We start from the raw sequence: 57190 nt of genomic DNA, 5'->3' as shown, positions 1-57190 counted from the left end.
GGCCGCGCCGGGCGCCGGACATGGCCCGCACCCGCGCCAGCACATGCCCCGTCCGGCCCGCCCGGGGCACCTCGGCGGCCTCGTCCCCGGGGCGCCGGACCACGGCGGCACCGGGCACCCCGTCGAACGGCCACGCCTCGATCTCCTCGGCCGATTCCCCCCGGACGGCCTTCTTGGCCGGTACCCCCCGGACGGCCTCCTCGGCCCGTTCCCCCCGGACGGCCTCCCCGGCCCGCTCCCCCGGCACAGCCTCCTCAGCCCGTTCCCCCCGAACGGCGGTCCGAGCCACCCCGCCCCCGGCGGTGCCCGCCGACGACACGGGCAGCGGCGCCCCCTTGTCCATCCCCGCCGGCCGCGCCACCGTCTCGGCCCCCGCCGGCCGCGCCACCGTCTCCGTCCCCGCCAGCCGCACCACCCGGTCCGCCACCGCCAGCAGCGCCGGACGGTGCACCACCAGCAGCACGGTCCGCCCGGCCGCCAGCCGCCCCACCGCCCGGACGACCTCGGCCTCGGTCTCCCCGTCCAGCGCGGCCGTCGGTTCGTCCAGCAGCAGGACGGGCCGGTCGGCGAGGAACGCGCGGGCCAGCGCGAGCCGCTGCCGCTGCCCCGCCGACAGCCCGGCCCCGTCCTCGCCGAGCACAGTGGCGGCGCCCTCGGGCAGCGCGTCCACGAACTCCAGCGCCCCCGCGTCCGCGAGCGCCCGCCGCAGGGCGGTGTCATCGGCGTCGGGGCGGGCGAGGCGGACGTTCTCGGCGATGCTCGCCGCGTACAGATGCGGGCGCTGCGGCACCCAGGCGATCCGGGACCGCCACTGCTCCGGGTCGAGATCGGCCAGGTCGGCACCGCCGACCCGCACCCGTCCCGCGCTCGGCCGGACGAACCCGAGCAGCACGTTCAGCAGCGTGGACTTGCCGGTGCCGCTGGGCCCCACCAGAGCGACCGTCTCGCCGGGTGCCACGGTGAGCGACACCCCGGAGACGGCGTCGGTGCTCCGGCCGGGGTAGCGGACGGTCACCGACTCGAAGGCGACCGCACCCGCCGGAACGGCACCCGCACCCGCCAGCATCGCCCCCGCCCCCGCCGGGACGGCCCCCGTACCCCGCTCCGGCACAGGCGTCTCCAGCACCTCGAAGATCTCCTCGGCCGCCGCCAGCCCCTCGGCCGCCGCGTGGTACTGCGCGCCCACCTGCCGCAGCGGCAGATACGCCTCCGGCGCCAGGATCAGGATCACCAGACCGGTGTAGAGATCGGACTCGCCGTGCACGAGCTGCATGCCGATGGTGACGGCGACCAGGGCGACCGAGATGGTGGCGAGCAGCTCCAGCGCGAAGGAGGAGATGAAGGCGATCCGCAGCGTCCGCATGGTCGCCTGCCGGTAGTCGCCGGTGATCCGCCTGATCGACTCGGCCTGCGCCTTGGCCCGGCCGAAGACCTTGAGCGTCGGCAGCCCCGCCACCACGTCCAGGAAGTGCCCGGACAGCCGGGACAGCAGCCGCCACTGACGGTCCATCCGGTTCTGGGTGGCCCAGCCGATCAGCACCATGAAGACCGGGATCAGGGGCAGGGTGGCGACGATGATCGCGGCGGACACCCAGTCCTCGGTGACGATCCGCGCCAGCACCGCCACGGGGACGACCACCGCGAGCCCCAGTTGCGGCAGATAGCGGGCGAAGTAGTCGTCCAGCGCGTCGATGCCCCGGGTGGCGAGGGCGACGAGCGAGCCGGTGCGCTGTCCGCTGAGCCAGCCGGGGCCGAGCGCGGCGGCCCGCTCCAGCAGCCTGCCCCGCAGCTCCGACTTCACGGCCGCACCGGCCCGGTGGGCGGCGAGTTCGGTGAGCCAGGACACCAGCGCCCGGCCGACCGCGACCGCCACCAGCAACAGCAGGGGAGTGCGGAGTTCGGTGACCGGCAGCCCGCCCTGGAAGGCGCCGACCACCACCTCGGCGATCAGCATGGCCTGGGCGATGACCAGACCGGCCCCGAGGACACCGAGACCGACGACCGCCACCAGGAAGAGCCGGGTGGCCCGGGCGTAGCGCAGCAGACGGGGATCGATTGGTTTCACGTGAAACAGGCCCTTCGGTCCGATCCGGTGACACCGGGAACGGGGGAATTCAGAGGAGGCAGAAGGGTGGTTCGGGGGGTGTTTCACGTGAAACACCCGCCCGACACCGGATGCCGGACTCAGTGCACGGGGTCGGCGATGTGCTGGGTACCGATCCGCTTGCGGAACACCCAGTAGGTCCAGGACTGGTAGAGCAGCACGATCGGAGTGGCGATCGCCGCGCACCAGGTCATGATCTTCAGGGTGTAGGGGCTCGACGAGGCGTTGGAGACCGTGAGGCTCCAGTCCGCGTTGAGCGAGGACGGCATGACATCCGGGAAGAGCGAGAGGAACAGCATCGCCACGGCGGCGACGATGGTCACCCCGGAGAAGGCGAACGACCAGCCCTCGCGCCCCCTCTGGTTGGCCCCGAGCGCCGCGACCAGCGCCACCACCGCCACCACCAGGGCGATCAGGCTCCAGCCGTTGCCGTCCCGGACCTGGGTCCAGAGCAGGAACGCCAGCGCCGCCACGGCGGTGAGCAGACCGACCCACAGGGCCAGCTTGCGCGCCCGCTCCCGGATGTCACCGACCGTCTTCAGCGCCGTGAACACCGCCCCGTGGAAGGTGAACAGGGTCAGCGTCACCACCCCGCCCAGCAGGGCGTAGGGGTTGAGCAGATCCCAGACGTTGCCCACGTACTCGAAGTTCTGGTCGATCTTCACCCCGCGCACGATGTTGCCGAAGGCCACACCCCACAGGAAGGCGGGGATCAGCGAGCACCAGAAGATCGCGTTCTCCCAGTTGCGCTGCCACTTCTCCTCGGGCCGCTTGGCCCGGTACTCGAAGGCCACCCCCCGCACGATCAGCGAGACCAGGATGATCAGCAGCGGCAGATAGAAGCCGGAGAAGAGCGTGGCGTACCACTCGGGGAAGGCGGCGAAGGTCGCGCCGCCCGCGCTGAGCAGCCACACCTCGTTGCCGTCCCAGACCGGGCCGATGGTGTTGATCAGCACCCGCTTCTCGGGCCGGTTGCGGGCCAGCAGCTTGGTGAGCACCCCGACCCCGAAGTCGAAGCCCTCCAGGAAGAAGTAGCCGATCCACAGGACGGCGATCAGAACGAACCAGACATCGTGCAGTTCCATGACTGTGCAGCTCCCTCGGCCTAGTAGGAGAAAGCCATCGGCTTGTCGGCGTCACGGGAGTCGCCGCCGATCTTCGTGGGCGGGTTGAGATCGGCCTCGGTCAGCTCGGGCGGCCCGGCCTTGATGTACTTGGCGAGCAGCTTGACCTCGATCACGGCGAGGATCGCGTAGAGCGTGGTGAAGACGATCATCGAGGTGAGGACCTCGCCCTGGGAGACCCCGGGGGAGACCGCGTCACGGGTCTGGAAGAGCCCGTAGACGACCCAGGGCTGGCGGCCCATCTCGGTGAAGATCCAGCCCCAGGAGTTGGCGATCAGCGGGAAGGCCAGGGTCCAGATCGCGATCCGCCAGTACCACTTGCCGACCCGGTCGCCCAGGGGCTTGCGCAGCAGGACCAGGTTCGGCACCTCGTCCTCACCGGTCCGGTACTGCCGGGACAGCAGGAACTTCTTGCGGGTCAGCCACAGCCCGAGCAGCCCGATGGCCAGGGAGGTCATCCCGAAGCCGATCATCCAGCGGAAGCCCCAGTAGGCGACCGCGATGTTGGGCCGGTAGTCGCCGGGTCCGTACTTCTCCTGCTCGGCCGCGTTCACATCGTTGATGCCGGGGACGAACGAGCTGAAGTCGCTGTGGGCCAGGAAGGACAGCAGGCCGGGAATCTCCAGGGCGACCTTGTTGTGGCCCTCGTCGACATCGCCGTAGGCGAAGATCGAGAAGGGTGCCGGGGCCTCGCCGTCCCAGAGGGCCTCGGCGGCGGCCATCTTCATCGGCTGCTGCTCGTACATGATCTTGCCGAGGGTGTCGCCGCTGATCGCGGTGAACAGTCCGCCGATCGCCACGGTCACCAGGCCGAGCCGCAGCGAGGTCCGCATCTCGCTGATGTGCCGCTTGCGCACCAGGTGGAAGGCCGCGATACCGACCATGAAGGCGCCACCGGTGAGGAAGGCCGCGGAGAGCGTGTGGAACGCCTGGGCCAGCGCGGTGTTCTGGGTCAGCACCAGCCAGAAGTCCGTCAGCTCGGCCCGGCCGCGCTCTCCGTTGATCTTGTAGCCGACCGGGTGCTGCATCCAGGAGTTGGCCGCGAGGATGAAGTACGCCGACAGGATCGTGCCGATCGACACCATCCAGATACAGGCCAGATGGATCCTCTTCGGCAGCTTGTCCCAGCCGAAGATCCACAGCCCGATGAAGGTCGACTCGAAGAAGAAGGCGATCAACGCCTCGAAGGCGAGCGGCGCGCCGAAGATGTCACCGACGAACCGGGAGTAGTCGGACCAGTTCATTCCGAACTGGAACTCCTGGACGATGCCGGTGACCACGCCCATCGCGATATTGATCAGGAAGAGCTTGCCCCAGAACTTGGTGGCTCTGAGGTACTTCTCCTTCTCCGTGCGCACCCAGGCGGTCTGGAGTCCGGCTGTGAGGGCGGCCAGCGAGATCGTCAGGGGGACGAACAGGAAGTGGTAGACGGTCGTGATGCCGAACTGCCAACGCGCCAGGGTCTCTGGCGCCAAAGCCATTTCCACGTCGTCAGTCTCCTTACATCGCCGTGGACACAGTGGCAGTTTGCCCCTTATGTCACACCCAACAAGGGAGCAACCGGGACACGCTTGTGAACGCGTTCACATTCACAAGCCATTATGACGTACCGATTTTCGACTCTTGACAGGGGGTCCCCCTGCCGCTCCGATCAGTGACCCGGACCACACGAGCGGGACGCACGCGACCGACATGCGGGGGGGCATGCGGGACGCACCCGGACGGCACGCGGGCGGCACACGGGGGGCACGCGGACGGCACCCGGGCGGCACGCGGACGGCACACGGGGGGCATGCGAAAGGGCACGGCGCCCTGGACGCACCGTGCCCGATCACCACCACCGCTACCCGCTCCTTCCCCTCCCCCCGGAGCGGAGCGCTACAGCTCCTTGCGGAACGTCTCCGCCGCCCTGAGGAAGATGTCGTTCCCCTCGGTCTCGCCGATCGTCACCCGGACCCCCTCGCCCGCGAACGGCCGCACCACGACCCCGGCCCGCTCACACGCCTGGGCGAACGCCGTCGTACGCTCCCCCAGCCGCAGCCAGACGAAATTGGCCTGCGTCTCCGGCACCGTCCAGCCCTGGGCGCGCAGCCCGTCGGCCACCCGGGTGCGCTCGCACACCAGCGAACCGACCCGCCCGAGCAACTCGTCCTCCGCCCGCAGCGAGGCAATGGCCGCCTCCTGCGCCAACTGGCTCACCCCGAACGGCACCGCCGTCTTGCGCAGCGCCGCCGCCACCGGCTCGTGCGCCACGGCGAAACCGACCCGCAGCCCGGCCAGGCCGTACGCCTTGGAGAAGGTCCTCAGCACACACACGTTCGGCCGGTTCCGGTACAGCTCGATGCCGTCGGGCACCTCGGGATCACGGATGAACTCCCGGTACGCCTCGTCCAGCACCACCAGGACATCGCCGGGCACCCGGTCCAGGAACCGCTCCAGCTCGGGCCGCCGCACCACGGTGCCGGTGGGGTTGTTGGGATTGCATACGAAGATGAGCCGGGTCCGCTCGGTGATCGCGTCCGCCATAGCGTCCAGATCGTGCACCTCGCCGCCGGTCAGCGGCACCTGCACCGACCGCGCCCCGCTGATCTGCGTGATGATCGGGTACGCCTCGAAGGACCGCCAGGCGTAGAGCACCTCGTCGCCGGGGCCCGCGGTGGCCTGGATGAGCTGCTGGGCGACGCCGACCGAGCCGGTGCCGGTGGCGAGATGCGTGAGCGGCACCCCGAACCGGTCCGACAGCTCGTTCACCAGCCCGGTGCAGGCCAGGTCGGGGTAGCGGTTGAAGGACGAGACGGCGGCCGAGACCTGCTCCAGCACCCCGGGCAGCGGCGGATAGGGGTTCTCGTTGGAGGACAGCTTGTACGCTTCCGGCCCGCCGGACGGGGCCGGCTTGCCCGGCTTGTAGGTGGGGATCCCCTCCAGCACGGCGCGCAGCCTGGGGCTCGTCTCGGTCACCGCAGTCCTCCTCGCGACCACCGGCGGCCCATCACTGCCCCCGGCATCCAATACTGCATACCTTAGGAGGATTCGGCCGCGCTGCGTAGCGGTCGGCGGCGAGGCAACGTTCCGGGGCGACGCCCCCGGCGCCCGGCCCCGACCTCGGCACACCTCCTGGGGCGGGGCCGAGAACAGGCCCCAGGTCCCGAGAAGACAGATCCCGAGAGGACAGGCCCTGAGAGGACAGGCCCCGAGAACTGGACCCGAACACCCCCGAAGTTCACCACCCCTCCCCCCTCCGTTCGACCGAGTCCCACCCTCCCCACAGGCATCAGAGACATCAGGGTCATCATCGTACGAATCTGTACGAATACCGGGGGCGCCTCACATATATCTACGCGCCGGTGGCTCACGCCGTGGCGCGCATCCCCCATGAAGGTGAGTTGAGACCTCTTCGAAACATCGGGCACTTGGCAGGCGGGTGCTCGCCGACAAGTCACGTACTGCACAATAGGCCGCCAAGTCCCTTACATTCCAAGGTAATTCATCCCGTGCGACCATGCAGAAACGTGCCTGTCAACGGGTGCATATGCGCCCGCCCTACCCCGCCGCCTGAGCCCTACTATCGGCTCGCCATGACAGCAGCAGGGAAGCACCAGGTGAGCCGCGCGGAAACCTCACGTCGAGGCAGCCGGCCGAGCCGAGCGGGCATCAGAGACGTGGCCGCCGCCGCCGGAGTGTCCATCACGACCGTCTCCGATGCCCTGAACGGCAAGGGCAGACTCCCCGATGCCACCCGACGCCACGTTCGTGAGGTCGCCGACCGGCTCGGATACCGCCCTTCGGCCGCCGCCCGGACCCTCCGTACCGGCAAGTCGGGACTGATCGGCCTGACCGTGACGACGTACGGGGATGAACCTTTCACCTTCACCGAGTTCGCGTACTTCGCCGAGATGGCCAGAGCCGCCACCTCCGCCGCGCTCGCCCGCGGCTACGCCCTCGTCATCCTCCCGGCGACCTCACGCCACGACGTCTGGTCCAACGTCGCCCTGGACGGCACGGTCGTCATCGACCCGTCCGACCAGGACCCGGTGGTCAGCGAGCTGGTACGGCAGGGCTTACCCGTCGTCTCCGACGGCCGCCCGGCCGGGGCGCTGCCGGTCACCGCGTGGGTGGACAACGACCACGAGGCCGCCGTCCTCGGCATCCTCGACCATCTCGCCGACGCGGGCGCCCGCAGGATCGGCCTCCTGACCGGCACCACGACCGACACCTACACCCATCTCTCCACCACCGCATACCTTCACTGGTGCGAACGCATGGGTCAGGATCCGGTGTACGAGGCGTACCCCGCCCACGACCCGTGCGCGGGCGCCGTCGCCGCCGACCGTCTGCTCGCCCGCCCGGACCGCCCGGACGCGGTCTACGGACTCTTCGACCCGAACGGCACCGATCTGCTGGCCGCCGCCCGCCGCTACGGACTGCGGGTCCCGGACGATCTGCTGTTGGTGTGCTGTAGCGAATCCACGGTGTACGCCAACACCGAGCCGCCCATCACCACGCTCTCCCTGAAGCCCCGCCGCATCGGCACGGCCGTCGTCCAGCTCCTCATCGACGCCATCGAGGGCGTCGACACCGACCACCCGGTCGAGCAGGTGATACCGACGGAACTGATCGTGCGGACGTCGTCCCAGCGGCGGTCGCCACGCACCACGGTCAGCCCCCCGAGGTCACCGGACAACCGGTAGCGCCGCGATGCGGGACGGGGTCGGCCGGACCCGAGGGCGGGGCAGCGGCGGTCGCCGTGGTCCCGCCCTCGGTGTGTTCCGCCCCGGGGCGTCGCGGCGCCGCGCCGGGGGCGTGGCCCGGTCCTCACGGCGCCGCGCGGTTCCGAGGGCGTTCCCCGAGCGGCGCTTCCCCCACCGGACGCTCCCCCAAGCGGCGTGTCGCCCGATGGGGCCGTCCCGTCAAGGGGCCGTCGCACCCGGCGGAGGGAGGGCAAAGCCCGACCCAATCGGGGCGAAAGCCGCGGTGAACAGGAGTCTTGCTCCGATTCACCACCCCTGGGTCATCACATGGCACGATCCGCATTCCTATGATGGGCCCACGACACCGCGGGCCGCTGCGACCAGGCAGTCCGATGCGGTGCAGCGGCGGCGATGGTGGAGGGGTCGATGACTCAGGGGGCCGGTCAGGGACCCGAGGTGGAGCGGACGGCGACGTTGCGCGACTTCCGGGTGCCCGCGTACGTCCATGAGGCCGGCCCCTATGCCCCCGGCGCGCACCCCGCCGAGGCCCCGGCGCCGGCTGCCTCCGCCCCGGCCGCGCACCCCCTCGACGAGCCCGAGGGTTACACACCGACTCAGCGCGACCTGCCGGTGATCAACCGCGGCGACACCCTCCAGGTGACCGTCACCCCGGCCACCGAGACCGGCGCCGCCGAGCACCCCGACGCCGGGTCCGGCCCGCTGTATGTCGTCGGCGATGTCCACGGCTACCTCGACGAACTCGTCGCCGCGCTCCATGAGCAGGGTCTGATCGACGACGCCGGACAGTGGTGCGCGGGCACCGCCCGGCTGTGGTTCCTCGGTGACTTCACCGACCGCGGGCCCGATGGCATCGGTGTCATCGACCTGGTGATGCGGCTGTCCGCCGAGGCCGCCGCCGCCGGCGGCTACTGCAAGGCCCTGATGGGCAATCACGAACTGCTGCTCATCGGCGCCAAGCGGTTCGGCGACACCCCGGTCAACTCCGGCGCCGGAACCGCCACCTTCCAGGCCGCCTGGCTGCTCAACGGCGGCCAGAAGGTCGACATGGACCGCCTCCAGGACCACCATCTCCAGTGGATGGCCCGCCTCGACGCCATGGAGGAGATCGACGACCATCTCCTCGTCCACTCGGACACCACCGCCTACCTCGACTACGGCCGGTCCATCGAAGAAGTCAACGACACCGTCCGCGAGACCCTCACCCGCAACGATCCGGACGAAGTCTGGGACCTCTTCCGCAAGTTCACCAAGCGCTTCTCCTTCCGCGACGAGGGCGGCGCCGACGCCGTTCGCTCCCTGCTCGATACGTACGGCGGCACCCGTATCGTTCATGGCCACAGCCCGATTCCGTATCTGCTGGGCGAAGTGGGTTCCGAGGAGGGTGAGGACGAGTCCCGGCCCGCGGTCGAGGGGCCGCACCTCTACGCCGGTGGCCTCGCCATCGCCATGGACGGCGGAGTCACCATGGCCGGAAAGCTGCTGGTACAGCAACTTCCCCTGCATGGCTGACGTTTTCCGGGGCAGGCGACCCCTCCCAACCGTCCCACCGGAACGGCGTGCGACCGCGCGGAACACAGGGCAATTTCGGTAAACCCCCTGTCACCGTGTGCCGTCGCCGCTCTACCATCGGCTTATCCGTAGCAGGCTCCCCTCCGTTTCTGCCCGACGGCTCGTCCGCATGCGAGCCCCAAGCCCTACGGAGCATCGGGGGATGCACATGAACAGCGTTCCGCAGCACCTGCTGAGCGAGGACCGCCAAGAGTACGAGCGGATCCTCGATGAGGCGCTGCGCTCCGCACCACACCGTCCGGAGCTGGCATCGGTCGGCCAGCGGCTCAACCCGGAACAACTGCGCACCATGGCACTCAACGCCACGGCCCAGATAACGACCGCCGCGGCGATCGAGTACCAGCACTATGTGAAGGTCCGCGAGGATCTGCGCCACCCGGCGCCGTCCGCCGCCCCGTCACCCCTCCATGACTCCGGCTCCCACGAGCCGGGTCCGGGTTCGGGTTCGGTGGGGCTCGCCACCACGGTGGGAGAGGTCGGCGAGGCCGCCGGCGCCGGTGTCGTCGCCGTCGTCGCGGTGCTGGCTCCCGTCCTCGCCGGTACGGCCGCGGCGATCTTTCTGCTGGTCGGATACCTCCTCAGAATGGTCGCGCCCGATCTGACGTTCGGCGAGACCCTGCTCACCACGGGCTGGGTCTTCGGCGGGGTGACCGCCGTGGCGATCCTGATCGCCGCCGTCGGACTGCTGATCACCGCCCTGCGCAACCGGCCGTCGAGGGAGAGCGGTCCCTACGGCGAACCGGGTGGGGAGGTGGCACGGGCCAGGGAAGCCTGGCGCGATGCGCTGCTGGAGCGCGGCATCATGCCGTTCCTGCGCGACCAGCTCGCCACCGCTCCCGGACCGGCGGCCATGCACAGTACGACGCCGTCCGCACCGCGCGGTCGGATGCCGCACCTGGGCTACGACCGCCCCGGCTTCACCAGCCCCGGCGACGGTTCCCCGGGCTCCCGCCCGAGGTTCAGCAGCCCGGACTACACCAGCCCGGACTTCGGGGGACCGGAGCACAAGCCGGAGTAGTCCCGCCCCGCGTCGCCTGCGCTCCCGCACGGACGCCGGCGGACCGGAACCGAGCGGTACACCCGCCGACGAGGGCGGGCACCGCCCGGCGACAGTCCTCACGGCGCGCCGTGACGGGGGCGTGTGTGTGAGCGGCACACACGGCACAGGGGCGTGGCGGGTGAGCGGCACGGGTGAGCGGGCCCTGCGGAAGGTGCCCCCGTAGCAGGTGCCCCCGTGGGAGATGCCCCCGTGGGAGGTGCGCTCCCTTCAGAGGATCCCGGCGCGGCGCGCGGCCGTGATCCAGCTCGGGAACTCCGACAGCAACCGGTCGTACAGCTCCGCGTCGGGGACCGAGCTGATGTCGTCCACGGCGAAGAAGCCGACGTTGTCGACCCGGCGGCCGGACAGGGTGTCGAACCGCTCCAGCACCCCGTAGTTGGCCTTTCCCAGTCCCACGAACTGCCAGAAGACCGGCTCCTCCACCGCCTCCCGCAGCTCTCTCTCGATCTGGTCGTTGCGATAGACCCCGCCGTCGGAGAAGAACAGCACCAGCGTGGGTGCCGCGGCCGGATGCCGTCTCGCGTAGTCGCGTACCTCGGCGATCACCTTCTGTTCCTCGTTCTGGATCCCCACCGCCCGCATGTCCACCTGCCCCGGCTGGAGGCCGCGCTGCGGCTTCTTGCGCCCGAAGAGGCTCAACTGGCCGACCCGGACATGCAGGCGCAGCCACTCGGGCAGCTCCCCCAGCTTCAGATCGGGCAGCCGCGCGGGGTTCGACGCGAACGTCCATGCCTGCATCTCCCCGTCGTCGTCCAGTTGCGCCGCCACCGCCGCCATCCGCTCCACGACATCGGCGACCACCCCGCGCGTGTACAGCGGGGACATCGACCCCGAGGCGTCGAGCACGAGGATCACCCGTGCGACGACGCCCTCCGCGCCGTGTTTGCGCAGACTGACCGCCACCTGCTCCTTGCGCAGGGACAGCCGCTTGCGCATGTCGACGGGCAGCTTCTCCTCGCCCTTGGTGAGGCGGGGACCGGCGGATCCGGACGAGCCGGACGCTGTCGGCGCCGCCCGGGGTATCGGGGGCGGGGGCGCGGAGGCCGGTGTCCGCGGCGCCGGGGTGGGGGTGGTCGGGGTGGGCGGGGTCAGAGTGCGGGTGGTTGGGGTGGGGGTGGGCGCCGGGTTCTGCGGGGCGTGCTGCGAAGCGCTCTCCGGCTCGTCGACGCTGATCCCGAAGTCGGTCGCCAGTCCCGCGAGCCCGGAGGCATAGCCCTGGCCCACGGCACGGAACTTCCACTTTCCCTGCCGTCGGTACAGCTCACCCCCGATGAACGCGGTCTCGGTCGTCGCCGCCATCTCGAACCGGGCCAGCTCCGACGAGGTTCCGGCGTCCAGCAGCCGCAGGGTCAGCCCCGGTACCTGGCCGAACGTCCCGCCGTCGGCCGAGGCGCACAGCACGACCCGCTCGATGTCCGGCTCCAGCGCGCCGAGGCTCACCCCGACCGTGTCCGTCGACCCCGCCCCCGTCTGCTGCTTCCCCTGGTGGGTGACGGCTCCGGAGGCGTGGTGCGGCTGGTTGTAGAACACGAAGTCGGCGTCGTCGCGCACCCGCCCCGCGGCGGTGAGCAGCAGCGCGGAGGCGTCGACGTCCGGCACACCGGGCCCTCCGGACCAGCGCAGTTCGACCCGCACCTGCGCGGAGTCGACCGGAAGGTTGGCACCCTTGCTCAGCGAACTCGATGTCATTCCCCCAGTCTGCCGACCGCCCCGGGCCCTGGCGTCCCCCCTCCCGCAACTTCCGCGGCGGGACGGAACACCGGACCCGGCCGGTCGGCCCCAGTCATCGGTCACCGGTGGCTTGGTCGCTCAGCCGGTCTCAGCCCCGGCCCCGGTGACTCAGTCGGCGAGGGGCAGATACACCCGGTTGCCCGCCGCCGCGAACTCCTTCGACTTCTGGGCCATGCCTTCCTCGATCTCCGCCTTCGACCCGCCGTGTGCCCGGCGGATGTCCTGGGAGATCTTCATCGAGCAGAACTTCGGGCCGCACATGGAGCAGAAGTGGGCCGTCTTGGCGGGCTCCGCCGGGAGGGTCTCGTCGTGGAACTCACGGGCCGTGTCCGGGTCGAGGGCCAGATTGAACTGGTCCTCCCAGCGGAACTCGAAACGGGCGTCGGACAGCGCGTCGTCCCACTCCTGGGCACCCGGGTGTCCCTTGGCGAGATCGGCGGCATGGGCGGCGATCTTGTAGGTGATGACGCCGGTCTTGACGTCGTCACGGTTGGGCAGGCCCAGGTGTTCCTTGGGGGTGACGTAGCAGAGCATCGCCGTGCCCCACCAGGCGATCATGGCGGCGCCGATGCCGGAGGTGATGTGGTCGTACGCCGGCGCGACGTCCGTCGTCAGCGGGCCGAGCGTATAGAACGGAGCTTCATCGCAGATCTCCTGCTGAAGGTCGATGTTCTCCTTGATCTTGTGCATCGGGACATGTCCCGGGCCTTCGATCATCGTCTGTACATGGAAACGCTTCGCGATCCGGTTGAGTTCCCCGAGTGTGCGCAACTCCGCGAACTGTGCCTCGTCGTTGGCGTCCGCGATGGAGCCCGGCCGCAGCCCGTCACCGAGGGAGTAGGTGATGTCGTAGGCGGCGAGGATCTCGCAGAGTTCCTCGAAGTTCTCGTAGAGAAACGATTCCTTGTGGTGGGCCAGGCACCAGGCGGCCATGATCGAGCCGCCGCGCGAGACGATCCCGGTCTTGCGGTTCGCGGTGAGCGGTACGTACGGCAGCCGGACGCCCGCGTGGACGGTCATGTAGTCCACGCCCTGCTCGGCCTGTTCGATCACCGTGTCCTTGTAGACCTCCCAGGTCAGCTCCTCGGCCCGGCCGTCGACCTTCTCCAGGGCCTGGTAGAGCGGGACGGTGCCGATGGGGACGGGGGAGTTGCGCAGCACCCATTCGCGGGTGGTGTGGATATTGCGGCCGGTGGACAGGTCCATGACCGTGTCGGCGCCCCAGCGGGTCGCCCAGGTCATCTTCTCCACCTCCTCCTCGATGGAGGAGGTCACCGCCGAGTTGCCGATGTTGGCGTTGACCTTCACCAGGAACCGTTTGCCGATGATCATCGGCTCGATCTCCGGGTGATTGACGTTGGCGGGCAGCACGGCCCGGCCCGCCGCGATCTCCTCGCGGACCACCTCGGGTGCGACGTTCTCCCGGATCGCCACGAACTCCATCTCGGGAGTGATCTCGCCCCGGCGGGCATAGGCGAGTTGGGTCACCGCGGCGCCGTCACGGCTGCGGCGCGGCTGACGGGCGCGGCCGGGGAAGACGGCGTCCAGATTGCGCAGCCCGCCGCGCGGCGAGGTGTGCTTGACGCCGTCGTCCTCGGGGCGGACGGGACGGCCCGCGTACTCCTCGGTGTCCCCGCGGGCGATGATCCAGTTCTCCCGCAGCGGGGCCAGTCCCCTGCGGACATCGGTCTCGGCGAGCGGATCGGTGTACGGGCCCGATGTGTCGTACAGCGTGACCGACCGCCCGTTGGTGAGGTGCACCTGGCGGACCGGTACCCGCAGGTCGGGGCGGGTGCCCTCGACGTACGCCTTGTGCCAGCCGATGGACTTCCCGGCCTCCGCGCCGGACGCCCCGCCGGAGCCGGGGTCCTGGGTGGAGGAAGGCGTGCGTGTGTCCTTGATGGTCATGAGACCTACTCCCTACGCCGGCATTACCCGGTAACAGGTTCAGCGGTCGACGCAGCGGTGTCCGTCTGTCGGCGTTCCATGGGATTCATCACTCGTGGTGGCTGATGTTCCACGTGAAACATCGCGAAGACGAAGGTCAGCGCCCTCTCAGCCCGGTGCTCCGAGCTCCCGCGTGTACAAAGGTGCCCCCACGCTAGCGTCAATTCGGGCGCGGTGAACAGAGGGCCCCTGTCGTTCTTGCGATGATCGGTCGGTGACCACACCGCAGGATCCTCTCGTCCCTCCGTCCGGGCCCCCACAAGGTCCTCCCTCCGGGCCGTCGGGGCTGGCTGGGCTGTCTGGGTTGTCCGGGTTGACTGGTCCGTCCGGGCCCTTGGCCGGGCCTGCGTCCGGCGAGGGGTCTGGGGGTGGGGCCGGGGTCGTGCCGGGTGCGGTACCTGGGGCGGCGACCGGGATGGTGCCGGGGGCGGGGCCTGGGATGGTGCCGGGGGCGGGGCCTGAGGTGGGTTCCGGGCCGGATTACGAGACTGGTTCCGTGCGTCGGCTTGGGGCGCGGGATCAGGAGAACGGGTCTGATGCGGGCGGGCGGGGTCCCGGCGGGCAAGTGCCGCGGCCCGGCGGGCAAGTGCCCCGGCCTAGTGGGCAAGTGCCCCGGCCGGGTGGGTCAGTGCCTCAGCCCGGTGGGCATGTTCCCCAGTTCGGTGGGCCTCCGCCCCGGCCGCAGGATTTCGCCGGGCCCCAGGGGCAGGGCTTCGGGTCGGGGCCTGCCCAGGGCTCCTACGGGCCGAACCCCGGTGCCGGGCAGGGTGCCGATGACGGGTACGGCGGTCATGGCGGCGATCACCATCACGGTCACGGCCACCGTCACACTCATGGTCCAGGTCACGGAGACGACGGTCGTCGGGGTGACCTGCACAGTCACGGTCACGGTGACGGGTCCGGTCACGGCAGCGGCGGCGAACCCGGTGGCGGGAGCGGACCCGGTGGCGGTGGTGGGTCCGGCGGTGGGCACGGTCACTCCCACAGTCACGGCCCCGCAACCCCCGTCTCCGCCCATCTGCGGAAGATCATCGCCGCCATCCTCGTACCGTTCGGTGTGGCGGTGCTGGTCGGGCTCGCGGTGCTGTGGCCCGGGGGGGCCCCGGCGCACGAGCGGACCGGGGTCGGGTTCGACCGGCAGACCCAGGAGGCCACGGTCACCCAGGTCGAACAGGTCGACTGCGCCACGGTGAACGGCTCCGGCGGCACCCCGACCGGCGACACCTCCACCGCCGAGGGCTCCTCCGCCGTGCAGCAGGCGAACGGCACCTGCAAGCGGGCGACAATCCGGGTCGACACCGGCGATGACAAGGGCCGTACGTTCACCGAGATCGTCCAGCCCGACCAGTCACGTCAGTTGGAGCAGGACCAGAAGGTCGTGGTCGCCTACGAGCCGTCCGCGCCCGAGGATCTCCAGTATTCGGTGGCGGACATCAACCGGCGGGTCCCGATGGCCGTGCTCGCCGGGATCTTCGCGCTGGCCGTGGTGCTCGTCGGACGGCTGCGCGGTGTGATGGCGCTGGTCGCGCTGACCATCAGCTTCCTGATTCTCAACTTCTTCATCCTGCCCGCCATCCTCCAGGGATCGAATCCGCTGGTCGTCGCCGTGGTCGGGGCGAGCGCGATCATGCTCATCGCGCTGTATCTGTGCCATGGGCTGTCCGCGAGAACCTCGGTCGCGGTGCTCGGCACCCTGATCTCGCTGCTGCTGATCGGGGTGCTCGGTTCGCTGTTCATCGACTGGGCGGCGCTGACCGGCAACACGGACGACAACACCGGTCTCATCCACGGCCTCTATCCGACGATCGACATGAGCGGTCTGCTGCTGGCCGGCATCATCATCGGTTCACTGGGTGTGCTCGACGATGTGACGGTCACCCAGACCTCCGCCGTCTGGGAACTCCACGAGGCCAATCCCACGATGGGCTGGCGGGGGCTGTACCGGGCCGGTATCCGGATCGGCCGCGACCACATCGCCTCCGTCGTCAACACCCTCGTCCTCGCCTACGCGGGTGCCGCGCTCCCCCTGCTGCTGCTCTTCTCGATCGCGCAGAGCAGCGTGGGGACGGTCGCCAACAGTGAGCTGGTCGCCCAGGAGATCGTCCGGACCCTGGTCGGTTCGATCGGGCTGGTCGCCTCGGTGCCGGTGACGACGGCCCTCGCCGCCCTGGTCGTCTCCGCCGACCGTCCGGCGCCGGGTCGCCTGCCGATGGGACAGGCGGTGCCCGCAGGGCCTTTGGCGGGTCCGGCGGGAGAGGGGGCGCCTCCGGCCGGCGTCCGCCCGCCTGCCGCGCTCGGCCGCAGCGGACGGGGGCGTCGGCGGAAGCGGTGAGCGAGGAAGGCTGAGGCCATCGGCCGGTCGGTCGTCGCCTTTGACCGACCGGCCACACCGCGAAGAACAACCGCGAAGGACAGCGAGACGGACAACCGCGCAAGACAACGGCGAAAGACAACCGGCGAAGGGCGACTGAAGAGGGCAACTGCGACGGGCGACTGCGATGGGCGACTGCGAAAGAGCGACCTCCCGGAACACTTCGGAGAACCGTTCCTGCGTACCCCCCGAACCCCATCTCACCGCCACCCCGGTCCGTCCGAACCCCGCGCCCGGCGGCTGAGGAAGCGTTCCGCCGCCCCGGTCGCCGTATGGCTCAGCCCGTGCTCTGCTCCTCCGCGAGGATGCGGTCGAGGGCCTGGTCGAGATGGGCGTCGAAATCGGCGAGCGCACCCTCCTGGCCCAGCGGGACCAGCTTGTCCGTTCGGTCGAGGAACGCCACCAGCGGCGCCGCCGAGGAGCGGAACAGGGCCTGGTCGCTGCCGACCTGGAGCCGGATCAGGGTCTCGCCGAAGGTGTCCGCCTCGGCCGGGGCCACATGCACATCGCCCTCGCCGCACGGCCCGGCCATGCCGTCGACCAGCAGCTCACGGCCGAAGACCCAGGTCACGGGGGCATCCCCGGGCAAATGGAAGGTCAGTCGTACGGCATAGGGATCGGTGGCCTCGTAGCGCAGCTCCACCGGAATACGGAAGGACAGTTCCTCGGAGACGAGGAAGCTCATCATGACCTCTGCCTGAACGGTCTGTGCGGACTCGCGCATCGCCTACCCCGTCATTACCGGTGGACTGGCCGGGAATGGACCCCGACATTTCTTGGCATCTTGCTGAACGTACACAGCAGATCACAAGGAGTGAGTTTTCAGATACTGATAGAGAACGCGAGTGACCCCAGCAGGCGACCGATCTCGCCCTGGAGTTGACGGGTGGCGGGCAGCAGCCGGTCGGCCTGCTGGACGGGCAGGGAGATCGCGATCGTCGCCGCCGTGGTGCCCACCGTGATCGGGATCGCGGCGCACACCACCCCCAACGCGTATTCCTGCCGCTCCACGACGGGTTCCATGCGTCCCGTCCGTTTCAGGCGGCGCAGCAGCGCGTTCTCGTCACGCACGGTGTAGGGGGTGATGGTCCGCACCGGGTAGCGGTCGAGATGGTCGCGGCGGGTGTCGTCGTCGAGCTGGGAGAGCAGGCACTGCCCGATCGCGTGGGCGTGACCGGTCTCGTGGAAGCCCGCCCACTCCTGCACCGCCGGGTTGGCGGGGCTGTCGGAGACACAGTTGATCTCGATCTCACCCTCGCGGTACATGGCGTAGTACACGGGCGCACCGATGGAATCCCGCCACTGCGCAAGGGCGTCGACCATCGTGCTGCGACGTTTCTGCCGGGCCGCGCTGCCGCTGAGCCGCTCCGCGGCCTCGCCGAGGAAGAACAGGCCCTTGTCGCGCCGCAGATATCCCTCGTGGGCGAGGGTCCGCAGCAGGTGGTACGCGGTGGGCAGGGCGAGGCCGGTCTCACGGGCCAGGCGCTTGGCGGGGGCGCCGTGTTCGTGCCCGGCCACGCACTCCAGGAGACGCATCGCCCGCTGCACGGACCCGATGAGGGTCGATGGAGATGACGGCGGAGGCGATAGCGACGGGGATGGCGATGGCAATGGTGCTGATGGCGATGATGGTGGTGGCGATGGCCGCCGGGGCTGTGGTGCCTGCGGTGCCTGCGGTGCCTGTGGTGTCTGCGGGGAGGAGGTGGGTGTGTACGGCTGCGGTGGGGAGTGCGGCGGCCGGGTGTACGGGGGTGGCTGGGGGCCGGAGTCCGCAGGGTCCGCCGGTGGGCGCTGGGGTCGGCGCTGCGGCTGGCGTACCGGGGGTGTCCGGCCGCCGGATCGCAGCGGGCGGGGGCTGGAGGGGGCGGGCTGCTCGGGGGGTCGTACGCGCAGTGCCGGTGCGGGGACGGCCCGGACCGGAGTGATGGGGGTGCGGGGCGCGGGGAGCGCGCCCATGCCTGCGGGGGTGGTGTCTACCGTGGCCAAGAGTGGCTCCCGGAGCGCGAGAGGTCGGCCCGTGCGGGGAACACGGGAGGGGAGGGGGGTCACCGCTCGCGGTCGCTCCCGCGGCGGGCTCCGGACTTTAACCGTCCGCCCTGGCCGGAAGTCGGCTCCTGCGGGAAACTTCCCCCGCCCGAGGGACGCAATGAGAATCCGGTGGCCCGGTGAGACTCCGGTTGCCAAGTGAGACCCGTCACCCGGTTCGGCCGCGATCCGTCACCCGGGTCCGACGCGAACCGCCACCCGAGTCGGACGGGATCGACCACTCGGGTCGGACGCGATCCGTCACCGGGGTCGGACGCACCCCGGTCGCCGGGTCACCGGGTCACCGGCCCGCCGACGCCCCCACCAGTCGCCCCACGCCCCCAGCGCCCCCACCGAGATCACCCCCGCATGCTCACCAGTCGTCGCGAGACGAAGAACTCGAAGTGAACTTCCGTACGACGTAGATCAGTCCGCCGACCAGGGCCACGAAGATCAGCAGCTTGAAGAGCAGGCCGATCACAAAGCCGACGACGGTCGCTATCAGGCCGCCGAACACGACCAGAGCGACGACCGGCACCGCGATCCACTTCACCCACCACGGCAGTCCCGCGAAGATCTCTCGCATCGCCCTTGTCCTTCTCTCTCCACCCGTCGGCCGTGCCGTACCGGTCGGGCCCAGCCCGTCCGACGAGTCGTGTGATGTTCTGCCCTCGATGCTAGGACGGCCGGGGTCCGGGCGGGGCCCTCGCACCCCTTGTCCTCCCCTGACCGATCCCCTAGGGAATCCGGGGCACCGCCTCAGCCCTCCGGCGGTGAGAAGATCACCAGCACCCGCAGATCCTCGCTGATGTGATGGAACTTGTGGGCCACGCCCGCCGGGACGTACACCACGCTGCCGCGCGCCACCTGGGTCGTCTCCATACCGACGGTGATCGCGGCCCGGCCGCTGACCACGAAGTAGACCTCGTCCTGGTTGTGCGGCTGCTGCGGGTCCTGCTCGCCGGCGTCGAGCGCGTACAGTCCGGCCGACATGTTCCGCTCCCGCAGGAACTGCAGGTAGGCGCCATCATTGGCGGCGCGCTCCGCCTCCAGTTCGTCCAGCCGAAATGCCTTCATCGTTTTGTCGCCCTCACGCCCGTACTCGTAGCCGATCTGGTCTGCAACGATCAGACACATGAAGAATTTCGTAGTCAAGACGATCGCCAACGCGGGCGCCCTGGCGGTTGCCGTGTGGCTGCTCGACAAGATCACGCTCACCGGCGACAGCACCGGCAAGAAGATCGGCACACTGCTGCTGGTCGCACTGATCTTCGGCGTCGTGAACTTCATCGTGAAGCCGCTCGTTCAGTTGTTGAGCCTGCCGTTGCTGATCCTCACCCTGGGCCTGTTCACCCTGATCGTGAACGCCCTGATGCTGCTGCTGACCTCCTGGCTGGCCGACAAGGTCGACCTGAGTTTCCATGTGGAGGGCTTCTGGACGGCGGTCCTGGGCGGCCTGATCATCTCGATCGTCTCCTGGGCGCTGAACATGATCCTTCCCGACGGCGACTGACCCCGAACCGAGACCGAGAGGGCCGTACGGCATGACCTACCGCGTCTGCTTCGTCTGCACCGGCAACATCTGCCGCTCGCCGATGGCCGAATCCGTCTTCCGCGCGCGGGTGGCGGACGCCGGTCTGGAGGACCGGGTGGTGGTCGACAGCGCCGGGACGGGCGGCTGGCACGAGGGCGACCCGGCCGACCCACGCACGGTGGCCGTTCTGGAGGCCCATGGATATGACGCCGATCACAGCGCCCGCCAGTTCCAGGCGTCCTGGTTCGCCGACTTCGATCTCGTCGTCGCGCTCGACAGTGGCCATCTGAAGGTGCTGCGCCGCCTCGCGCCGAACGAGCGGGACGCGGCCAAGGTGCGCCTCCTGCGCGCGTACGACCCCGCCGCGGACGACGACCTGGACGTCCCCGACCCGTACTACGGGGGCATGGAGGGCTTCGAGGAGTGCCTTGAGATGGTGGAGGCGGCGAGCGAAGGGCTGCTCGCGGCGGTGAGAGAGAGCGCGGAAGGGCGGACGGGATGAGTGGTTCCGGTGGGAGTGGCTCCGGTAGGGGTGGTTCGGGTAGGAGTGGCGCCGGTGTGAACGCCTCCGGCACAGGCGCTTCCGGCACCGGCGATTCCGGTGCGGGTGCTTCCGGTACGGGCGCTTCCGGTACGACACGCCGAGACACGCCGATGGGAGACGGTACCCGCGCGGTGCGTGCCGGACTCCCGGAGCCGGTGCCGTACGAACCGACCCTCCCTGGGCCCGTTTTCGCCGCGCACTTCCATCTCCCGGGCGAGCCCACGGGACCGTACACCTACGGGCGGGACGAGAACCCGACCTGGACGCATCTGGAGCGCGCCCTCAGCGAGCTGGAGGCGCCCGGGGAGGACGGCGTCGAGACGCTCGTCTTCCCGTCCGGCATGGCGGCGATCTCGGCCGTGCTCTTCTCCCAGCTCCGCGCGGGCGACACGGTCGTCCTGCCGGACGACGGCTACCAGGCACTGCCACTGGTGCGCGCCCAGTTGGAGGCGTACGGCATCGAGGTGCGTACGGCGCCGACGGCCGGTGACGCCCAGCTCGACGTGCTCGACAGGGCCGGGCTGCTGTGGATCGAGACGCCCTCCAACCCTGGGCTCGATGTCTGCGACATCCGGCGCCTCGCCGACGCGGCGCACGCGCGCGGGGCGCGGGTCGCCGTCGACAACACGCTCGCCACGCCGCTCGGCCAGCGCCCGCTGGCCCTGGGCGCCGACTTCTCGGTCGCCAGCGGCACCAAGCAGCTCACCGGCCACGGGGATCTGCTGCTCGGTTATGTCACCGGCCGCGACAGCGAGGCCATGGCGGCGGTACGGCGCTGGCGGAAGATCGCCGGGGCCATCGTCGGCCCCATGGAGGCATGGCTCGCCCACCGGTCGATCGCCACGCTCCCCCTACGGGTCGACCGGCAGAACGCGACCGCGCTGGCCGTCGCCGAGGCCCTGCGCGACTGGCCGGAGGACCTCGGCGTCCGCTACCCGGGGCTGCCGACCGACCCGTCCCACGAAGTGGCCTCGCGGCAGATGCGGCGCCATGGGTGCGTGGTGTCGTTCACGCTGCCGTCCCGCGCGCGGGCCGAGCGGTTCCTTGAAGCGCTGCGCCTGGTGGACGACGCCACGAGTTTCGGGGGCGTGCGGTCCACCGCCGAGCGCCGGGGCCGCTGGGGCGGCGACGCGGTACCGGAGGGCTTCATCCGGCTGTCGGTGGGGGTGGAGGACGCGGAGGATCTGATCGCGGATGTGCGGGGGGCGCTGGAGGCGTCGGTGGGGTAGGAGGTTTCGGTGGGGTGGGGGGAGGTGTGGGGGTGGGAGGTGTGGGGGTGGGATGCGGGCGATGCAGCGGCGGGAGCGATGAGGGCGATGAGGGCGATGACGCCGAAGCGGCTGCGGCACGGTGGTCGGGACCGGGCCGGGGCCGGAAATCGCTCTTGAAGCTGTCTCGTGGGTGTCTCGCGAGCACAGGTGAAGGCGGTCCGAGCCTCCCCCCTCGTGGCTCGGACCGCCATCGGTTCCTACGCCAAGAACCGTGCGGACAAGGCTAGTTGACTCACTGTCAGTGTCCAATCACAGTAACGACAGCGGCCTATCGACAAATTTATAGTTGGGGACCCGCTCCCGGTGGGGAGAGTGGTGGGCGGGGAGGGAGGTGTGAGACATGGATCTGGCCTTGCTGCGCACCTTCGTGACCGTGCACCGGGCCGGCTCGTTCACCCGCGCCGCCGCGCTGCTCGGCCTCTCCCAGCCGGCCGTCACCTCCCAGATCCGCACCCTGGAACGGCAGCTCGGACGGCCGCTCTTCCTGCGCCAGGCGCGCGGCGTGACCCCGACGACCATCGGCGACGAACTCGCCCACAAGGCGGCCCCGCATCTCGACGCCCTGGTCGAGATCGCCGAGACCGGCCTCGACGACGAGTCCCTGCTGCGCACCCTGCATCTGGCCGGCCCCCCGGAGTTCACCGCGGAACGGGCGCTGCCCGCGCTCGTGGAGCTGACCGGCGACGACGGTCAGGGCTTCGCCCTGCGGACCTCGTTCGGCACCGCCGAGGAGACCCTCGAAGGGCTCTCCGCCGGGCATCACGATCTGGCCATCAGCACCGCCCGTCCGCGCGGTGCGCTGCTCACGGCGACCGCGCTGTGCGACGAGGAGCACGTCCTGGTCGCCGCCCCGCGCTGGGCCGAGCGGTTCGGCTCCGGGAACCCGCGGCACCAGGGCGCGCCCGCGCTGGAGCACCTTCCGGTGGTGGAGGTGCATGAGTCGCTGCCGTTCGTCTCCCGCTACTGGGCCGCCGTCTTCGACTCCCGGCCGTCCGCGTCCGGCACCGTGATCGTGCCCGATCTGCGGGCCGTCCTCGCCTGCGCCGCCGCCGGGGCGGGGCTCGCGGTGCTGCCGCGCTATCTGTGCGCGGAGGCGCTGGAGCGCGGGGAGGTGATCGCGCTGCACGAACCGGCGGTGCCGCCGCTGCGGACGTATTTCCTGGTGGTCCGGACGGGCACGCTGGCGATGCCACATATCGCGCGGGCGTATGAGTGGTTGCAGCGGGCGGCGGTGGGGTGGGGGTGACGGGGGCGAGGGCGGGGGGCGGCTTGCGGGGTGACGGGGTGACGGGGTGACGGGGTGACGGGGTGACGGGGTGAGCTTGCGGGGTGACGGGGGTGGCGCCGGGACCTTCAAGGACCGGCCTCACGAAGAGCAAGCGTGAACAGCGCATTGCCTCCCGGTTTACGGAACGCACAGGGCACGTGACGCCTCGCGATGTTTCACGTGGAACCAGCCGGGCCACATTTCTCCCATGACCGTCCGACCCGTGGTCAAGCGCACCGCGCGTGCCGTTCTCCTGGACGGAGAAGACCTGATCCTGATCAAGCGCACCAAGCCGGGGATGGATCCGTACTGGATCACTCCCGGTGGCGGGGTCGAGCCGGGCGACACCACTGTCGTCGACGCCCTGCACCGCGAGGTGTACGAGGAACTCGGCGCCAAGATCACCGATGTGGTGCCCTGCTTCGTCGACACTGTCGAGCACATCGGCGAGGACGGCGGCGCGACCGGGGTCAAGGTGCAGCACTTCTTCGTGTGCCACCTCGCCTCGATGGATCCGGCACTGCGCCATGGCCCGGAAGTGGATCAGCCGGCGGGTGAGTACGAGATCGTCCGTGTGCCGTTCACCCGGGTCGGGATCGCGTCCGTGCACCTCGTACCGCTGTCGCTGCGGCACTATCTCGACGGGAACATCGAGGGCGTACGGGCGATGCACGCGCCTGACCTGGGCTGACGGGGAGCGGGGTTCCTGCCTTCTCCGGGGTCACGGACCCCTCGGGCGCCGGTGCGCAGGGGTGTGCGCGCGAGGGCGCGAGCCCTGCCTGGTCAAGGAGCGAGCCCTACCGGGTCAGGGGGCCGCCACCAGTTCCTCCACGGAGTCGTGGCGTATGCGGTCCGAGGGGACGCCGATGTCCCTGAGGGTGGTCACACCGCTGCGGATCATGCCGGGCGGGCCGGAGAGGTAGGCGTCGTACTCGGTCCAGGGGCCGTACTCGCGCAGGGCGTCGGGCAGTTGGAGGCGTGCCTGCTGGTCGATGATCGCGCGCACCGAGAGCCAGGGATGCGCCTGCTGGAGGCGGAGCATCGTGTCGATGTCATAGAGGTCCTGGTCGGTGCGGGCGCCGTAGAACACCTCGACGGACCGCCGCTCGCCGTGCTCGGCGACATCCTCGACCAGCGCCTTGATCGGTGCGATGCCGGTGCCGCCGCCCAGGCACAGCAGTCCGCTGTCCGTGGTGTGGTCCACGGTCATGGACCCGGCCGGCGGGCCGAGGCGTACGACATCGCCGGGGCGGGCGCGGTGCACCAGCGCGTTGGAGACCCAGCCCGCCGGGATCGCCTTGACGTGAAAGGTGAGCAGGCCGTCGGAGCGGGGCGCGGAGGCGAAGGAGTAGTGCCGCCAGACCCGTGGCCACCACGGTGTCTCCAGGCTCGCGTACTGACCGGCGAGGAAGGGGTAGGGCTGGTCGGGGCGGACGGTGAGGACGGCGATGTCCGGGGTACGCGACTCATGCGTGACGACCTCCGCCTGCCACCAGGCCGGGGCGCGCAGTTCGTCGGCCGCGGCGGCGTCGATCATCACCTGCGAGATCGTCGTGTATGCCCGCACCCAGGCCGCCTCGGTCTCCGGGTCCCACACGGCCGCGGCGAACCGGCTCAGGGAACCGATCAAGCATTCACCGACGGCCGGGTAGTGCTCGGCCCTGGTGCCGTACTTGCGGTGGCCCCGGCCCAGATTCTGGAGGTAGTCGACGAGGACCTGCCGGTCGTCCAGGTGCTCCGCGGCGGTCAGCAGCGCCCGGAGGAGCCGGTCCCGCTGGGCGTCCATCGCGGCCGGGAACAGCGACCGCAGATCGGGGTGCCGGACGAAGAGCAGAGCGTAGAAGTACGAGGTGACCTTGTCGGCGACGGGGCCGATCTCGGCCATCGTCCGGCGGATCAGCACGGCGTCGGGCGACCCGGGCTGCTCGGTGAGCCGCGCGAAGGGTTCTGTGGGTGGTGTGGTGCTTTGGGGGGTGGGGGGAGGGGTGGTGAGTTGCAGGGCGGTGGAAGGTGCGGGCGCGAGGTCGGGGCCGGGTCCCTGGGACGTGGACGCCGGGGTCGTGAGTCCCTGGGCAGCGGGCTCAGTCGGCCGCTCGGACGCAAGATGCCGGGAGGGCCGTACGGGGATGTCGGCGCGGGCGCCGGGACGCTGGGCGGGGACGCGCTTCGCGAGGGCCGGGAGCGAGGGGTCGGTGAGCGGCGGGGCCTGGGTGAGGGAGGCGGCAGTCGGGGGCGCGGGGTCTTGGCCTGCCGGTGAAGGGTGAGTGGGAGGCGGCGTTGCCTGGGTGGCTGCGGCGGTTGGGGCAGGTGCTGCGGGTGCCGCTGTGGTCGGCGTGGCTGCGCCGTCCGGGGAGGAGCCTGCGGTCGGCGCGGGCGCGCCCGGCGTAGAAGCCGTTGTGGTCGGCGTGGGTGCGGTCGGCGTAGGGGCCGCTGCGACCCGCTCGGTCGTCGGCGGCGCGCTCGGTATTCGCTCGGCCTCGGGCATGGGGCCCGGGTGCCCCGGCCTGTCCCCGGCGGGGGCGGTGGAGGTGGCGGAGACGGAGGAAGTGGCAGTGGCGGGGGCAGTGCCGGTGACCGTCGCGTCGAACGGAGCCTCGGCCCGGGGCTCCACCTCATCCCCATCCGAGGCATCCACCACATCCACCACATCCACCACATCCACCACATCCACCACATCCACCACATCCACCACATTCATCGCATCCACCACATTCACCGAACTCACCGAACTCACCGCACCCTGCGAGTCCCGCGCACCCACCCCACCCACCGCATCCCGCGCCCCCGGCGACAGACCGCCCGCCCCGCTCGGCGACGCACCGCCCCGCTCGCCCGGCGACACACCACTCGGCTCGTCCCGCGACCCCCCGGAGAGCTTCCGTACCGTCCGCATCCCGGCCAGTCGGCGTCCCTCCACCGCCTCCTGCTCGCTGCCCGGGGCCGGGGCGGGCTGCTTGCGCGGGGTGAACCAACCGCCTCCGTCTCCGGAAGTGCCGTTGTCGGCCGACGTGGTGGTCGGAGCGTCCATGCTGTGCCTCGCCTCGAACATCTTTCGGTCGGTCGGTGCACTTCCTCGGTCGGAAGATGCCTGCTTTCCCTCGAAGACGGCGTGCCGTGTCGACTGCGCGGCCAACTCAGCACATTCAACCCGTATATGCAGTCTGCACGGACAAGAACGGCCAGAGTGTGACATTGGCCGCAGTACGCTCATCCGCTCTGCTTTCGGCCCTGCATCGGGTCGGCGTACGCCCGCACGAGAACCGGAGTCGACCCTACCGGCCACCGCCGGGCGCACAAGTACCCGCTGGCCACGGCATGAAGGGCCAAGCGGGCGGGCAGGGGCGAACCAGCCGTTCCCTCAACTACCGGGCGCGCCGCACCATTTCATAGGCATCCCACAGATCCTTACCCGCGTAGGAATGGGTCGCGATCCCGGCCACATGACGATCGGCGTTGACCGCGACCGACACCGGTACGGCACCGAACAGTTCCCGGTCCGATCCCGAATCCCCGTACGCCACACAGTCGGCCCGGGTCACTCCGAACCGTGCGCAGAGTTGATCAGCGATCCGCACCTTCGCCGCCGCGTCGAGCGCCCCCGCGGGGTCGAGAGGCTCGGTGAACGGCACAGCCGGAAAACGGGATCCGAAGGCCGCGTGCGCTCCCCAGCCGGTCAGCCGTTCCACGAAGAAGGACGGGGAGAGGGAAATGACGGCGCAGTAGTCGCCCGCCCGGCCGATCTCGGCCCAGACCTCACGAATCCGGGCCAGCCAGGGGGCGCTGTCGAAGGCCGCCGTGACCTGCGGATCGGTCAGCTCCGCCCACAGTGTGTAGATCCGCTGCGCGTACTGCGGTGGCCCGATCAGTCCGGCCGCGATCTCCTGCTCCAGCGTCACCGTCTCGGCTTCGAGACCGAGTTGACGCGAGATCTCCAGGGGCGCTGATGTCCCGAACAACAGGGTGCCGTCGAGGTCGAACAGATGCAGTCTCGGCATGACAACCGAGGCTATCCCGAGGCACCCGGTGGCCATCCAGGGGTTCCCGTGCCGATCCGAGTCCTCCGGCGCCAAGCCGAGACACCCGAGGCCGTCCCGGGTCACACATTCAGAGACCCAGCGTTCACGCCACTTCCCCGGCCACCTCAGCCGCCTCGGCCATCTCGGCGACCTCAGCCGCTTCGACGCCCCCCGTTCGCCGATGTTTCACGTGAAACACCCTCCGCCCGTGACCGCAGCAGTCCTCCCCGTCCCGACACGGCCCCGCCTCCGCCCCGTCCCGACACGGCCCCGCCTCCGCCCCGTCCAGGACCCCTCGTGGCCAAATGGCCATACGTGTCAGTCGAAACGGGTGGACGCCGGGGGCGCCCTTCGGACAGCCTGACCTGCGTGCCCACCTCTTCGCTCGCCGATCTGCCCATCCGCCGTCTGAACCGTCGCGATCTTCAGGACTGCGCCGACCTGTCCGAGGACAGGGGGTGGCCACGCGAGGAGCACAAGTGGGGCCTGCTCCTCTCCGCCGGACAGGGGTACGGCATCGACGACCCCGACGGCGGTCTCGTCAGCGCCTGTGTCGTCACCGAGTACGGCCCTCATGGCCGCCCCGACCTCGCGGCCATCGGCATGGTGCTCGTCGCCCGGCGACATGCCCGGCAGGGCGTCGGACGCCGGTTGATGCGCCGTGTCATCGCGGAGAGGGGCACGACCCCGCTGACGCTCCACGCGACCCCGATCGGCCGCCCCCTCTACGAGGAACTAGGCTTCAAGGCGACCGGCGGCGCCGAGATGCTCCGCGGGCACTTCACCCCCGATGGACCCACACCCCGGGCCGCCACCAGGGTCTCCACCAGGGCCGCCACCGCTGAGGACATCTCGGCGCTGCTGCGCCTGGACGGCACGGTGTTCGGCAGCGACCGCACGCATCTGATCACCCGCCTTCCCGCCTTCGCCGATCAGCTACGGGTCGCCGAGGAGGGCGGCCGGATCATCGGCTACGCGGCTGCCTGGCCCACCGTGGACACCCATGTCGTCGGCCCGCTGATCGCCCGGGACACGGAGACAGCGAAGGCCCTCGTCGCCTCCCTCGCCACCCACACGGACCGCCCGCTGCGCACCGACATCGACGTACGGCACACCGAGCTGCTGGCCTGGGCGAAGGAACGCGGGCTGGCGACCGTGGCGTTCAACGCGGTGATGACGTACGGGATCGGCGAGCTGCCGGGGGACTGGAGCCGGCGGTTCGCTCCGCTGACGGTGGCGGCGGGGTGAACGGTCGGCGGGCTGAGTGATCGGTGGGTGGGCTGGGCGATCGGTGGGTGGGCTGGGTGATCGGCAGGCTGGACGATCGGTCGGTGGGCTGGGGCGATCGGTGTGCCGGGCGTCGGCGAGTCGAACGATCGGCCCGCCGACGCCGACGGACCATCGCCGCCCGGATCGTCCGCCCTTCGTCAGATGCCGACCCCCGTGGCAGCCCCCCGCTCCGCCGACGGGTCGCGCGCACCCTCACTCGCACCCGAGCCCGAGCCCACCCCCATCCCCGACCCCGCCACCACCGTGCCCCCCGCCTCCGCCACCGTGCGCCGCTCCAGCGCGGCCGAGACGAGGGCGAGGACGAGTGCCGCCGCGGCAAGCAGCCCGCCGACCCAGTTCGGGGCGGTGTAGCCGAGGCCCGCGGAGATGACGATCCCGCCGAGCCAGGCGGCGAGGGCGTTGCCCAGGTTGAAGGCGCCGATGTTGACGGCCGAGGCGAGCGTCGGGGCGCCGTGCGCCTGGTCGAGCACCCTCTTCTGGAGCGGCGGCACGGTGGCGAAGCCGAGCGCGCCGATCAGGAAGACGCTGATCGCCGAGAGGGTCTTGTCGTGCGCGGCGAGGGTGAAGAGGGCGAGGACGACGGCGAGGGCGCCCAGCGAGACGTAGAGGAGGGGCATCAGGGCGCGGTCGGCGAGTCGGCCGCCGAGGAGGTTGCCGCCGACCATGCCGAGGCCGAACAGAACCAGCAGCCAGGTGACGGAGCCGTCGGCGAAGCCCGCGACCCGGGTCATCATCGGCGCGATGTAGGTGATGGCGGCGAAGACACCGCCGAAGCCCAGCACGGTCATCGCCATCGCCAGCAGGACCTGGGCGTTCTTGAACGCGGCCAGTTCGTGGCGCAGGTGGACGCCGTCCGGCTTGGGCAGGTCGGGGACGAGCCGGGCGATACCCGCCAGGCCGATCACACCGAGCCCGGCGACGACGGCGAAGGTGACCCGCCAGCCCACCGACTGGCCGACGAGGGTGCCCAGCGGCACCCCGACGACATTGGCGACCGTGAGGCCGGTGAACATCATCGCGATGGCACCGGCCTTCTTGGTGGGGGCGACCAGTTCGGCGGCGACGACCGAGCCGATGCCGAAGAAGGCGCCGTGGGCGAGTGAGGCGATCACGCGGCCGGTCAGCATGATGCCGAAGGCAGGTGCCAGGGCGGACAGCAGATTGCCGAGGATGAACAGGCCCATCAGCAGCATCAGCATCCGCTTGCGGGAGATCTTGGTGCCGAGGACGGTCATCAACGGAGCGCCGAGCACCACGCCGAGGGCGTAGCCGGTCACCAGGAAACCGGCTGTGGGGATGGAGACCCCGAAATCGGCCGCGACCTCGGGCAGCAAGCCCATGATCACAAACTCGGTCGTGCCGATTCCGAAGGCCCCGATCGCGAGGGCCAGGAGCGCGAGAGGCATGAGGCAGGTGGACCTTCCAGGGATGGGGCGGGAAGAACCGCGGGGGGAGGAGGACAGCGCCGACAGGCGACCATCGACGCGAGGACTGCCCGCGCGAAGATCGCCGACGAGGACATCGCCGACCGAGTGACCGCCGACAGCGGCAGGCACCGCCCGACAGCAAGGGGCTGACCGGCCACCGGCCACCGGCCACCGAAACGAACACCGAACAGGTAAATTGCAAGTGCGCTTTACCAGCGTCCACATTAATTGCAGACGCGCTATATACGCAAGGGCGGGATATTGCAGCCCTGCTCTATCCTGGTCGTCAGCGGCTCCGGGACGGAGGAGAAACCCATGACAGCGACGGACCCCGCGCTGACCGCCCTCGCCCAGGGCTGGTGCGCCCTCTCCCTGTTGCACGGGAGGATCGAGACGCACATCGAGCGCGCGCTCCAGGCCGGGCACGATCTGAGCGTGCGCGAGTACTCCCTGCTGGACGTGCTCAGCCGGCAGCACGACGGCGACGGCGGCCATCTCCAGATGAAGCAGGTCGCGGACGCGGTCGTACTCAGCCAGAGCGCCACCACCCGGTTGGTCACCCGCCTGGAGGACCGCGGTCTGCTGGAGCGCTATCTGTGCCCGACCGACCGCCGCGGCATCTACACCGATGTCACCGGGGCGGGCCTGAAGCTGCTGGCCGAGGCACGGCCAACGAACGACACCGCGCTGCGCGAGGCGCTCGACCAGGCCGCCCTGAACCCCGAGCTGGCACCGCTGGTCCGGGTCGTCGAGTCCCTGAAGGCGCCCGCGTAGGGTGCGGGCATGGGAGATCTTGAGATACGCCGCGCCACGGCCGGGGACATCCCCGCCATCGTCGCCCTGCTCGCGGACGACCCGCTGGGCGCCCGGCGCGAGTCGCCGGACGACCCCGCCCCCTATCTGACCGCGTTCGAGCGGATCGCCGCCGATCCGCACCAGCACCTGGTCGTCGCCGTCCGCGAGGACCGGGTGATCGGCACCCTTCAGCTCACCGTCGTCCCCGGACTCTCCCGCCGGGGCGCCACCCGCTCGATCATCGAGGCGGTACGGATCCACGCGGACGAGCGCGGCAGTGGGCTCGGTTCGCGGCTGATCGAGTGGGCGGTGGCGGAGTCACGGGAGCAGGGCTGTCAGTTGGTCCAGCTCACATCGGACTCCACCCGGACGGACGCGCACCGCTTCTACGAGCGGCTGGGCTTCACGGCGTCCCATGTGGGGTTCAAGCTCCACCTGTGAGGCAGGCACGGGCCTCGTTGCCGGACGAAGGTGGGCCAGAAGGCCAGATGCCGTGTTTCACGTGAAACAACCAGCACCGGGACCCGGGAACCCACACATCCCCCGCCCACTTCCCCCTCCCCCTCCTCCCCTCTCCCTCTCCCTCTCCCCGGAAATTGGACCTCCCCGTCAGCCCACCCCCTGCCACCCCTCCGGATCCACCCCACCCGGCACCGGAGCGTTCTCGTCGTAGGGCTGCCGGGTGAAGACGAACGACCCGAGGTCGAGATGGCTGAGGGAGCCGTCGGACCGGCGTACGGCCGTCAGCAGTTCTCCGGCGTAGTAGCCCTCCAGCCCGGTCCAGGTGCCGTCGCCGTTGGAGCGGAAGCTCGAACGGCGGCCACCGCCGCTGAACGGCCCAAGGGAGATCGTCCCGTCGGCGGTCACTCGCAGGGCGAAGCCGTTGGTCCCCCAGTACCACTGTCCGGCGAGTTCCAGGACCGCCGGATCGACCTCCCGCAGGGGCCGCCACGGCTCGGGGATCCGAGGCTCGGCCTCGGCGACGATCCGGACCAGGTCGGCGCCGATGAGGGAAATCACCGGCCCGGAGGTGCAGTTGGTCAGCACGACCGCGGCGACATCGTCGTCCACGCTGATGGAGAGGTTCGCCAGGAAGCCGGGCAGCGAGCCGGAGTGGCCGACGAGCAGCCGTCCGTCATGATGCTGGAGCTGGAGGCCCAGCCCGTAGCTGGCCCCGTCGACGACATCGGCCGCCTCGACGGGCGTCGCCGGGACCCGCATCTCGCGTACCGTCCCGGCGCTGAGCACCCGTTCGTCGCCCTGGGTCAGGAAGACGGCGAAACGGGCCAGGTCGGCGATGGTGGACCAGAGCTGGCCAGCGGACGCCATGACCCCGAGGTCCTCAAGGGGCTCGGGGAGCAGCACATCGGCCCAGGGGTGCACGGCCCAGCCCCCGGCGTGCGGGGCCTGCGGCAGACAGCTCGTGCGGTTCAGGCCGAGCGGCTCCAGCACCTCCGCCCTGAGCACCTGCTCCCAGGGCGCGCCCCGCAGCTTCTCCACCAGGGCACCGAGGACGCTGAATCCGGGGTTGGAGTAGTGGAACCTGCGGCCGACCGGATGCCGGAAGGGCTGCTCGCCGAGTACGTCGCTCAGCTCCGGGCGCAGCGAGCCGGGGGTCCGCTCCCACCAGGGCGCGGGCGACTCGGCGGCCAGTCCACCGGTATGGGAGAGGAGCTGGGCGACGGTGACCTCCGCGAGCCCGGTGCCCGGCAGGTGCTTCTCCACCGGGTCGGAGAGGTCGAGCAGCCCCTCGTCGCGCAGCCGCAGGACGAGCACGGCCGTGAAGGTCTTGGAGATGGATCCGATCCTGAACTGCACGTTCTCGTCCGGCACCTGTCCGTCCACGGAACTCCGCGCGCCGGTCCACACCGTCCGCCCGCCCCGCACCACGGCCGCCACCATCGAGGGCGCCCGCCCTTCGACCTGTCCGACGGCGATCCGGTGCAGCAGCGCCCGGCGCGTCTGGGGAAGCAGTTCTTCGTGAGGTGTCGTCATACCCCCAGTCCACCTCCCGAGCCGCCCGACGTCGACCGCATTTGCCCCACGAAACACCCCGAAGCCACCCGGAGAGCCCGGAAGGCCCGCGAAAGGCGCACAGGTGTCCCTCAGGGGGACCCGCAAGCGAGCCACTCGGGATCCCCCTCATGCAACCCTGCCCCCATGGGCGAACAGACCGGCAGAGCCACCACACAGACCGACCCAACCCACCAACCCCGACACCCCCAACAACCCGAGTTGGTCGAGCGGGTGAATGAACGGGACGAGGTCGTGGCGGTCGTGGACCGGGCGGAGGCCATCCGGCGCCGTTGGCTGCACCGCATCGCGACCGTGGTCTGCCGCGACCCCACCGGCCGCATACTCGTCCACCGCCGGCCGTCCGACGCGACCCTGTTCCCGGGCCGGATCAACTGGATGCTCGGCGGCGCGGTGAGCGTGGGCGAGTCCTACGGGTCCGCCGCCGCCCGCGAACTCGCGGAGGAGATCGGCGTAGAGGCGCACCCCCGCTTCGTGCTCAAGTTCCGGTGCGAGGGCGCGATCAGCCCCTACTGGCTGGCACTGCACGAGGTCGTCCTGAACGAACCGATCCGCCCGCACCCCACGGAGGTCGCCTGTCACACCTGGCTGCCGGAGGACGAGGTCCACACCCTGTCCCGCCACGCGCACTTCGTCCCGGACGCCAGAGAGGCCCTCACCCGGTATCGCGCGGCGCCAGGAGGCGGCGAGGACTCGGGGAACTGACCCCGGAAGGCATCCGTCCCCAGTCGGGGCCGAGCCCCGTTCGGCCGGTTCGGCCACCTGTTAGCGTGCGCGGATGGAGCACCTGGGACCCGTGGACTGGCCGCCTGCCCCGATCAGGACCGAGAGGCTCCTGCTGCGTGAGCCCGAGGCCCGGGACCGCGCGGTGTTCGTCGAATTGCTCGCCTCACCGGAGGTCCACACCTACCTCGGCGGCCCCCGGCCGCAGGACGAGCTGGAGCGCGAGATACCCGGGACGCCCGAGCGGTGGCCCGGCAGCTTCGCCGTCGAACTCGACGGATCGATGATCGGCCAGATCCTGCTCAGGCGGGCGCCTCAGCACAGTCGCCCGACCGCTGCGGGGAAGGTCGACCTCGGCTACCTGTTCCTGCCCCGGGCATGGGGCTCCGGGTACGCCGCCGAGGCATGCGCGGCGGCACTCGGCTGGCTCGCCGGAGCACTGCCCGCCGAACCGGTGATGCTCGCCACCCAGACCGCGAACACCCGTTCGCTGCGCCTCGCGGCCAAGCTGGGATTCACCGAGGTGGAGCGCTTCGAGGCATGGGGCGCGGAGCAGTGGCTGGGCACCCGGCCCGCGATCACACCGTCCGGCTGAGCCCGTGGAACTCGACGCCTTCTGGAAAGTCATGGAGGACTGCCGGGAGCAGGCTCACGGCATGGAGTCTCGGTCGGCGTGGTTGAAGGACGAACTCGCGCGAAGGCCCGTGAAGGAGATCGTGGGGTTCCAGGTCTGCCTTGACCGTGTGTGCGAGCAGGCGTTCACCTGGGACCTCTGGGCCGCCGCCGAAAGGATCCTCGGCGGCTGGTGCTCGGACGACGGCTTCTGCTACTTCCGGCTGTGGGCCGTCGGTCTGGGCCACACCGCGTTCGAGCGAGCTGTCCAGGATCCGGACACTCTGGCCGAGACCCCTGAGGTGAGGCGCCTGGCGGGCCGCCCACGAGGGGCATGGGGTGACCACTGGCCGGAGTGGGAGGAACTGGACTACGTCGCAGCCGAGGCCCACGAGCAGACGACCCGTGCGTGCGGTGAGTTCGCCACGTTCCATGAGGCGGTGGACGTCCTCCAGAGGGACGACGAAGCCCTTCGAGATCCGCTGGGGAAGCAATGGGATGTACGGGATGCGGTCGAAGCGTCGCGCAGGCTGCCGCAGTTGAGTTCCACCTTCCCGATCACGATCCGACGACCTTGAGTCGACGGAGAGCCGCTCGCCGGTGAGCCTCCCTCCATTCTCGGCAACGGGGTATGACGGCGGGTCGAAGGTGTCGGGAAGGACGTCGAGGAGACCCCAGATCTGCTCGCCGGTGCTGACGGTCAGCAGTTGCTGGCACCTCCACTGCAGCGGAACCTCGGGACGGTGGGTGAGCCGCTGCACGAGTGTCGGGAACAGGTAGTGCGTCGCTTCTGCGTGAACCCTGCGGATCGGTCGAGCCGGAAAGGAGATCCGGCCTTGGTTGGTTCCCAGCCTCGGTCCCGTGCTTCTCGGATGCTGGCAGCAACGTGGGCTGGGCGGATGGGCACTGCCTCGGCACCCACCCAGTTGCTGGGATGGGCCAGGCCACTGGTGACGATCAAGGTCGTGCCCGCCTGGCTGCCGCTGGCAGCTTCAACCGCATAGGTCAGTGGCGTCCAGCAGAGTCCCTGCATGTAGGAGGGCTTCCTGCGGATCCGCCAGCGGTACTCGATCCCGTCAACGGTTACGCGCCGGGAACCCTTCTTGTTCAGCGCCATCTTCGCCTCCTGCGCCGTGTGGACTCTGATGTGTCGCCGCGGTCGCGAAAAGCAGGTTGCACGCGAACGTACCGAACGTTGTCGCCGACAAGCGCCTTCGGGACTACGGATGGGTTGATCAGCCCATAAGTTGGTGTCAGTGCCGAGCGACCCGGCGCATCGCACCCGCCCCGGGTGCACTCACCGCGATCGGAGAGCACCATGAAGAACAGGGCGTTGTGGCGTGTAGTTGACAACGAGAGTGGTAGCCAGTCCATCGTCAGCACGCCCTCCGAGGCGGTCGCGTTCGTCAACAGCCGGTTCGACACCGATGACGACGACGAGCCGTTCAGCATCACCGAGGTCGGTCCTCTCCTTCCGAAGCCGCTCGGGGTCATCACCGCGTGGGCCGCCGAGAAGGACGGCGAGCGAACCGACGGGCGTACTGCCCCGATCACCATCAGGCCGGTTGTGACGGACAACGCCAGCGAGTGCGATGACGTCGTGCTCTGGGGCGACGTGTACGTCTCCTGGGACCACGACATGTACACCGTCGAGGAGCCGGACAGCGCCGAGTACAGCGAGGCTTACAGCGCAGCCGAGTTGAGCGCGATCCTCGACGAGTACGCCGACGACTACGAGTACGCGCCTGAAGGGCCTGAAGGGCCCGACAGCCACAGGTGGCCGAAACCGGAAGAGTTGATCACCTACGGGGCCCAGGAGTGTGCCAAGCGGTTCGGGCACCTCGACGACGACGCCCTGCTGTGGCTCGCTGCCACCCGCATCACGCTCGCCGTGTGGCGCAACACACCCGTCGAGAACTGGCATGCCGGGAAGAGTCCGCTCCACGACGGCACAATGATGCGGATCAACACGGCAACCACCCGACTCGTGCGCTCGATGCTGTCGTTCGACCATGTCGACTGGATCGATCTCGGTCTCGCGATCGTCAACCCGTCCCGGGTTCTACCGACCGGGCAGTCCGTGCTTGAGCTCGGGCTGGCCTGCCACAACCCTGACGACCCGGCGCACGAGGTTGATCCGCGCGAAGAACTCGCGGAGATGGCACAGGACGCGATCGCTTGGGGGCGAACGTACTGCCTTCGCGAGAAGCAGTTCGGCCTGCGAACCCTGATCGAGTTCTTCTGCGCGTCCGACAACGGCTGGTTCGGAGCGCCGAGTTGGGGGCGCATCGTCGATCGGTTCCTTACGGCTGTCGACGACCGGGAGAGTGCGCACTGGCGTATACACCGGGACAAGCCTTGGTTCGACGAGTGGTTCACCAACCGCCCGACCGACATTGCGGACACCACGGAACTTCGTCGGCTGCTCCATGCCGGGCCCGACCTGCTGTCCGAGGAGGCCGCCGAATGGTGCGTGGATGGCGCCATCGGCTACGTCTGCCAGGACGACCACGCGAACGACTGCTGGCGGTGCGGTATCCCGCTGGCAACGGAGTCCCCCAACGAGTGAATGTGTGCACCCGCATGGAAAAGCAGCAATCCACTGACCGCACTCTCTCCCGCCTACTCGGCGGCCTTCCCTGCTTGGGGAGCCAGTCGCGGCTCCACTGACTGGAGACGTGCGGGTGCTTCTGACAGATCTGTGGCAGCAACGCCGGCCCGGCTGCCTGCCGGTCGGCCACAAGCTCCGTGAGCCCTCCAGGAATGTCTGGGTCCGCTTCCACAGTCCGTCGGGTCTTTGACATCAGCATCACCGGCCTGCCGGTTTCCTGACAACCACGGCTTCCACGACACGGAGGTCGAGCAGGCCTCCGGGCCTCCGGGCCTCCGGGCCTCCGGGCCTCCGGGCCTCCGGGCCTCCGGGCCTCCGGGCCTCCGGGCCTCCGGGCCTCCGGGCCTCCGGGATCATGACACCATGCAACTCCGATACTTCAATCAGACCGGATGGACCGCCATCTTCAAGGGCACTGAGACCGAGATCGGTCGCATGGTGCGCGTGGAGGGATGGGATCCCGCAGCCGGGACAGCGTTGGTGGTCGATCCGCAGCGAGGGGCACTGCGCCAGGTCACGGACTACGTGGACTTCTCCCACTTGGAGCGGGCCGATCAGGTGGTCGCCGCGATACCCGGTGGGGGATGGCGGGCACACTGGACGGATGAAGGGCCGGGTGGATCACCTCTCACGGAGCAGGTGCTGGCCTGGTTGATCACTTCGCAGGGGCGGGCGACTGCCATCACAGTCGACACTCAGGGACATGTGGAGGACGCCGACAGCGCCGACGCCTTCATACCGCCGGGTAAGGAGCTTGAGTGACGGCGTCGATGCCGCAACAGGCGGGCCCGGCGTCCGAGGGTCGGGCTTCTGATGCCGACTGGGAGGCTCCCTACTACCGGGTTCGGGCCACCGGCTTCCAGGTGCTCTTCCTCGTGGAACCGGACGAGGCGATCGAAGAGGTCTGCAATGTCGATGCCGAGGTCCATCTTGCCGACGGGTCGCGCTGGAGTTCCACGATCTTCACTCTCGCCGAGGTGGATCGGCTCATGCGGAGCTGGGAGGCGAGCGGAGAGGCGGTCTCTGGGCAGTGTTTCTTCTGCGCGGACGGGCTGATCGTGCGGAATCTCGGCATCGGCACCATGGTGCGCGTGATTGCCGGGCTGCTGGCATCAGGCGAGTTCGACGGGGTGTTTCGGCGCATTGCCGACCCGGAATGATCATGCCACGTCTCAGGGCATCGTGTTGTCCTGCATCTTTCGAATGGCCTTGAGCACCTTCTTCCCCAGGGGAGTGAGCGTCATGGGCCTACCGCGTTCCGCCCGGACCAGGAGTGGTCCACTGAGTTCTCGTTCGATCTGGTTGATCTGTGCGACGAGGGTGAAGGTGTTGAGGCCGAGGGCTGCTGCCGCCGCGCTGAGGCTGGGCTGGGCGGACGCGGCGGCGAATCGGCTCAGACGTTCGTCGGCGCCTCGGCCGGTGAGTGCGGGCCGGAGGATGCGCGGTGCTCGGCCAGCCTCGTCGGCGGCTCGGAGTGCCTGGTTGTGGCTGGCGCTTCCGCGTGGTCGCAAGGGGATGCTGTGGGTTTTGGCCCAGCGCGCCATGTTCGAGGTGCTCATGCCCTTCTCGCGTGCGAGGTCGGGGAGTGTGCGGTGGCCGTGGACGTACTGCTCGATCAGCCAGTTCCGGTCGGCTGTCCCGCGGGGCTGGTAGTCCTGGGGTCCGTCACGGAGCGGGATGCCGTAGTCGTGTGCGAGAGCGGTCAGCACTTTGCGGGAGAAGCAGGTGGCGGCACTGATCTGGTTGAGGGACTGGTGTTCGTCCGGGTAGAGGCGCGCGAAGTCCTCTCTCGTCAGCTCCCAACGAGCCCTGCGGCGGATCGCCCCTGTTGCGCGGGCAGTGGCCTGGTCCTGTGGAAGGACGGGGGCGGGGTGCTCGTTCAGGACGTAGCGGATCGTCTCGATGCTGGTGCCGAAGACTGCGGCTGCGTACTGCACCGACTTCTTCTGCCAGCGGATGAGGTCATGCAAGTGCGGGAGATCGATGGGGGGCGGGGTCGAGGACCGGGAGGTCCAGTCCGTCGAGCAGAGTGGTAGGTGGCTGTCAGGTACAGGTTCGGCTTCGATGCCGCCGGCTGTCAGGAACTCTCGGGCCGCGTGGTCGAGTTCTGCGGCGAGTTCTGGGGTCTGATGGATCGCAGCGGGGGCGGTCTCGGCCCCGAAGGGCGCCTCGTCCTCCTGGCGGTAGCCGGGTGGGATTTGAGAACCCGCACCACTCCCCTCACGTCTGCGCCATATCCACAAACCGCGAGTAATGCCCCTGAAAAGCCACCGTGATCGTCGCTGTAGGACCGTTTCGGTGCTTGGCGACGATCAGGTCGGCCTCGCCCGCGCGGGGGGACTCCTTCTCGTAGGCGTCCTCGCGGTGCAGGAGGATGACCATGTCGGCGTCCTGCTCGATGGAGCCGGATTCCCGCAGGTCGGAGACCATCGGCTTTTTGTCCGTGCGCTGTTCGGGGCCTCGGTTCAACTGTGAGAGGGCGATGACCGGGACCTCCAGCTCCTTGGCGAGCAGCTTGAGGTTACGGGACATGTCCGAAACCTCCTGCTGACGGCTCTCGGAGCGCTTGGAGCCGCCCGCCTGCATCAGTTGGAGATAGTCGATGACGACGAGCCGGAGGTCATTGCGCTGCTTGAGGCGGCGGCACTTCGCGCGGATCTCCATCATCGACAGGTTCGGCGAGTCGTCGATGTAGAGCGGGGCCGCCGAGACATCCGGCATCCGGCGGGCCAGCCGGGTCCAGTCCTCGTCGGTCATCGTGCCCGAGCGCATATGGTGCAGCGCCACCCGCGCCTCGGCCGAGAGCAGACGCATCGCGATCTCGTTGCGCCCCATTTCGAGCGAGAAGATGACACTCGGCAGATTGTTCTTGATCGACGCGGCCCGCGCGAAGTCCAGTGCGAGTGTCGACTTGCCCATGGCGGGACGGGCGGCGATGACGATCATCTGGCCGGGGTGCAGACCGTTGGTGAGGGAGTCGAAGTCCGTGAAGCCGGTCGGTACGCCGGTCATCTCGCCCGTGCGCGAGCCGATCGCCTCGATCTCGTCGAGCGCGCCCTCCATGATGTCGCCGAGCGGCAGATAGTCCTCGCTGGTGCGCTGCTCGGTGACGGCGTAGATCTCCGCCTGGGCGCGGTTGACGATCTCGTCGACATCGTCGTCGGCCGCGTATCCCATCTGGGTGATGCGCGTGCCCGCCTCCACCAGGCGGCGCAGCACCGCCCGCTCGTGCACGATCTCGGCGTAGTACTCGGCGTTGGCCGCCGTCGGCACCGTCTGCACCAGGGTGTGCAGATAGGACGCCCCACCGACCTTGTTGATCTCACCGCGCTTGGTCAGCTCCGCGGCGATGGTGATCGGGTCGGCCGGCTCGCCCTTGGCGTAGATGTCGAGGATCGCCTGGTAGATCGTCTCGTGCGCGGGTTTGTAGAAGTCATGGCCCTTGAGGATCTCCACGACATCGGCGATGGCGTCCTTGGAGAGCAGCATGCCGCCGAGCACGGACTGCTCGGCGTTGAGGTCCTGGGGCGGAACCCGCTCGAAGGACGTCCCACCGCCCTCCCACTCGCCGCTGTCCCGTCCCCGGTCGTGCTGGTCGTCACGCCCGCGCCCGCCCTCGCCGCGGCGCCGGGAGGGCGGACGATCGCCTGGACCGCTGTCGGCCCACGGGTCGTCCAAGGGCTCGGAAATACTCACCGAGCCACCTCCTCCCGTCCGCCGAGCGGACCTCGCCGTGCCCTTCATTTCTACGGCACGGCACTGACAAATAAGAGGCCCGGCTCCGGTTGTGGCGCGTCGGTTTTATGACGGTTCGTCAGCCGTCAGAGGGAGAGGGCGCCGGACCACGTTAGGCCCCTCGGCACCGTCAGCCAATCTGGTTATCCACAGGCCATGTGGACGACGCCCCGGATGCTGTGGAGAAGTCCCCGAAACCTGTGCACGACCCGGTGGACAGCGCTGTGAACAAGCCCGGCCGACCCCCGACACAGTATCCCTGACCTGCAACTTCACCATCCACCGGCTGTGCAGAAGAAAAACTTCCCCAGTCGGCCCAAGATCACTTCAAGCCGTACGGAGGAACACACACACCGCAACCACAAGTAAGGGTCGCAATCGCTTTGCATCTCTTACCTGTGGACGATTACATTTGTGCTCATGACACAGGCTCCCGCGACACCCAAGGCTGCCCGGCGCCGGCACGACCGCGAGATCGTCGCGCTGGCCGTCCCGGCCTTCGGCGCACTCGTCGCCGAGCCTCTGTTCGTCCTCGCCGACAGCGCCATCGTCGGCCATCTCGGCACCGCCCAACTCGCCGGACTGGGCGTCGCCTCCGCCCTGCTGCTGACCGCCGTGAGCGTCTTCGTCTTCCTCGCCTACGCCACCACCGCGGCCGTCGCCCGCCGGGTCGGCGCCGGTGACCTCCCGGCCGCCATCCGCCAGGGCATGGACGGCATCTGGCTGGCCCTGCTGCTCGGCGCCGCCGTCATCGCCGTCGTCCTGCCCACCGCCCCGGACCTCGTCGGCCTCTTCGGCACCTCCGAGACGGCCACCCCCTACGCCATCACCTATCTGCGCATCTCCGCGCTGGGCATCCCGGCCATGCTCGTCGTCTTCGCCGCGACCGGCGTCCTGCGCGGCCTCCAGGACACCCGGACCCCGCTCTACGTCGCCCTCGCCGGCTTCATCGCCAACGCCGTCCTCAATGTCGTCCTGGTCTACGGCGCCGGGCTCGGTATCGCCGGATCCGCCTGGGGCACGGTCATCGCCCAGTGCGGTATGGCCGCCGCGTATCTCTTCGTCGTCATCCGGGGCGCCCGCCGCCATGGCGCCTCCCTGCGCCCCGACGCCGCCGGGATACGCGCCTCCGCCCAGGCAGGCGTCCCCCTTCTGGTCCGTACGCTGTCCCTGCGCGCGATCCTGATGATCGCCACCGCCGTCGCCGCGGGGCTCGGGGACGCCGATATCGCCGCCCATCAGATCGTTCTGTCGCTGTGGAGCCTGCTCGCCTTCGCCCTCGACGCCATCGCCATCGCCGGGCAGGCCATCATCGGGCGCCATCTGGGCGCCGGGGACGTGGAGGGAGCCCGGCAGGTCTGCCGCCGGATGGTCGAGTGGGGGATCGCGGTGGGCGTCGGCCTCGGTCTCCTCGTGATCGCCGCCCGCCCGCTCTTCCTGCCCCTGTTCACCAGCGACAGCGCCGTCACCGACGCGGCCCTGCCCGCACTGATCGTCGTGGCCCTCTCGCAGCCGATCTGCGGGGTGGTCTTCGTCCTGGACGGCGTCCTGATGGGTGCGGGCGACGGACGCTATCTGGCCTGGGCCATGATCCTCACCCTGGCCGTCTTCGCCCCGGTCGCCCTGCTGGTCCCGACCCTCGGCGGCGAACTGACCGCACTGTGGCTGGCCATGACACTGATGATGACCATGCGACTGCTGACCCTGTGGTGGCGCACCCGCTCCGGCCGCTGGATCGTCACGGGCGCGGCCCGCTGACCGGGGCAACCGAACCACCCGTCCGCCTCATCGGCACCGGGCAGGGCTCCCGCCGCCCGGGGTACCCGCCCAAATTCCACGGCACCCCACACCCAGCGGACCACACCCGCACCCCACACCCCGCACCCCAACCCCAGCGGAGCGCCCACCCATGCCCCGCTCACCCCAACCGCCCCGTTTCACGTGAAACATCACCGGCGCGACCGCTCGGCCGGCCCCTGATCCGGCCATGCAGAAGGGCCGTACCCGGCGGAGTACGGCCCTTCCATCAGCTCAGCAACTGCACCGAGCGCGCGGCGTCAGGCCGCGATCACCTCGATGTTGACCTTCGCGGCCACCTCGGGGTGCAGACGCACGGACGTCTCGTGGGCGCCCAGGGTCTTGATCGGGGAGCCCAGCTCGATCCGGCGCTTGTCGACCTCGGGACCGCCGGCGGCCTTGATCGCCGAGGCGATGTCGGCCGGGGTGACGGAACCGAAGAGCCGACCGGCGTCGCCGGAGCGGACGGCCAGACGGACCTTCACACCCTCGAGCTGGGCCTTCACGGTGTTGGCCTGCTCGATGGTCTGGATCTCGTGGATCTTGCGCGCACGACGGATCTGCGCGACGTCCTTCTCGCCACCCTTGGTCCAGCGGATAGCGAACTTCCGCGGGATCAGGTAGTTGCGAGCGTAACCGTCCTTGACGTCGACGACGTCGCCCGCGGCACCGAGGCCGGTGACCTCGTGGGTGAGGATGATCTTCATGTCTCGGTCACCCTTCCCTTAGCGCGCGGTGGAGGTGTAGGGCAGCAGCGCCATCTCACGGCTGTTCTTGACGGCCGTGGCGACGTCACGCTGGTGCTGCGTGCAGTTGCCGGTCACGCGGCGGGCACGGATCTTGCCGCGGTCGGAAATGAACTTCCGCAGCATGTTCGTGTCCTTGTAGTCCACGTACTGGACCTTGTCCTTGCAGAATGCGCAGACCTTCTTCTTCGGCTTGCGCACAGGCGGCTTCGCCATGGTGTTTCTCCTGTGTGATCAAGAAGTGTGGGTACGACCCGCCTTCGACCACGGGCACCGGGCCCGTCGGTACTAGAAGGGGGGCTCGTCCGAGTAGCCGCCGCCACCGCCGCCGCCGGAGCTGGAGCCTCCGCCCCAGCCACCGCCGCCGCCCTGGTTGCCACCGGCGGGAGCGCCGGTCGCCCAGGGGTCGTCGGCCGGAGCGCCGCCCTGCTGACCGCCACCGGAGCCACCGCCCCAGCCGCCGCCCTGCTGGCCGCCGCCACCGCCGCCGCCGAAGCCGCCGCCACCGCCCTGGCCACCCCGGCCGCTGGTCTTGGTGACCTTGGCCGTGGCGTTGCGCAGGCTGGGCCCGACTTCCTCGACGTCCAGCTCGTAGACCGTGCGCTTCACACCCTCACGGTCCTCGTAGGACCGCTGCTTCAGCCGGCCCTGCACGACGACGCGCATGCCTCGCTGGAGCGACTCGGCGACGTTCTCCGCCGCCTGGCGCCAGACCGAGCAGGTCAGGAACAGGCTCTCGCCGTCCTTCCACTCGTTCGTCTGGCGGTCGAAGGTGCGGGGAGTGGACGCGACACGGAACTTCGCGACGGCCGCACCGGACGGGGTGAAGCGCAGCTCGGGGTCGTCGACAAGATTGCCGACGACCGTGATGACGGTCTCGCCTGCCATGGGTGAACCTCTCGGCGGGTTTGCTGCTGGCTGCTTGCTGCTACTCGAATCCCGGGATCCTCTGAGCCGAGGCTCAGTGGGTCTCGGGGCGGAGGACCTTGGTCCGGAGGACCGACTCGTTCAGGTTCATCTGGCGGTCGAGCTCCTTGACGATCGCGGGCTCGGCCTGCAGATCGATGACCGAGTAGATGCCCTCGGGCTTCTTCTTGATCTCGTACGAGAGACGACGACGGCCCCAGGTGTCGACCTTCTCGACCTTTCCGCCGCCGTCACGGACGACAGAAAGGAAGTTCTCGATCAGCGGAGAGACAGAGCGCTCCTCAAGATCGGGGTCGAGGATGACCATCACCTCGTAGTGACGCATGTGGAACCCACCTCCTCTGGACTCAGCGGCCACGGTCGTTCCGTGGCAGGAGGGTTGTGATGCGTACGCAACGGTATCGGGCGCCACTGACAATCGAGGGTCGTCGGGGCGTTCCCGCTCCGGACCTGGGCAGTGTGCTCCGGCCCCGGACTGGGCAGACACCGGTGCAGAGAGTACAGACTACCCGCACACCCGCGTCCGGTTGAAATCCGGCCGGGAGGGCCCACAATCTGTACACAACGGGTGTGTATGGCGCTACGATGCGCCGCCCTCTCGCAGGAGGTGCCCCATGGCACAGGCATTGCGACCCAACACCGCCGGTTCCCTGTTCGCCACCGACGACAAGCCCCATCCCCTCCAGGACACCCTGCTCGCGGTGACGCTGACGCTGGGGATCCTCTCCTTTGTCACCGCCCAGTTCCACAGCCTGCATCTGATCAGCTCCTGGGCCGGGCTGATCGGGATCCTGACCGGCGCCTACGGACAGTGGGTTTCGGTCACCACGCGTGAGCGCTTCGGGCTGATCCTGGGCCTGGGCTTCTCCGGTGTCGGGTTCTTCCTGGGCATGGCACACGGGGGCCTCTTCGGCGGAGTCTTCTGACCCGGACGGCCCAGCCGACCGCCACCCGACCGACCGCCCTCCCGGCCGAGCGTTCCCCGGCCGCCGGTCCGGCCGGCCTGTCCGGTACGTCCGACCGAAGGACTCATCAACGCGGCCCACCCACGGGTACCACCAACCGGTCCTGGACCCGGTCCCTCCACCCGGTCCAACCAACCAAAGACCCCGTCGACCGGTCCCGCCAGCCAGTGGGACCGGCGACCGATGCGCCGACACCCCGTCGGCCTTCTGCCCCACCCCAGCCATGCGCCGGTCTGGCCAGGCCCGGCCCACCTCACGGTGACCCCGCACCGAACCGACCCTCCGCTCCACCACACACCCCCACGCACCTCACACACATCACACCCCCACGCCCCCGCCCCCACCACACCGCGAGGCCCCCCACCACCCCGCTCCGAACACCCCCACGCACCCCCACCACACCCCACCCCTCACCCCCGCGCCCCACCCCGCCAGGGCGCCGGTGCCGTACGCCCGGTCGGGCCGGAGGTCGGGCGCAGTAGGCTTCGGCGCGAGAGCCGGAGCCCCTGTACCCATGGGGACACACCAGCCCGAGGAGCGCCCCGACATGAGCCTGACCCTGAGGACCATCAGCCGCGAGCAGCATCTGGCGTACATCCAGAGTCTGCCCTCGGCGAGCCACATGCAGGTCCCGGCCTGGGCGAACGTCAAGGCGGAATGGCGGTCGGAGAACCTCGGCTGGTTCGACGACCGCAGCGGTGAACTGGTGGGCGTGGGTCTGGTGCTCTACCGGCAGCTTCCCAAGATCAAGCGCTATCTCGCGTATCTCCCCGAGGGCCCGGTCATCAACTGGTTCGCGCCGAATCTGGACGACTGGATCCAGCCGATGCTGGCCCATCTCAAGCAGCAGGGCGCCTTCTCCGTGAAGATGGGCCCGCCGGTGATCATCCGGCGCTGGGAGGCCACGTCCATCAAGGCGGGCATCCAGAACCCGGATGTGAAGCGGCTGCGCGACACCGAGGCGGACTTCATCGAGCCGCGCGCCTTCGAAGTCGCCGACAAGCTCCGCCGGATGGGGTGGCAGCAGGGCGAGGACGGCGGGGCCGGCTTCGGCGACGTACAGCCCCGGTATGTGTACCAGGTGCCGCTGGCGAACCGGTCGCTGGAAGAGGTCCACAAGAACTTCAACCAACTGTGGCGGCGCAACATCAAGAAGGCCGAGAAGGCTGGCGTCGAGGTCGTCCAGGGCGGCTTCCACGACCTTCCGGAATGGCAGCGGCTGTACGAGATCACCGCCGTGCGCGACCACTTCCGGCCACGCCCGCTGTCGTACTTCGAGCGGATGTGGAAGGCGCTCAACTCCGAGGACCCCAACCGGATGCGGCTGTACTTCGCCCGGCACAACGGGGTGAACCTCTCGGCGGCGACAATGCTGATCGTCGGCGGCCATGTCTGGTACTCCTACGGGGCCTCCGACAACATCGGCCGGGAGGTCCGGCCCTCGAACGCGATGCAGTGGCGGATGCTGCGCGACGCCTATGCGCTCGGCGCGACCGTCTACGACCTGCGGGGTATCTCCGACTCGCTGGACGAGTCCGACCATCTCTTCGGTCTGATCCAGTTCAAGGTGGGCACCGGCGGGCAGGCGGCCGAGTATCTCGGCGAGTGGGACTTCCCGCTCAACAAGCTGCTCCACAAGGCGCTCGACATCTACATGTCGCGCCGCTGAGACCGGAACACCTGTTTCCTTCACACCCTCACCTCTGATACACCGCAGGTTCATCACTCTTCACCTCTGATACACCGCAGCCACGAGAAAGGTTCCAGGTCCGGCCATGGCGCTCACGCTGTATGTCGACACCGCGCGCTGGCGGGCGCACCAGAAGCACGTGACGGAGCAGTTCCCGGGACTTGTCCCGGTCTGCAAGGGCAACGGCTACGGCTTCGGGCACGAACGGCTGGCGGAGGAGGCCACCCGGATGGGCTCGGACATCCTCGCCGTCGGCACCACGTACGAGGCGGCGCGCATCAAGGACTTCTTCGGCGCCGATCTGCTGGTGCTGACGCCGTACCGGCGCGGTGAGGAGCCGGTGCCGCTGCCGGACCGGGTGATCCGCTCGGTGTCCTCCGTGGACGGCGTGTACGGCCTCGTGGGCGCACGGGTCGTCATCGAGGTGATGTCCTCGATGAAGCGGCACGGCATCAGCGAGCAGGACCTGCCGCAACTGCACGCCGCCATAGAGAACGTCCGGCTGGAGGGCTTCGCCATCCATCTGCCGCTGGACCGCGCCGACGGCTCCGACGCCGTCGAGGAGGTCATCGGCTGGATGGACCGGCTGCGCGCGGCCCGGCTGCCGCTGCACACGATGTTCGTCAGCCATCTCAAGTCCGATGAACTCATCCGGCTCCAGCAGCAGTTCCCGCAGACCCGGTTCCGCGCCCGGATCGGCACCCGGCTGTGGCTCGGCGACCACGACGCCACCGAGTACCGCGGCGCCGTCCTGGATGTCACCCGGGTCGCCAAGGGCGACCGCTTCGGCTACCGGCAGCAGAAGACGGCCTCGGACGGCTATCTGGTGGTCGTGGCGGGCGGGACGTCGCACGGGGTGGGCCTGGAGGCCCCCAAGGCGCTCCACGGCGTCATGCCGCGCGCCAAGGGCGTCGCCCGTGCCGGGCTCGCCACGGTCAACCGGAATCTGGCGCCGTTCGTCTGGGGCGGCAAGCAGCGCTGGTTCGCGGAGCCGCCGCACATGCAGGTGTCGATCCTGTTCGTGCCCTCGGACGCGCCCGAACCGAAGGTCGGCGACGAGCTGGTGGCCCATCTGCGGCACACCACCACCCAGTTCGACCGCATCGTGGACCGCTGAGACCGTTCCCAGGATCGGCCGCCGTTCCCAAGACGGCTCCGAGCTCCGAGCTCCGAGGACCGGCCGTTCCCAGGACCGCTCCCAGGTCCGCTCCCAAGACCACTCCCAGACCATTCCGGGGCGCCGCTCCCGCCCCGGGCACCAGGAAGGGCCGTACGCGCACCTCGCGTACGGCCCTTCCCCACATCAGCCCGGTCCCGGCCCGGGACACCTTCTCCGCCCACCCCAGGCCCCTTGTTCACTCAGGGCGAACGACTCCCCCAGGACACCAGCGGAACGTCGTCCTGCGCGTCCCGCTCGCCGTCACCGTCGCGGCCCGCCGCCCGCCCCGCCGGTCCGATCACGAAAACGTCCCGCGCCCCGTCGAGCACCCCGCCGGACGGGTCGTCGTCACCGGCCAGCCGGACCACGTCCCGCTCGGGCATCAGAATGTCCCGGACGATCATCACGCACAGATAGAGCGTCCCGGCCAGATGCGCGGCGATGGCCCAGTGGTAGCCGTCGGTCGGCAGGCCCTTGTGGGCGTCGCCGCTGGTCGTGTACGCGAGGTACATCCAGATGCCGAGGAAGTACGCCACCTCGCACACCTGCCAGATCAGAAAGTCCCGCCACTTGGGCCGGGCCAGCGCGGCCAGCGGGATCAGCCAGAGCACGTACTGCGGTGAGTAGACCTTGTTGGTGAGGATGAACGCCGCGACGATCAGGAACGCGAGCTGGGCGAAGCGGGGCCGGCGCGGCGCGGTCAGGGTGAGGGCGGCGATCCCCGCGCAGCTCAGCAGCATCAGCAGGGTGGCCAGGGTGTTGACGGTCTCGGTGCTCAGCGGGTCGCTGGAGTTCTGGGCGAGGATCAGCCAGAACGAACCGAAGTCGACACCGCGCTCCTGGCTGAAGGTGTAGAACTTCGACCAGCCGTCGAACGCGAAGAGCATCACCGGCAGATTCACCACGGCCCAGGCGACGGCTGCGCCCGCGAGGCCCTTGCCGAAGTCACGCCACTTCCCTGCCCGCCAGCACAGCACGAGCAGGGGTCCCAGCAGCAGGAAGGGATACAGCTTGGCGGCCGTGGCGAGGCCCAGGAGCACCCCGAAGGCCAGCGAGCGGCCCCGCGACCACATCAGCATCGCCGCAGCCGTCAGGGCGACCGCCAGCAGGTCCCAGTTGATGGTGGCGGTCAGCGCCAGCGCGGGCGCCAGGGCGACCAGCAGACCGTCCCAGGGGCGGCGGGCGTGGGTGCGGGTGACGCAGACGGCGATGACCGCCGCGCACACCATCAGCATCCCGGCGTTGACCATCCAGTACCACTGCTCCTGGTGCTGGATGCTGCCGCTGCCCGTGGTGAGCCAGGAGGCGGCCTCCATGAAGACCCCGGTGAGCACCGGATACTCCAGGTACTCCATGTCGCCGGGCAGCCGGTCGAAGTACGGCACCAGCCCGTCGGCGAAGCCGCGCCCCTGGTAGAGGTGCGGGATGTCGGAGTAGCAGGCGTGCGTGTACTGCGAGCTGGCGCCGAAGAACCAGGCCCCGTCGTAGCAGGGTGCCTTCTGGACCAGGCCGAGGGCGAACATGCCGATCGCCACGAGCACGATGACCCGTACCGGGGTCCACCAGGACGTCCCGAGCAGGGCGCGCCGGCCGAGAGGACCGCCGATCAGCTCGCTGCCGCTCGCCGCGACCTTGTCCGCCTTGGTGGGACGTACGGTGTCCGGCTCGCGCGCGCTCGCTTGCGTCGTTTCTGCACTGGGCATGGGGGACATCCTGCCGTACGCCGCAGGGGGAACGACGAGGGCCGCCGCATCCGCTCGATGCGACGGCCCTGCTGCCTGCGGCGGAGCGTGTTTCACGTGAAACAGCGAGATGGATCAACGAGCTGTTTCACGTGAAACATCCGCGAGGGGCGGTTGTGCGGCCCGATCGGTGACCGCGAGGGACGGTTGCGCGGCCGACGATGCCCGCGAGAGCCCGTATCCGGCTGACCGGTCACCGCCGGCGGGCCAGGGTCCGGCCGACCTGCCACCGCTGAGGGCAGAGCCCCGGTCGACCGTTCACCGCCCGGGGGCAAGGGTCCGGCCGACCGGTCACCGCCGGAGGCGGGATCCGGTTAGCCGGATCCGCCGAAGAGACCGCCGTCAGTGCTCCCGTTCCCATTCCCGTTGCCGTTGTTCCCGCCGTTCGCCGTCGAGGAGGCCGAGGGGTCGGGTGACCCGGGGACACCGCCGTCCGTGCCTCCGGTGTCGGTGCCTCCGGTGTCGGTCCCTCCGTTGTCGGTGCCGCCGTCGTCCTCGCAGCCGAGGAAGTCGGTGCAGGTCGCGCTCGGGGAGGGCGACGACGTGGTCCGGGTCGGGGTCGGCGACGGAGTCGGTGTGGGGCTCTCCTCCTCCTCGGTCTCCGTGATCGTCGGGGTCGGCGTCGGTGAGGGGGTGTCGTTGACGACATCGCCGATGGGCTCGGGCTCGGGGAACTTCTCCGCCTTGGTGCCCTTCATCGCCTCGGCCATGTACGCCTGCCAGATCTCCGACGGGAACGAGGCACCGTGGATCGACTCCTGGCCGCCGGTCCCGTACATGGACAGGAACGTACGGTTCTTCACCGTCTCGTCGTCCGGGTAGCGGAACATGCTGATCGCGGTCGAGAGCTGCGGGGTGTAGCCGACGAACCAGGCCGACAGGTTGTCGTCGGTGGTACCGGTCTTGCCGGCCACCTCACGGCCCTCGAGCTGGGCGTTGGTGCCCGTGCCGTCCTCGACCACGGTCTTCAGTACGTCGGTGACGTTGTCGGCGACCAGCGGGGTGAACGCCTCCTTCGGCGCCGTCTCGTAGGTGAAGATCTCGCCGTCCTTGCTGGTCACCTTGGTGACGGAGAACGGATCGTTCTGCTTGCCGCTGGCGGCGAAGGTGGCGTAGGAGCCCGCCATCCGGATGGCGCTGGGGTCGGAGATGCCCAGGGAGAAGGACGGGAAGTCGATACCGGCGAGGCTGCTCTCCAGCACCCCGGCGTCGACGGCCGCCTCCTTGACCTTGTCCAGACCGACATCCATGCCGAGCTGCACATACGCGGAGTTCACCGAGTACTGCATGGCCGTGCGCAGATCGATCTCGTAGTTGGGCGGGTCGCCGTACGTCTCGTCACCGTCGTTGACCTGGAGCCACTCCTCGCCCTTCTCGTTGCGCCAGATGGAGTCGTCGTAGTTCTCGATCTTGAGCTTGTTCTTGCCGTTGTAGAGGCTCTTCGGGGAGACCTTGGTGCGCTCGTCCTGGGCCTGGACGGGGCCCAGCTCGGGGTCTCTGATGCCCCAGTTCATCGCCGCGGCCAGCACGAACGGCTTGAAGGTCGAGCCGACCTGGGCGCCGGTCTGGTCGGCGTTGTTGGTGAAGTGCTTGGTGGCGTCCGCACCGCCGTAGATCGCGACGATGGCCCCGGTGTCCGGGTCGACGGACGCGCCGCCGAACTGGACGTGGGTGTCCTCCTCGGGGCGCTTCTCGGGGTCGATGTTCTCCTTCTGGACCTCCTGGACCGCCTTCTCCAACTGGTCGACCTTCTTCTTGTCGAAGGTCGTGTGGATGGAGAGGCCGCCCTCGCGCAGCCGCTGCTCGGAGATACCGGTCTTCTCCTCGTTGTTGACCAGGTAGCCGTTGGCGAGGTCGACCAGATAGCCGATCTGGCCGCTGAGGGCGGTGTTGAAGCGGGGGTTCTGCACCTCGGGAAGCTCGATGTACTTGGCCCGGTCCCCGGCGTTGAGGTGGCCGTACTCGACCATCTTGTCGAGGGTGTCCTGCATCTGGGCCAGGGCCCGCTTCTTGTTCGCCGTGTCGGTGGCGGCGGGGTCGATGTTGGTGGCACCGGCCGGGTCGTAGTACGTGGCGCCCTTGAGCGTCGCCGCGAGGAAGGCGCACTCACCCGGGTTCAGGTCTATGGCGTCCTTGTTGAAGTAGGCGCGCGCGGCGGCCTGGATGCCGTAGGCGTTGCGCCCGTAGTACGCCGAATTGAGGTAGCCCTCCATGATCTCGTTCTTGGGGACGGAGGTGCCCACCTTGATCGAGACGAACAGTTCCTTGAACTTACGCGTGAGCGTCTGGGACTGGTCGTCCAGCATCGCGTTCTTGACGTACTGCTGGGTGATCGTGGAGCCACCCTGCGTGTCCTCGCCCTTGGCCATGTTGAACACGGCGCGGGCGATGCCCTTGGGGTCGATGCCGCTGTCGGTCTCGAAGGTCTTGTTCTCCTGCGAGATCACCGCGTCCTGCATCGCCTTGGGGATCTGCGGCAGATTGACGATCTGCCGGTTGGTCTCCCCACCGGTCGACACCATCTCGGAGCCGTCGCTCCAGTAGTAGACGTTGTTCTGCGCGGTCGCCGTCAGCGCCACGTCGGGCACGCCGACCAGGGCGTAGCCGATACCGGCGACGGCGACCAGGCTGCCCAGGAAGGCCAGGCTCAGGCCGGACGCCAGCCGCCAGGACGGCATCCAGCGGCGCCAGCCGTCCTTGTCCGCGCGCGGATAGTCGATGATCCGCTTCTTGCCGGGTGCGGCGCCCCGCGGTCTGGCCCCGGCCCCGCGCCGGGCGCCCGCCCGGCCCCCCGGTTCGGCCGCCCTGCGACGGCCGGCTCCGGTGCTTCTCTGCGCCGCGCGACGGGCCTCGGCTCGGCCTCCGTAGGGCCGCTCCTCGTCCTCCGACCCATGACCCGAGCCAGAGGCGTCGGAGGAAGACCCGGTGGCGCCTCGCGGTGCCGCACGGCGGCCGGCGGCCGGAGCGCTCGGGCCGCGTCGGGCCGCGGCACGTCCGCCTTCCTGCGGCTGCGGCGGTTTGCGACGGTGCTCGCTCATCGAACGATTACTCCTCGGGCAGGCGCATCCGTGCGCGCCTGGAAACAGCGGCTGGTTTCCGGTCCCCCCGAAGTACGGATGCGCGCGGTACCGCATTCACTCCGTACTGCACCGAGGACCATGACGTCCCCACGCTCCCCGTGGTTCCCGGTGGTCTGCATGGCGGACAGACTACGCACCGTCAAAACCCGCCTAGCCCCGAAGTTCACCCCAAAACAGGCAACTTGCCGCCTACGAATCAGTGATGTGACGCCGTTCACCGTTCTCCCTCTTGTCCCACCCGGAAGGCCGTTCTATCGTCGTGATGTATCGAGTCGATACATCAGCGCGACATAAAGACCGTCACGGCGCCCGTCGGACACCAGAGCGAGACCAGAGCGAGACGGGCCGCGGCAGAGAGGAGGCGACATGAGCCGGCGTTCCGGGATCCTTGAGTTCGCCGTACTCGGCCTGCTCCGCGAATCCCCGATGCACGGCTATGAGCTGCGCAAACGACTCAACACATCACTGGGAGTGTTCCGTGCGTTCAGTTACGGGACGCTGTATCCCTGCCTCAAGACGCTGGTCGCCAACGGCTGGTTGATCGAGGAACCGGGACACACCGCCGAGGAGGCCCTCGCGGCCCCGCTCTCGGGCCGCCGCGCCAAGATCGTCTACCGGCTGACCGCGGAGGGCAAGGAGCACTTCGAGCAGCTTCTCTCGCAGACCGGCCCCGACGCGTACGAGGACGAGACCTTCGCCGCCCGGTTCGCCTTCTTCGGGCAGACCTCGCGCGATGTCCGGATGCGGGTGCTGGAGGGCCGCCGTAGCCGGCTGGAGGAGCGCCTGGAGAAGATGCGCGCCTCCCTGGCCCGCACCCGGGAGCGCCTCGACGACTACACGCTCGAACTCCAGCGCCACGGAATGGAGTCCGTGGAGCGGGAGGTGCGCTGGCTGAACGAGCTGATCGAGAGCGAGCGGGCCGGCCGGGACCTCAGAGCACCCGGTACGGACGGCTCGGCCCAGCAGAGCCCGCAGCACACACGGATCACACCGGATACACCAGGCACACAAGACACACCAGACACCACTGGAGCGCCGGGCGTCCTGCCCCGGCCGGGGGACACCCCCCGGCCGGATACGCCCGGTGGCACCGCCATGTGACGCCCGTCAGGGCCTCACACCGAGTACATATCGAGTACACACACAGGGAGCAACCGCAATGGGTTCGGTTCGCGTAGCCGTCGTCGGCGTGGGCAACTGCGCCGCGTCGCTGGTGCAGGGCGTCGAGTACTACAAGGACGCCGACCCGGCGTCCAAGGTGCCGGGCCTGATGCATGTGCAGTTCGGCGAGTACCACGTCCGTGACGTGGAGTTCGTCGCCGCGTTCGATGTCGACGCGAAGAAGGTCGGTCTCGACCTCGCGGACGCCATCGGCGCCTCCGAGAACAACACCATCAAGATCTGCGACGTGCCCTCCACGGGCGTGACCGTCCAGCGCGGCCACACCCTCGACGGCCTCGGCAAGTACTACCGCGAGACCATCGAGGAGTCCGCCGAGGAGCCGGTCGACGTCGTCCAGATCCTCAAGGACCGGCAGGTCGACGTCCTCGTCTGCTACCTGCCCGTCGGCTCCGAGGACGCCGCGAAGTTCTACGCCCAGTGCGCCATCGACGCCAAGGTCGGCTTCGTCAACGCCCTCCCGGTCTTCATCGCCGGCACCAAGGAGTGGGCGGACAAGTTCACCGAGGCGGGCGTCCCGATCGTCGGTGACGACATCAAGTCCCAGGTCGGCGCCACCATCACGCACCGCGTCATGGCGAAGCTGTTCGAGGACCGCGGGGTGATCCTGGACCGCACGATGCAGCTCAACGTCGGCGGCAACATGGACTTCAAGAACATGCTGGAGCGCGACCGCCTGGAGTCCAAGAAGATCTCCAAGACGCAGGCCGTCACCTCGCAGATCCCCGACCGGGAGCTGGGCGAGAAGAACGTCCACATCGGCCCGTCCGACTACGTCGCCTGGCTGGACGACCGCAAGTGGGCCTACGTCCGCCTGGAGGGCCGCGCGTTCGGCGACGTCCCGCTGAACCTGGAGTACAAGCTGGAGGTCTGGGACTCCCCGAACTCCGCCGGTGTCATCATCGACGCCCTGCGCGCCGCGAAGATCGCCAAGGACCGCGGTATCGGCGGCCCGATCCTCTCCGCGTCGAGCTACTTCATGAAGTCCCCGCCGGTCCAGTACTTCGACGACCAGGCGCGGGAGAACGTGGAGAAGTTCATCAAGGGCGAGGTCGAGCGCTGACCTGACCTCGTGAGCCGGAGGGCGGGCGCACCGCGCTCCCCTTCCGGGACGGTCCACCGAGGGTCCCCGGGGCATTGCGCCCGGGGACCCTCCCCGTATGTGAGGCTGGGCCCCATGGCCGTCGTACGTGATCTGCGCGTTCTGCTGCGCCTGCGGGACTTCCGGCGACTGCTCACCGTGCGGCTGCTCTCCCAGGGCGCCGACGGCGCCTACCAGGTCGGTCTCGCCACCTACGTCGTCTTCTCGCCCGAGCGCCAGGCCACCCCCGCCCAGATCGCCTCCGCGATGGCGGTCCTGCTGCTCCCCTACTCCCTGGTCGGCCCCTTCGCGGGCGTCCTCCTCGACCGCTGGCGCCGCCGCCAGGTCTTCGTGTACGGCAATCTGCTGCGCACCGTGCTGGCCACCGGCACCGCCCTGCTGATGATCAGCTCCGTCCCCGACTGGCTGTTCTACGCCTCCGCGCTCTGCGTCACCGCCGTCAACCGCTTCGTCCTCGCGGGCCTGTCCGCCGCGCTGCCCCGGGTCGTCGACGCCGACCGGCTGGTGATCGCCAACTCCCTCTCCCCGACCGCCGGAACGCTCGCCGCGACCGCGGGCGGCGGCGCCGCCTTCGTCGTCCGGCTGCTCTTCTCCGACTCCGACGCCGCCGTGGTCCTCGTCGGCGCCGGACTGTATCTGTGCGGCGCCCTCGCCGCGCTGCGCATCCCGCGCGAACTGCTCGGCCCCGACCCCGCGTTGATCCAGCCCCGCCTCGGCGCCGCCCTCACCGGCACCGTCCGCGATCTGCTGGCCGGGGTACGGCACCTCGCCGCGCCCCGGCGCCGGGAGGCCGCATGGGCGCTCGGCGCGATGACCCTGATGCGCTTCTGCTACGGCGCCCTGACCGTCACCGTCCTGATGCTCTGCCGCTACGCCCTCACCTCGACCACCGACGACGGCCTCGCCCTGCTGGGGCTGGCGCTGGGCATCTCCGGCGCCGGATTCTTCGTGGCGGCCGTGATCACGCCCTGGGCGGTCGGCCGGTTCGGGCCGATCGGCTGGATCGTCGTCTGCTCGGCGTCCGCGGCCGTCCTGGAACCCGCGCTGGGGCTGCCCTTCGCGACCGTGCCGCTGCTCTGCGCGGCCTTCGTGCTCGGCCTGGTCACCCAGGGCGCGAAGATCGCCACGGACACCGTCGTGCAGTCCACGGTCGACGACGGCTTCCGCGGCCGGATCTTCGCCGTCTACGACGTGCTGTTCAACGTCGCCTTCGTGGGCGCGGCCGGGGTCGCCGCGCTGATGCTGCCGCCGGACGGGCGGTCCGTGCCGCTGGTGCTCACCGTCGGGGCGATCTATGCCGTGGTTGCTGCGGCTATGGCCCGCTTTGATCGACGGTGAGTGTCACATGAAGGCCACAGACATGGCCGGAAGGGCTGGGTTGTCAGTGGGGGCGGATAACTTATGCGGGTCTTAAGCGCGGTCAATTCGCGCTGCTGATCCATTCGTTATGTGCAGGGGGATTCCCACGTGACAACTCCGCCCCAGGGCAACCCGTTCGCCCAGAACCAGCCGCCGGCCCAGCCGCAGGGGCAGAACCCCTTCGCCCAGGGTCAGGCCCAGACTCCTCCGCAGGGCGATATCCCCCAACAGCCCGGTTTCCCCCAGCAGGGCAACCCCTTCGGCGCCGCCCCCGTGCCGCCGGAGCAGCCGCGCCGCAAGCTCAGCTTCAAGACCATCAAGAACATCGTCATCGCCGTGGCGGTCGCCAGTGTGGCGATCGGCGCGTTCATAGCCAGCCGTGACGACGCCGACCAGGCCGCCGTGGGCGACTGTCTGAAGTCCGCGTCCTCGTCCACGGACGAGATGGAGATCGTGGAGTGCGGCTCCGCGGACGCCGAGGTGGAGGTCCTGAAGAAGGTGGACGGCACCTTCACCTCCCTCACGGCGGAGACCGAGTGCCGCAAGGTCGAGGACGCCACCAGCTTCTACGCGCAGACCGGGGACGGTGCCGAGTTCCTGCTGTGCCTCAAGGACGTCTGAGCCGGGGTGTCCTGACCCGGCGTCCTGGCCAGGTGCCCCGGCCCGCTGTCTCGGCTCGGTGTCCCAACCGGGTGTCTTGGCCCGCTGGCCCGGCCCGGCTGGGCTCGGCCCACTGTCCCGGCTCGGCCCCGCCCGATGTCCTCACCGGGACGCCCGCTCCGGCGGTGCGGTGTTTCACGTGAAACATCGCACCGTTCACTCCGGACGGGCATGAGCGCCGGACAGGTATCCGGACAGGTATCCGGACATATAGGGGGGTGGGGGGGGGGGGTGGTGGATGGAAGAGAGCGACCCACAGCAGCCCCCACAGGACGGCGCAAGAGG

49 protein-coding genes, 1 pseudogene and 1 riboswitch (1 of these 51 cut by a window edge) are annotated in these 57190 nt (G+C 69.6%); of the genes and pseudogenes, 26 read left to right on the top strand and 24 right to left on the bottom strand.

The annotated features are described in order from the left end of the window. From cydD to hisC, 4 genes are all read right to left on the bottom strand, one after another. On the bottom strand, positions 1-2065 hold the 5' portion of the coding sequence (gene cydD / locus AB0O01_RS27225; protein ID WP_365317345.1) for a thiol reductant ABC exporter subunit CydD. The gene continues 1712 nt to the left of window position 1, outside the view; only the first 2065 of its 3777 coding nucleotides appear in the window; its start codon is at positions 2063-2065; its stop codon lies off the left edge, out of view. A gap of 119 nt (positions 2066-2184) precedes the next feature. Then, on the bottom strand, positions 2185-3189 hold the full coding sequence (cydB, locus tag AB0O01_RS27220) for a cytochrome d ubiquinol oxidase subunit II (protein WP_365317343.1): 1005 nt from the start codon (positions 3187-3189) through the stop codon (positions 2185-2187). Between the two features lie 20 nt (positions 3190-3209). After that, positions 3210-4715, bottom strand: a complete 1506-nt coding sequence (locus tag AB0O01_RS27215) for a cytochrome ubiquinol oxidase subunit I (RefSeq protein WP_365317341.1) — start codon at positions 4713-4715, stop codon at positions 3210-3212. A gap of 391 nt (positions 4716-5106) precedes the next feature. Beyond that, entirely contained in the window at positions 5107-6186 is a 1080-nt protein-coding gene (gene hisC, locus AB0O01_RS27210) for a histidinol-phosphate transaminase (RefSeq protein WP_365317339.1), read from the bottom strand. Between the two features lie 617 nt (positions 6187-6803). Here hisC and AB0O01_RS27205 point away from each other — a divergent pair. From AB0O01_RS27205 to AB0O01_RS27195, 3 genes are all read left to right on the top strand, one after another. Further along, positions 6804-7916, top strand: a complete 1113-nt coding sequence (locus tag AB0O01_RS27205) for a LacI family DNA-binding transcriptional regulator (protein WP_365317337.1) — start codon at positions 6804-6806, stop codon at positions 7914-7916. A 411-nt stretch (positions 7917-8327) separates the two neighbouring features. After that, entirely contained in the window at positions 8328-9446 is a 1119-nt protein-coding gene (locus tag AB0O01_RS27200; RefSeq protein WP_365317336.1) for a metallophosphoesterase family protein, read from the top strand. Positions 9447-9648: 202 nt separating this feature from the next. Continuing rightward, positions 9649-10524 carry a hypothetical protein gene (locus AB0O01_RS27195; RefSeq protein ID WP_365317334.1) on the top strand — a complete coding sequence of 292 codons (876 nt, stop codon included), beginning with the start codon at positions 9649-9651 and terminating at the stop codon, positions 10522-10524. Between the two features lie 249 nt (positions 10525-10773). On the opposite strand, the gene AB0O01_RS27190 is transcribed toward AB0O01_RS27195, so the two are convergent. The 3 genes from AB0O01_RS27190 to AB0O01_RS27180 all read right to left on the bottom strand — a co-directional run bounded on the left by AB0O01_RS27190 (position 10774) and on the right by AB0O01_RS27180 (position 15217). Further along, complete coding sequence (locus AB0O01_RS27190; RefSeq protein ID WP_365317333.1) at positions 10774-12255, bottom strand: VWA domain-containing protein; 1482 nt, start codon at positions 12253-12255, stop codon at positions 10774-10776. A 150-nt stretch (positions 12256-12405) separates the two neighbouring features. Further along, positions 12406-14205, bottom strand: a complete 1800-nt coding sequence (thiC, locus tag AB0O01_RS27185; RefSeq protein WP_365317331.1) for a phosphomethylpyrimidine synthase ThiC — start codon at positions 14203-14205, stop codon at positions 12406-12408. Beyond that, positions 14198-14387: riboswitch (TPP riboswitch) on the bottom strand. Its footprint overlaps the gene before it by 8 nt. A gap of 482 nt (positions 14388-14869) precedes the next feature. Next, positions 14870-15217, bottom strand: a complete 348-nt coding sequence (locus AB0O01_RS27180; protein WP_365317633.1) for a hypothetical protein — start codon at positions 15215-15217, stop codon at positions 14870-14872. Between AB0O01_RS27180 and AB0O01_RS27175 the strand changes: the two genes are divergently transcribed. After that, positions 15116-16576, top strand: a complete 1461-nt coding sequence (locus AB0O01_RS27175) for a YibE/F family protein (RefSeq protein ID WP_365317603.1) — start codon at positions 15116-15118, stop codon at positions 16574-16576. The genes AB0O01_RS27180 and AB0O01_RS27175 overlap by 102 nt on opposite strands. A gap of 316 nt (positions 16577-16892) precedes the next feature. Here the strand turns inward: AB0O01_RS27175 and AB0O01_RS27170 are convergent, their stop codons facing one another. The 4 genes from AB0O01_RS27170 to AB0O01_RS27155 form a co-directional block, all read right to left on the bottom strand. Beyond that, complete coding sequence (locus AB0O01_RS27170) at positions 16893-17339, bottom strand: SsgA family sporulation/cell division regulator (protein WP_365317329.1); 447 nt, start codon at positions 17337-17339, stop codon at positions 16893-16895. Positions 17340-17437: 98 nt separating this feature from the next. Further along, complete coding sequence (locus AB0O01_RS27165; RefSeq protein ID WP_365317328.1) at positions 17438-18226, bottom strand: helix-turn-helix domain-containing protein; 789 nt, start codon at positions 18224-18226, stop codon at positions 17438-17440. 787 nt (positions 18227-19013) lie between these two features. Next, on the bottom strand, positions 19014-19226 hold the full coding sequence (locus AB0O01_RS27160; RefSeq protein WP_365317326.1) for a DUF5326 family protein: 213 nt from the start codon (positions 19224-19226) through the stop codon (positions 19014-19016). A 173-nt stretch (positions 19227-19399) separates the two neighbouring features. Next, positions 19400-19717: a cupin domain-containing protein gene (locus AB0O01_RS27155; protein WP_355739285.1), complete on the bottom strand. Its 318-nt coding sequence runs from the start codon at positions 19715-19717 to the stop codon at positions 19400-19402. A gap of 58 nt (positions 19718-19775) precedes the next feature. Between AB0O01_RS27155 and AB0O01_RS27150 the strand changes: the two genes are divergently transcribed. From AB0O01_RS27150 to AB0O01_RS27130, 5 genes are all read left to right on the top strand, one after another. Beyond that, on the top strand, positions 19776-20153 hold the full coding sequence (locus AB0O01_RS27150; RefSeq protein WP_365317325.1) for a phage holin family protein: 378 nt from the start codon (positions 19776-19778) through the stop codon (positions 20151-20153). A gap of 31 nt (positions 20154-20184) precedes the next feature. Continuing rightward, positions 20185-20676 carry a low molecular weight protein-tyrosine-phosphatase gene (locus tag AB0O01_RS27145; protein WP_365317323.1) on the top strand — a complete coding sequence of 164 codons (492 nt, stop codon included), beginning with the start codon at positions 20185-20187 and terminating at the stop codon, positions 20674-20676. A 152-nt stretch (positions 20677-20828) separates the two neighbouring features. Next, a complete protein-coding gene (locus tag AB0O01_RS27140; protein ID WP_365317322.1) occupies positions 20829-21947 on the top strand; it encodes a cystathionine gamma-lyase in 1119 nt (372 codons plus the stop codon). A gap of 382 nt (positions 21948-22329) precedes the next feature. After that, positions 22330-23235 (top strand): LysR family transcriptional regulator, encoded by a 906-nt coding sequence (locus AB0O01_RS27135; protein ID WP_365317320.1) that lies wholly within the window; start codon positions 22330-22332, stop codon positions 23233-23235. A 229-nt stretch (positions 23236-23464) separates the two neighbouring features. After that, the gene (locus AB0O01_RS27130) at positions 23465-23947 is read left to right on the top strand and encodes an NUDIX hydrolase (RefSeq protein ID WP_365317319.1); all 483 of its coding nucleotides are present in this window, start codon (positions 23465-23467) and stop codon (positions 23945-23947) included. A 114-nt stretch (positions 23948-24061) separates the two neighbouring features. Here the strand turns inward: AB0O01_RS27130 and AB0O01_RS27125 are convergent, their stop codons facing one another. Together AB0O01_RS27125 and AB0O01_RS27120 are read right to left on the bottom strand one after the other, a co-directional pair. Further along, positions 24062-26284 carry a globin domain-containing protein gene (locus tag AB0O01_RS27125; RefSeq protein ID WP_365317317.1) on the bottom strand — a complete coding sequence of 741 codons (2223 nt, stop codon included), beginning with the start codon at positions 26282-26284 and terminating at the stop codon, positions 24062-24064. 334 nt (positions 26285-26618) lie between these two features. Continuing rightward, entirely contained in the window at positions 26619-27251 is a 633-nt protein-coding gene (locus tag AB0O01_RS27120; RefSeq protein ID WP_365317316.1) for a haloacid dehalogenase-like hydrolase, read from the bottom strand. 390 nt (positions 27252-27641) lie between these two features. Between AB0O01_RS27120 and AB0O01_RS27115 the strand changes: the two genes are divergently transcribed. Beyond that, positions 27642-28520, top strand: a complete 879-nt coding sequence (locus AB0O01_RS27115; protein ID WP_365317314.1) for a GNAT family N-acetyltransferase — start codon at positions 27642-27644, stop codon at positions 28518-28520. Positions 28521-28699: 179 nt separating this feature from the next. Here AB0O01_RS27115 and AB0O01_RS27110 read toward each other — a convergent pair whose 3' ends face one another. Next, positions 28700-29968 carry an MFS transporter gene (locus AB0O01_RS27110; protein ID WP_365317313.1) on the bottom strand — a complete coding sequence of 423 codons (1269 nt, stop codon included), beginning with the start codon at positions 29966-29968 and terminating at the stop codon, positions 28700-28702. A gap of 336 nt (positions 29969-30304) precedes the next feature. Here AB0O01_RS27110 and AB0O01_RS27105 point away from each other — a divergent pair, with 336 nt between their 5' ends. Together AB0O01_RS27105 and AB0O01_RS27100 are read left to right on the top strand one after the other, a co-directional pair. Further along, entirely contained in the window at positions 30305-30763 is a 459-nt protein-coding gene (locus AB0O01_RS27105) for a MarR family transcriptional regulator (protein ID WP_365317311.1), read from the top strand. Between the two features lie 9 nt (positions 30764-30772). Then, a complete protein-coding gene (locus AB0O01_RS27100) occupies positions 30773-31225 on the top strand; it encodes a GNAT family N-acetyltransferase (RefSeq protein WP_365317309.1) in 453 nt (150 codons plus the stop codon). Positions 31226-31393: 168 nt separating this feature from the next. Here the strand turns inward: AB0O01_RS27100 and AB0O01_RS27095 are convergent, their stop codons facing one another. Further along, positions 31394-32779 (bottom strand): serine hydrolase domain-containing protein, encoded by a 1386-nt coding sequence (locus AB0O01_RS27095; protein ID WP_365317308.1) that lies wholly within the window; start codon positions 32777-32779, stop codon positions 31394-31396. Between the two features lie 165 nt (positions 32780-32944). Here AB0O01_RS27095 and AB0O01_RS27090 point away from each other — a divergent pair, with 165 nt between their 5' ends. From AB0O01_RS27090 to AB0O01_RS27080, 3 genes are all read left to right on the top strand, one after another. After that, entirely contained in the window at positions 32945-33523 is a 579-nt protein-coding gene (locus AB0O01_RS27090; RefSeq protein WP_365317306.1) for an NUDIX domain-containing protein, read from the top strand. A 73-nt stretch (positions 33524-33596) separates the two neighbouring features. Beyond that, the gene (locus AB0O01_RS27085) at positions 33597-34136 is read left to right on the top strand and encodes a GNAT family N-acetyltransferase (protein WP_365317304.1); all 540 of its coding nucleotides are present in this window, start codon (positions 33597-33599) and stop codon (positions 34134-34136) included. Between the two features lie 4 nt (positions 34137-34140). Next, the gene (locus AB0O01_RS27080; protein WP_365317302.1) at positions 34141-34731 is read left to right on the top strand and encodes a DUF4240 domain-containing protein; all 591 of its coding nucleotides are present in this window, start codon (positions 34141-34143) and stop codon (positions 34729-34731) included. A 63-nt stretch (positions 34732-34794) separates the two neighbouring features. On the opposite strand, the pseudogene AB0O01_RS27075 reads toward AB0O01_RS27080, so the two are convergent. Further along, positions 34795-35004: pseudogene (locus tag AB0O01_RS27075) on the bottom strand (hypothetical protein); the annotation flags it as partial. 467 nt (positions 35005-35471) lie between these two features. Here AB0O01_RS27075 and AB0O01_RS27070 point away from each other — a divergent pair. From AB0O01_RS27070 to AB0O01_RS27060, 3 genes are all read left to right on the top strand, one after another. Continuing rightward, complete coding sequence (locus AB0O01_RS27070) at positions 35472-36722, top strand: hypothetical protein (protein WP_365317301.1); 1251 nt, start codon at positions 35472-35474, stop codon at positions 36720-36722. Between the two features lie 405 nt (positions 36723-37127). Continuing rightward, complete coding sequence (locus tag AB0O01_RS27065; RefSeq protein WP_365317299.1) at positions 37128-37526, top strand: hypothetical protein; 399 nt, start codon at positions 37128-37130, stop codon at positions 37524-37526. Then, positions 37523-37924, top strand: a complete 402-nt coding sequence (locus tag AB0O01_RS27060; protein ID WP_365317297.1) for a hypothetical protein — start codon at positions 37523-37525, stop codon at positions 37922-37924. The genes AB0O01_RS27065 and AB0O01_RS27060 overlap by 4 nt, the downstream gene beginning before the upstream one ends. 12 nt (positions 37925-37936) lie before the next feature. Here AB0O01_RS27060 and AB0O01_RS27055 read toward each other — a convergent pair whose 3' ends face one another. Beyond that, the gene (locus tag AB0O01_RS27055; protein WP_365317295.1) at positions 37937-38734 is read right to left on the bottom strand and encodes a LysR family transcriptional regulator; all 798 of its coding nucleotides are present in this window, start codon (positions 38732-38734) and stop codon (positions 37937-37939) included. A 250-nt stretch (positions 38735-38984) separates the two neighbouring features. Beyond that, positions 38985-40460 (bottom strand): replicative DNA helicase, encoded by a 1476-nt coding sequence (gene dnaB, locus AB0O01_RS27050; protein WP_365317293.1) that lies wholly within the window; start codon positions 40458-40460, stop codon positions 38985-38987. 459 nt (positions 40461-40919) lie between these two features. Here dnaB and AB0O01_RS27045 point away from each other — a divergent pair, with 459 nt between their 5' ends. Then, positions 40920-42257 carry an MATE family efflux transporter gene (locus tag AB0O01_RS27045; RefSeq protein WP_365317292.1) on the top strand — a complete coding sequence of 446 codons (1338 nt, stop codon included), beginning with the start codon at positions 40920-40922 and terminating at the stop codon, positions 42255-42257. Between the two features lie 299 nt (positions 42258-42556). Here AB0O01_RS27045 and rplI read toward each other — a convergent pair whose 3' ends face one another. The 4 genes from rplI to rpsF all read right to left on the bottom strand — a co-directional run bounded on the left by rplI (position 42557) and on the right by rpsF (position 44294). Next, on the bottom strand, positions 42557-43003 hold the full coding sequence (gene rplI, locus AB0O01_RS27040) for a 50S ribosomal protein L9 (RefSeq protein ID WP_365317290.1): 447 nt from the start codon (positions 43001-43003) through the stop codon (positions 42557-42559). An 18-nt stretch (positions 43004-43021) separates the two neighbouring features. Beyond that, positions 43022-43258 carry a 30S ribosomal protein S18 gene (rpsR, locus tag AB0O01_RS27035; RefSeq protein ID WP_006381652.1) on the bottom strand — a complete coding sequence of 79 codons (237 nt, stop codon included), beginning with the start codon at positions 43256-43258 and terminating at the stop codon, positions 43022-43024. A gap of 72 nt (positions 43259-43330) precedes the next feature. After that, a complete protein-coding gene (locus AB0O01_RS27030) occupies positions 43331-43930 on the bottom strand; it encodes a single-stranded DNA-binding protein (RefSeq protein ID WP_365317288.1) in 600 nt (199 codons plus the stop codon). Between the two features lie 73 nt (positions 43931-44003). Continuing rightward, complete coding sequence (rpsF, locus tag AB0O01_RS27025) at positions 44004-44294, bottom strand: 30S ribosomal protein S6 (protein WP_365317286.1); 291 nt, start codon at positions 44292-44294, stop codon at positions 44004-44006. Between the two features lie 289 nt (positions 44295-44583). Here rpsF and AB0O01_RS27020 point away from each other — a divergent pair, with 289 nt between their 5' ends. From AB0O01_RS27020 to AB0O01_RS27010, 3 genes are all read left to right on the top strand, one after another. Beyond that, positions 44584-44895 (top strand): hypothetical protein, encoded by a 312-nt coding sequence (locus AB0O01_RS27020; protein ID WP_365317284.1) that lies wholly within the window; start codon positions 44584-44586, stop codon positions 44893-44895. A 586-nt stretch (positions 44896-45481) separates the two neighbouring features. Beyond that, positions 45482-46603 carry a peptidoglycan bridge formation glycyltransferase FemX gene (gene femX, locus AB0O01_RS27015; protein WP_365317282.1) on the top strand — a complete coding sequence of 374 codons (1122 nt, stop codon included), beginning with the start codon at positions 45482-45484 and terminating at the stop codon, positions 46601-46603. 106 nt (positions 46604-46709) lie between these two features. Beyond that, positions 46710-47741 carry an alanine racemase gene (locus tag AB0O01_RS27010; RefSeq protein WP_365317280.1) on the top strand — a complete coding sequence of 344 codons (1032 nt, stop codon included), beginning with the start codon at positions 46710-46712 and terminating at the stop codon, positions 47739-47741. Between the two features lie 242 nt (positions 47742-47983). On the opposite strand, the gene AB0O01_RS27005 is transcribed toward AB0O01_RS27010, so the two are convergent. Next, the gene (locus AB0O01_RS27005) at positions 47984-49486 is read right to left on the bottom strand and encodes a glycosyltransferase 87 family protein (RefSeq protein ID WP_365317278.1); all 1503 of its coding nucleotides are present in this window, start codon (positions 49484-49486) and stop codon (positions 47984-47986) included. Positions 49487-49839: 353 nt separating this feature from the next. Further along, a complete protein-coding gene (locus AB0O01_RS27000; RefSeq protein WP_365317276.1) occupies positions 49840-52563 on the bottom strand; it encodes a transglycosylase domain-containing protein in 2724 nt (907 codons plus the stop codon). Positions 52564-52971: 408 nt separating this feature from the next. On the opposite strand from AB0O01_RS27000, the gene AB0O01_RS26995 reads away from it, so the two are divergent. The 4 genes from AB0O01_RS26995 (at position 52972) to AB0O01_RS26980 (ending at position 56866) form a co-directional block, all read left to right on the top strand. Next, positions 52972-53706 carry a helix-turn-helix transcriptional regulator gene (locus AB0O01_RS26995; RefSeq protein ID WP_365317274.1) on the top strand — a complete coding sequence of 245 codons (735 nt, stop codon included), beginning with the start codon at positions 52972-52974 and terminating at the stop codon, positions 53704-53706. Between the two features lie 58 nt (positions 53707-53764). Continuing rightward, on the top strand, positions 53765-54847 hold the full coding sequence (locus tag AB0O01_RS26990) for an inositol-3-phosphate synthase (RefSeq protein WP_362752507.1): 1083 nt from the start codon (positions 53765-53767) through the stop codon (positions 54845-54847). 114 nt (positions 54848-54961) lie between these two features. Continuing rightward, positions 54962-56224, top strand: coding sequence for an MFS transporter (locus AB0O01_RS26985; protein ID WP_365317273.1), 1263 nt, complete (start codon positions 54962-54964; stop codon positions 56222-56224). A gap of 129 nt (positions 56225-56353) precedes the next feature. After that, the gene (locus tag AB0O01_RS26980; protein ID WP_365317271.1) at positions 56354-56866 is read left to right on the top strand and encodes a hypothetical protein; all 513 of its coding nucleotides are present in this window, start codon (positions 56354-56356) and stop codon (positions 56864-56866) included. Positions 56867-57190 lie beyond the last annotated feature (324 nt).

Source organism: Streptomyces sp. NPDC093252 (assembly GCF_040683675.1).
Lineage (GTDB): Bacteria > Actinomycetota > Actinomycetes > Streptomycetales > Streptomycetaceae > Streptomyces.
This window is presented reverse-complemented; position numbering and strand designations above follow the sequence as displayed.

Excerpts from the sequence above, each read along its gene's own strand:
- AB0O01_RS27125 (WP_365317317.1), bottom strand. The coding sequence starts at position 26,284 with ATGGACGCTCCGACCACCACGTCGGCCGACAACGGCACTTCCGGAGAC.
- AB0O01_RS27205 (WP_365317337.1), top strand. The coding sequence starts at position 6,804 with ATGACAGCAGCAGGGAAGCACCAGGTGAGCCGCGCGGAAACCTCACGT.
- rplI (WP_365317290.1), bottom strand. The coding sequence starts at position 43,003 with ATGAAGATCATCCTCACCCACGAGGTCACCGGCCTCGGTGCCGCGGGC.
- AB0O01_RS27045 (WP_365317292.1), top strand. The coding sequence starts at position 40,920 with ATGACACAGGCTCCCGCGACACCCAAGGCTGCCCGGCGCCGGCACGAC.
- AB0O01_RS27085 (WP_365317304.1), top strand. The coding sequence starts at position 33,597 with ATGGAGCACCTGGGACCCGTGGACTGGCCGCCTGCCCCGATCAGGACC.
- AB0O01_RS27140 (WP_365317322.1), top strand. The coding sequence starts at position 20,829 with ATGGGAGACGGTACCCGCGCGGTGCGTGCCGGACTCCCGGAGCCGGTG.
- cydB (WP_365317343.1), bottom strand. The coding sequence starts at position 3,189 with ATGGAACTGCACGATGTCTGGTTCGTTCTGATCGCCGTCCTGTGGATC.
- AB0O01_RS27095 (WP_365317308.1), bottom strand. The coding sequence starts at position 32,779 with ATGACGACACCTCACGAAGAACTGCTTCCCCAGACGCGCCGGGCGCTG.
- AB0O01_RS27190 (WP_365317333.1), bottom strand. The coding sequence starts at position 12,255 with ATGACATCGAGTTCGCTGAGCAAGGGTGCCAACCTTCCGGTCGACTCC.
- AB0O01_RS27160 (WP_365317326.1), bottom strand. The coding sequence starts at position 19,226 with ATGCGAGAGATCTTCGCGGGACTGCCGTGGTGGGTGAAGTGGATCGCG.
- AB0O01_RS27200 (WP_365317336.1), top strand. The coding sequence starts at position 8,328 with ATGGTGGAGGGGTCGATGACTCAGGGGGCCGGTCAGGGACCCGAGGTG.
- AB0O01_RS27105 (WP_365317311.1), top strand. The coding sequence starts at position 30,305 with ATGACAGCGACGGACCCCGCGCTGACCGCCCTCGCCCAGGGCTGGTGC.
- AB0O01_RS27070 (WP_365317301.1), top strand. The coding sequence starts at position 35,472 with ATGAAGAACAGGGCGTTGTGGCGTGTAGTTGACAACGAGAGTGGTAGC.
- AB0O01_RS26985 (WP_365317273.1), top strand. The coding sequence starts at position 54,962 with ATGGCCGTCGTACGTGATCTGCGCGTTCTGCTGCGCCTGCGGGACTTC.
- AB0O01_RS27195 (WP_365317334.1), top strand. The coding sequence starts at position 9,649 with ATGCACATGAACAGCGTTCCGCAGCACCTGCTGAGCGAGGACCGCCAA.
- femX (WP_365317282.1), top strand. The coding sequence starts at position 45,482 with ATGAGCCTGACCCTGAGGACCATCAGCCGCGAGCAGCATCTGGCGTAC.
- AB0O01_RS27135 (WP_365317320.1), top strand. The coding sequence starts at position 22,330 with ATGGATCTGGCCTTGCTGCGCACCTTCGTGACCGTGCACCGGGCCGGC.
- AB0O01_RS26995 (WP_365317274.1), top strand. The coding sequence starts at position 52,972 with ATGAGCCGGCGTTCCGGGATCCTTGAGTTCGCCGTACTCGGCCTGCTC.
- AB0O01_RS26990 (WP_362752507.1), top strand. The coding sequence starts at position 53,765 with ATGGGTTCGGTTCGCGTAGCCGTCGTCGGCGTGGGCAACTGCGCCGCG.
- AB0O01_RS27005 (WP_365317278.1), bottom strand. The coding sequence starts at position 49,486 with ATGCCCAGTGCAGAAACGACGCAAGCGAGCGCGCGCGAGCCGGACACC.
- AB0O01_RS27120 (WP_365317316.1), bottom strand. The coding sequence starts at position 27,251 with ATGCCGAGACTGCATCTGTTCGACCTCGACGGCACCCTGTTGTTCGGG.
- AB0O01_RS27150 (WP_365317325.1), top strand. The coding sequence starts at position 19,776 with ATGAAGAATTTCGTAGTCAAGACGATCGCCAACGCGGGCGCCCTGGCG.
- AB0O01_RS27110 (WP_365317313.1), bottom strand. The coding sequence starts at position 29,968 with ATGCCTCTCGCGCTCCTGGCCCTCGCGATCGGGGCCTTCGGAATCGGC.
- rpsR (WP_006381652.1), bottom strand. The coding sequence starts at position 43,258 with ATGGCGAAGCCGCCTGTGCGCAAGCCGAAGAAGAAGGTCTGCGCATTC.
- AB0O01_RS27170 (WP_365317329.1), bottom strand. The coding sequence starts at position 17,339 with ATGCGCGAGTCCGCACAGACCGTTCAGGCAGAGGTCATGATGAGCTTC.
- rpsF (WP_365317286.1), bottom strand. The coding sequence starts at position 44,294 with ATGCGTCACTACGAGGTGATGGTCATCCTCGACCCCGATCTTGAGGAG.
- AB0O01_RS27090 (WP_365317306.1), top strand. The coding sequence starts at position 32,945 with ATGGGCGAACAGACCGGCAGAGCCACCACACAGACCGACCCAACCCAC.
- AB0O01_RS27020 (WP_365317284.1), top strand. The coding sequence starts at position 44,584 with ATGGCACAGGCATTGCGACCCAACACCGCCGGTTCCCTGTTCGCCACC.
- AB0O01_RS27065 (WP_365317299.1), top strand. The coding sequence starts at position 37,128 with ATGCAACTCCGATACTTCAATCAGACCGGATGGACCGCCATCTTCAAG.
- AB0O01_RS27030 (WP_365317288.1), bottom strand. The coding sequence starts at position 43,930 with ATGGCAGGCGAGACCGTCATCACGGTCGTCGGCAATCTTGTCGACGAC.
- AB0O01_RS27100 (WP_365317309.1), top strand. The coding sequence starts at position 30,773 with ATGGGAGATCTTGAGATACGCCGCGCCACGGCCGGGGACATCCCCGCC.
- AB0O01_RS27155 (WP_355739285.1), bottom strand. The coding sequence starts at position 19,717 with ATGAAGGCATTTCGGCTGGACGAACTGGAGGCGGAGCGCGCCGCCAAT.
- AB0O01_RS27010 (WP_365317280.1), top strand. The coding sequence starts at position 46,710 with ATGGCGCTCACGCTGTATGTCGACACCGCGCGCTGGCGGGCGCACCAG.
- thiC (WP_365317331.1), bottom strand. The coding sequence starts at position 14,205 with ATGACCATCAAGGACACACGCACGCCTTCCTCCACCCAGGACCCCGGC.
- AB0O01_RS27130 (WP_365317319.1), top strand. The coding sequence starts at position 23,465 with ATGACCGTCCGACCCGTGGTCAAGCGCACCGCGCGTGCCGTTCTCCTG.
- AB0O01_RS27145 (WP_365317323.1), top strand. The coding sequence starts at position 20,185 with ATGACCTACCGCGTCTGCTTCGTCTGCACCGGCAACATCTGCCGCTCG.
- AB0O01_RS27000 (WP_365317276.1), bottom strand. The coding sequence starts at position 52,563 with ATGAGCGAGCACCGTCGCAAACCGCCGCAGCCGCAGGAAGGCGGACGT.